At 63.4% G+C, this 57,671-nt stretch carries 48 protein-coding genes; 32 read left to right on the top strand and 16 right to left on the bottom strand.

The features are described 5' to 3' along the window. Positions 1–304: 304 nt before the first annotated feature. Complete coding sequence (locus ABEA18_RS14245; RefSeq protein WP_425550531.1) at positions 305–1,114, bottom strand: nitrilase-related carbon-nitrogen hydrolase; 810 nt, start codon at positions 1,112–1,114, stop codon at positions 305–307. Positions 1,115–1,354: 240 nt separating this feature from the next. Between ABEA18_RS14245 and ABEA18_RS14240 the strand changes: the two genes are divergently transcribed. The 6 genes from ABEA18_RS14240 to ABEA18_RS14215 all read left to right on the top strand — a co-directional run bounded on the left by ABEA18_RS14240 (position 1,355) and on the right by ABEA18_RS14215 (position 9,033). Continuing rightward, complete coding sequence (locus ABEA18_RS14240; protein WP_345450046.1) at positions 1,355–2,545, top strand: ROK family transcriptional regulator; 1,191 nt, start codon at positions 1,355–1,357, stop codon at positions 2,543–2,545. Between the two features lie 138 nt (positions 2,546–2,683). After that, positions 2,684–4,240 carry a multiple monosaccharide ABC transporter ATP-binding protein gene (gene mmsA / locus ABEA18_RS14235; RefSeq protein ID WP_284992025.1) on the top strand — a complete coding sequence of 519 codons (1,557 nt, stop codon included), beginning with the start codon at positions 2,684–2,686 and terminating at the stop codon, positions 4,238–4,240. A gap of 44 nt (positions 4,241–4,284) precedes the next feature. Next, positions 4,285–5,553, top strand: coding sequence for a multiple monosaccharide ABC transporter permease (mmsB, locus tag ABEA18_RS14230; RefSeq protein ID WP_345450043.1), 1,269 nt, complete (start codon positions 4,285–4,287; stop codon positions 5,551–5,553). 51 nt (positions 5,554–5,604) lie between these two features. After that, positions 5,605–6,705: a substrate-binding domain-containing protein gene (locus ABEA18_RS14225; protein WP_345450042.1), complete on the top strand. Its 1,101-nt coding sequence runs from the start codon at positions 5,605–5,607 to the stop codon at positions 6,703–6,705. A 199-nt stretch (positions 6,706–6,904) separates the two neighbouring features. Next, complete coding sequence (locus tag ABEA18_RS14220; protein WP_345450041.1) at positions 6,905–8,329, top strand: ABC transporter permease; 1,425 nt, start codon at positions 6,905–6,907, stop codon at positions 8,327–8,329. A gap of 2 nt (positions 8,330–8,331) precedes the next feature. Next, positions 8,332–9,033: an ABC transporter ATP-binding protein gene (locus ABEA18_RS14215; protein WP_345450040.1), complete on the top strand. Its 702-nt coding sequence runs from the start codon at positions 8,332–8,334 to the stop codon at positions 9,031–9,033. 104 nt (positions 9,034–9,137) lie between these two features. On the opposite strand, the gene ABEA18_RS14210 is transcribed toward ABEA18_RS14215, so the two are convergent. The 3 genes from ABEA18_RS14210 to ABEA18_RS14200 are packed head-to-tail and all read right to left on the bottom strand — an operon-like array spanning position 9,138 to position 12,207. Next, positions 9,138–10,319, bottom strand: coding sequence for an ABC transporter permease (locus tag ABEA18_RS14210; RefSeq protein ID WP_345450039.1), 1,182 nt, complete (start codon positions 10,317–10,319; stop codon positions 9,138–9,140). After that, positions 10,316–11,104, bottom strand: a complete 789-nt coding sequence (locus tag ABEA18_RS14205) for an ABC transporter ATP-binding protein (RefSeq protein ID WP_345450038.1) — start codon at positions 11,102–11,104, stop codon at positions 10,316–10,318. The genes ABEA18_RS14210 and ABEA18_RS14205 overlap by 4 nt, the downstream gene beginning before the upstream one ends. Before the next feature lie 2 nt (positions 11,105–11,106). Next, positions 11,107–12,207 (bottom strand): efflux RND transporter periplasmic adaptor subunit, encoded by a 1,101-nt coding sequence (locus ABEA18_RS14200; RefSeq protein ID WP_345450037.1) that lies wholly within the window; start codon positions 12,205–12,207, stop codon positions 11,107–11,109. A gap of 147 nt (positions 12,208–12,354) precedes the next feature. On the opposite strand from ABEA18_RS14200, the gene ABEA18_RS14195 reads away from it, so the two are divergent. The 3 genes from ABEA18_RS14195 (at position 12,355) to ABEA18_RS14185 (ending at position 16,125) form a co-directional block, all read left to right on the top strand. After that, positions 12,355–13,425 (top strand): Gfo/Idh/MocA family protein, encoded by a 1,071-nt coding sequence (locus ABEA18_RS14195; RefSeq protein WP_345450035.1) that lies wholly within the window; start codon positions 12,355–12,357, stop codon positions 13,423–13,425. A 100-nt stretch (positions 13,426–13,525) separates the two neighbouring features. Further along, a complete protein-coding gene (locus ABEA18_RS14190) occupies positions 13,526–14,476 on the top strand; it encodes a hypothetical protein (protein WP_345450033.1) in 951 nt (316 codons plus the stop codon). 107 nt (positions 14,477–14,583) lie between these two features. Continuing rightward, positions 14,584–16,125 carry a hypothetical protein gene (locus ABEA18_RS14185; RefSeq protein WP_345450031.1) on the top strand — a complete coding sequence of 514 codons (1,542 nt, stop codon included), beginning with the start codon at positions 14,584–14,586 and terminating at the stop codon, positions 16,123–16,125. 122 nt (positions 16,126–16,247) lie between these two features. On the opposite strand, the gene ABEA18_RS14180 is transcribed toward ABEA18_RS14185, so the two are convergent. Then, the gene (locus ABEA18_RS14180; RefSeq protein WP_345450029.1) at positions 16,248–17,735 is read right to left on the bottom strand and encodes a chlorohydrolase family protein; all 1,488 of its coding nucleotides are present in this window, start codon (positions 17,733–17,735) and stop codon (positions 16,248–16,250) included. Positions 17,736–17,945: 210 nt separating this feature from the next. Here ABEA18_RS14180 and ABEA18_RS14175 point away from each other — a divergent pair, with 210 nt between their 5' ends. Together ABEA18_RS14175 and ABEA18_RS14170 are read left to right on the top strand one after the other, a co-directional pair. After that, positions 17,946–19,355 (top strand): DUF3100 domain-containing protein, encoded by a 1,410-nt coding sequence (locus ABEA18_RS14175; RefSeq protein ID WP_345450027.1) that lies wholly within the window; start codon positions 17,946–17,948, stop codon positions 19,353–19,355. A 908-nt stretch (positions 19,356–20,263) separates the two neighbouring features. Continuing rightward, positions 20,264–20,761, top strand: a complete 498-nt coding sequence (locus tag ABEA18_RS14170; RefSeq protein ID WP_345450232.1) for a uracil-DNA glycosylase family protein — start codon at positions 20,264–20,266, stop codon at positions 20,759–20,761. A 5-nt stretch (positions 20,762–20,766) separates the two neighbouring features. Here the strand turns inward: ABEA18_RS14170 and ABEA18_RS14165 are convergent, their stop codons facing one another. Then, a complete protein-coding gene (locus tag ABEA18_RS14165) occupies positions 20,767–21,213 on the bottom strand; it encodes a DoxX family protein (RefSeq protein ID WP_345450025.1) in 447 nt (148 codons plus the stop codon). 115 nt (positions 21,214–21,328) lie between these two features. Between ABEA18_RS14165 and ABEA18_RS14160 the strand changes: the two genes are divergently transcribed. Further along, positions 21,329–22,429, top strand: coding sequence for an FAD-dependent oxidoreductase (locus tag ABEA18_RS14160; RefSeq protein ID WP_345450231.1), 1,101 nt, complete (start codon positions 21,329–21,331; stop codon positions 22,427–22,429). A gap of 80 nt (positions 22,430–22,509) precedes the next feature. Here the strand turns inward: ABEA18_RS14160 and ABEA18_RS14155 are convergent, their stop codons facing one another. Next, the gene (locus ABEA18_RS14155) at positions 22,510–24,729 is read right to left on the bottom strand and encodes an NADP-dependent isocitrate dehydrogenase (protein WP_345450023.1); all 2,220 of its coding nucleotides are present in this window, start codon (positions 24,727–24,729) and stop codon (positions 22,510–22,512) included. A gap of 210 nt (positions 24,730–24,939) precedes the next feature. Here ABEA18_RS14155 and ABEA18_RS14150 point away from each other — a divergent pair, with 210 nt between their 5' ends. Both ABEA18_RS14150 and ABEA18_RS14145 read left to right on the top strand, forming a co-directional pair. Beyond that, a complete protein-coding gene (locus ABEA18_RS14150; protein ID WP_345450021.1) occupies positions 24,940–25,932 on the top strand; it encodes a trypsin-like serine peptidase in 993 nt (330 codons plus the stop codon). 173 nt (positions 25,933–26,105) lie between these two features. Next, positions 26,106–27,140 carry a trypsin-like serine peptidase gene (locus tag ABEA18_RS14145; RefSeq protein ID WP_345450019.1) on the top strand — a complete coding sequence of 345 codons (1,035 nt, stop codon included), beginning with the start codon at positions 26,106–26,108 and terminating at the stop codon, positions 27,138–27,140. Between the two features lie 191 nt (positions 27,141–27,331). On the opposite strand, the gene purH is transcribed toward ABEA18_RS14145, so the two are convergent. Beyond that, positions 27,332–29,014, bottom strand: a complete 1,683-nt coding sequence (gene purH, locus ABEA18_RS14140; RefSeq protein ID WP_345450017.1) for a bifunctional phosphoribosylaminoimidazolecarboxamide formyltransferase/IMP cyclohydrolase — start codon at positions 29,012–29,014, stop codon at positions 27,332–27,334. A gap of 120 nt (positions 29,015–29,134) precedes the next feature. On the opposite strand from purH, the gene ABEA18_RS14135 reads away from it, so the two are divergent. The 3 genes from ABEA18_RS14135 to ABEA18_RS14125 are packed head-to-tail and all read left to right on the top strand — an operon-like array spanning position 29,135 to position 32,394. Further along, entirely contained in the window at positions 29,135–30,073 is a 939-nt protein-coding gene (locus ABEA18_RS14135; protein WP_345450016.1) for an N-acetylglucosamine kinase, read from the top strand. Further along, positions 30,057–31,022, top strand: coding sequence for an N-acetylmuramic acid 6-phosphate etherase (murQ, locus tag ABEA18_RS14130; RefSeq protein WP_345450015.1), 966 nt, complete (start codon positions 30,057–30,059; stop codon positions 31,020–31,022). Before ABEA18_RS14135 ends, murQ begins: the two co-directional genes overlap by 17 nt. 19 nt (positions 31,023–31,041) lie before the next feature. Continuing rightward, positions 31,042–32,394: an MFS transporter gene (locus ABEA18_RS14125; RefSeq protein WP_345450014.1), complete on the top strand. Its 1,353-nt coding sequence runs from the start codon at positions 31,042–31,044 to the stop codon at positions 32,392–32,394. A 96-nt stretch (positions 32,395–32,490) separates the two neighbouring features. Here the strand turns inward: ABEA18_RS14125 and purN are convergent, their stop codons facing one another. Beyond that, positions 32,491–33,063 carry a phosphoribosylglycinamide formyltransferase gene (gene purN / locus ABEA18_RS14120; protein WP_345450013.1) on the bottom strand — a complete coding sequence of 191 codons (573 nt, stop codon included), beginning with the start codon at positions 33,061–33,063 and terminating at the stop codon, positions 32,491–32,493. A 38-nt stretch (positions 33,064–33,101) separates the two neighbouring features. Here purN and ABEA18_RS14115 point away from each other — a divergent pair, with 38 nt between their 5' ends. After that, on the top strand, positions 33,102–33,524 hold the full coding sequence (locus ABEA18_RS14115; RefSeq protein ID WP_345450012.1) for a hypothetical protein: 423 nt from the start codon (positions 33,102–33,104) through the stop codon (positions 33,522–33,524). 30 nt (positions 33,525–33,554) lie between these two features. Here the strand turns inward: ABEA18_RS14115 and ABEA18_RS14110 are convergent, their stop codons facing one another. Beyond that, the gene (locus ABEA18_RS14110; RefSeq protein WP_345450011.1) at positions 33,555–34,886 is read right to left on the bottom strand and encodes a cell division protein PerM; all 1,332 of its coding nucleotides are present in this window, start codon (positions 34,884–34,886) and stop codon (positions 33,555–33,557) included. 378 nt (positions 34,887–35,264) lie between these two features. On the opposite strand from ABEA18_RS14110, the gene ABEA18_RS14105 reads away from it, so the two are divergent. Then, complete coding sequence (locus ABEA18_RS14105) at positions 35,265–35,729, top strand: DUF4383 domain-containing protein (protein WP_345450010.1); 465 nt, start codon at positions 35,265–35,267, stop codon at positions 35,727–35,729. A 154-nt stretch (positions 35,730–35,883) separates the two neighbouring features. Here ABEA18_RS14105 and ABEA18_RS14100 read toward each other — a convergent pair whose 3' ends face one another. The 4 genes from ABEA18_RS14100 to ABEA18_RS14085 all read right to left on the bottom strand — a co-directional run bounded on the left by ABEA18_RS14100 (position 35,884) and on the right by ABEA18_RS14085 (position 39,572). Continuing rightward, a complete protein-coding gene (locus ABEA18_RS14100) occupies positions 35,884–36,615 on the bottom strand; it encodes a maleylpyruvate isomerase family mycothiol-dependent enzyme (RefSeq protein ID WP_345450009.1) in 732 nt (243 codons plus the stop codon). Then, positions 36,615–37,445 (bottom strand): fumarylacetoacetate hydrolase family protein, encoded by an 831-nt coding sequence (locus ABEA18_RS14095; RefSeq protein ID WP_345450008.1) that lies wholly within the window; start codon positions 37,443–37,445, stop codon positions 36,615–36,617. Before ABEA18_RS14095 ends, ABEA18_RS14100 begins: the two co-directional genes overlap by 1 nt. Further along, positions 37,442–38,584, bottom strand: coding sequence for a cupin domain-containing protein (locus tag ABEA18_RS14090; RefSeq protein WP_345450007.1), 1,143 nt, complete (start codon positions 38,582–38,584; stop codon positions 37,442–37,444). Before ABEA18_RS14090 ends, ABEA18_RS14095 begins: the two co-directional genes overlap by 4 nt. A gap of 187 nt (positions 38,585–38,771) precedes the next feature. After that, positions 38,772–39,572 (bottom strand): IclR family transcriptional regulator, encoded by an 801-nt coding sequence (locus tag ABEA18_RS14085; protein ID WP_345450006.1) that lies wholly within the window; start codon positions 39,570–39,572, stop codon positions 38,772–38,774. Between the two features lie 47 nt (positions 39,573–39,619). Between ABEA18_RS14085 and ABEA18_RS14080 the strand changes: the two genes are divergently transcribed. The 4 genes from ABEA18_RS14080 (at position 39,620) to ABEA18_RS14065 (ending at position 44,033) form a co-directional block, all read left to right on the top strand. Beyond that, positions 39,620–40,972, top strand: a complete 1,353-nt coding sequence (locus ABEA18_RS14080; protein ID WP_345450005.1) for an MFS transporter — start codon at positions 39,620–39,622, stop codon at positions 40,970–40,972. Next, a complete protein-coding gene (locus ABEA18_RS14075) occupies positions 40,965–42,236 on the top strand; it encodes an FAD-dependent oxidoreductase (protein WP_345450004.1) in 1,272 nt (423 codons plus the stop codon). Before ABEA18_RS14080 ends, ABEA18_RS14075 begins: the two co-directional genes overlap by 8 nt. Positions 42,237–42,345: 109 nt before the next feature. Beyond that, on the top strand, positions 42,346–43,782 hold the full coding sequence (locus ABEA18_RS14070; protein ID WP_345450003.1) for a flotillin family protein: 1,437 nt from the start codon (positions 42,346–42,348) through the stop codon (positions 43,780–43,782). Positions 43,783–43,790: 8 nt separating this feature from the next. After that, on the top strand, positions 43,791–44,033 hold the full coding sequence (locus tag ABEA18_RS14065; RefSeq protein WP_345450002.1) for a hypothetical protein: 243 nt from the start codon (positions 43,791–43,793) through the stop codon (positions 44,031–44,033). Between the two features lie 55 nt (positions 44,034–44,088). Here the strand turns inward: ABEA18_RS14065 and ABEA18_RS14060 are convergent, their stop codons facing one another. Further along, positions 44,089–45,981, bottom strand: coding sequence for a polysaccharide deacetylase family protein (locus tag ABEA18_RS14060; RefSeq protein WP_345450001.1), 1,893 nt, complete (start codon positions 45,979–45,981; stop codon positions 44,089–44,091). Between the two features lie 373 nt (positions 45,982–46,354). Here ABEA18_RS14060 and ABEA18_RS14055 point away from each other — a divergent pair, with 373 nt between their 5' ends. The 8 genes from ABEA18_RS14055 to ABEA18_RS14020 all read left to right on the top strand — a co-directional run bounded on the left by ABEA18_RS14055 (position 46,355) and on the right by ABEA18_RS14020 (position 53,389). Then, positions 46,355–47,623, top strand: coding sequence for a glycosyltransferase family 4 protein (locus ABEA18_RS14055; protein ID WP_345450000.1), 1,269 nt, complete (start codon positions 46,355–46,357; stop codon positions 47,621–47,623). Beyond that, positions 47,620–49,059: a UDP-glucose dehydrogenase family protein gene (locus ABEA18_RS14050; RefSeq protein ID WP_345449999.1), complete on the top strand. Its 1,440-nt coding sequence runs from the start codon at positions 47,620–47,622 to the stop codon at positions 49,057–49,059. Before ABEA18_RS14055 ends, ABEA18_RS14050 begins: the two co-directional genes overlap by 4 nt. Positions 49,060–49,362: 303 nt before the next feature. Then, a complete protein-coding gene (locus tag ABEA18_RS14045) occupies positions 49,363–49,629 on the top strand; it encodes an uberolysin/carnocyclin family circular bacteriocin (protein WP_345449998.1) in 267 nt (88 codons plus the stop codon). A 4-nt stretch (positions 49,630–49,633) separates the two neighbouring features. Then, complete coding sequence (locus ABEA18_RS14040; RefSeq protein WP_345449997.1) at positions 49,634–50,194, top strand: stage II sporulation protein M; 561 nt, start codon at positions 49,634–49,636, stop codon at positions 50,192–50,194. 10 nt (positions 50,195–50,204) lie between these two features. Further along, a complete protein-coding gene (locus tag ABEA18_RS14035) occupies positions 50,205–50,813 on the top strand; it encodes a hypothetical protein (protein ID WP_345449996.1) in 609 nt (202 codons plus the stop codon). A 36-nt stretch (positions 50,814–50,849) separates the two neighbouring features. Continuing rightward, positions 50,850–51,257 carry a hypothetical protein gene (locus tag ABEA18_RS14030; RefSeq protein ID WP_345449995.1) on the top strand — a complete coding sequence of 136 codons (408 nt, stop codon included), beginning with the start codon at positions 50,850–50,852 and terminating at the stop codon, positions 51,255–51,257. A gap of 6 nt (positions 51,258–51,263) precedes the next feature. After that, the gene (locus ABEA18_RS14025) at positions 51,264–52,793 is read left to right on the top strand and encodes a hypothetical protein (RefSeq protein ID WP_345449994.1); all 1,530 of its coding nucleotides are present in this window, start codon (positions 51,264–51,266) and stop codon (positions 52,791–52,793) included. Next, entirely contained in the window at positions 52,745–53,389 is a 645-nt protein-coding gene (locus tag ABEA18_RS14020) for an ABC transporter ATP-binding protein (protein ID WP_345449993.1), read from the top strand. The genes ABEA18_RS14025 and ABEA18_RS14020 overlap by 49 nt, the downstream gene beginning before the upstream one ends. A gap of 20 nt (positions 53,390–53,409) precedes the next feature. Here the strand turns inward: ABEA18_RS14020 and ABEA18_RS14015 are convergent, their stop codons facing one another. Beyond that, the gene (locus ABEA18_RS14015) at positions 53,410–55,767 is read right to left on the bottom strand and encodes a helix-turn-helix transcriptional regulator (RefSeq protein ID WP_345449992.1); all 2,358 of its coding nucleotides are present in this window, start codon (positions 55,765–55,767) and stop codon (positions 53,410–53,412) included. 888 nt (positions 55,768–56,655) lie between these two features. Between ABEA18_RS14015 and ABEA18_RS14010 the strand changes: the two genes are divergently transcribed. Beyond that, entirely contained in the window at positions 56,656–57,327 is a 672-nt protein-coding gene (locus ABEA18_RS14010) for a hypothetical protein (RefSeq protein ID WP_345449991.1), read from the top strand. The last annotated feature ends 344 nt before the right edge of the window (positions 57,328–57,671 follow it).

The raw sequence follows: 57,671 nt of genomic DNA, 5'->3' as shown, positions 1-57,671 counted from the left end.
CCGCCGGAAACTGCTATGCCAAAAGCCCAACAGGACCGCCAGAGCTAGCAGACCGAGAAATACCCAGATGGGCTGGCCCGTTACCGCGGCAAGAAAAGGGCCTCCGATCATGCCCGCGACAACAGCGACAGCCCACACAGTGAATAAAATGCGTCGTTCACGTTTGAGCGAAATTTTCATGATGCGATCCGTCCGGGACAGGGTTCACGACGTGACACAGGCGGGACGATCCCCACGTCGCCCCTCCTACGGTAGCTGCGATCAGCGGCAATCGATACACGACTTTCAATTTTGTTATGGACCCTCAACCTTCTGGAGCAGAACCTTCCCACTCGCGGTACAGCTCCGGGCGGCGTTCGCGCAGGTAGGGCACCTGTTCCCGGGCTGCCTTGACGCTTTCCGTGGAGATCTCGGCGAACAGCAATGCCGCACCGTCCCCGGCGGCAGCGAGCAATGAGCCGTCCGGACCCGCGACCACACTCCCGCCGAGGAAATCACAGCCGTCCTCGTGGCCACTGTGGTTCGCGTAGGCCACGTTGAGCTGGCTTTCCAGCGCCCGGGCGCGGATCAGGACTTGCGGTACCGTGTCGAAGCCCGCGGACAGGGCTGTGGGAACCAGCAGAAGCTCAGCGCCCCGCATGGCCGCAGCGCGGACAGTTTCGGGAAACTCGACGTCGTAGCAAATCAGCAGCGATGTCCTGACCCCGTTGAAGTCCACGATGCCGGGAGCTGCTCGGGCGGCGGAGAACGCCTTTCGCTCCTCCCCGCCGAAGAGGTGCACTTTGTCGTACTCCAGGAGCACGGCTCCGTGTGCGTCCAGAAGCGTAGCCGAGATATGCCAGCCGCCATCGACAGCCGGCGAGGGAAGGCTGTAGACCAGTCCGATTCCGTGGGTTCGGGCGATGTCCGCAAGACGTTCCCGGATGTTTGGAAGCGTCGCGAAATCCAGCTCGGCGTGGAGCCTCAGCGGCGCATAGCCTACCGGGAAGAGCTCGGGCGTCAGCAACAAGGAGGCCCCCGCCGCGGCAGCGCGCTGCGCCGCCGAATCGACCGTCTTTAAATTGGCGTCGATGTCCAGGACAACAGCGTTGGCCTGCAGAACGGACAGCAGCATCATTACCACCTCGATAGCACCTTGCATCCCCCGTCGGGCGTTCATGGGAGACACGCCCGGGATTACTCGTGATTCCAGCCTAGCCAGCCACAGGCTTGCCAACCGGGACAAAAGGACCTGCGGGGAGCCCGCAGGGGATGGTTCGTACAAAACTGGGGCATAGTTCATGATGACGATGCAAGTTCACTCCGTTGCGTTAACTTCTTGACTGCAACTGTGATTTGAGGCACGCTTCTTGTCATGCCCGCAACATCCAGCTCGACGAAGAGCCATCGCAAAAACCCCGGCTCGCAGTCAGCGCTGCGCCACCTGAACCAGCAGCGGCTCATCGAGTGCCTGCTGAGCGGCCCATCCACCCAGGCCGAACTCGCCAGGCAGACCGGGCTTTCCACGGCAACGGTGTCGAACATCGTCAAGATCATGCAGGACGCAGGGCTTGTCTCCACCGAGCCGATCACGAGCTCCGGACGCCGGGCACTGAACGTCAGGCTCAACAGCAACGGCGCAGTGGCCGTCGGGATCGATTTTGGCCGGCGCCACCTGCGGGTGGTCCTGGCCTCGCTGGGCTATCACATCATCATTGAGGAAACGGTCACACTACCCCTTGGCCACCACGCCGAACAGGGCATCAGCGCCGCAGTCGCGCTCCTCAACAAACTCCTGCTCGAAAGCGGGGTTGACCGAAGCGCGGTAGTTGGCGCGGGCGCCGGCATAGCGGGCCCCATCGACCGCCGTTCCGGGACCGTGGCGCAGGGGGCCATCCTGCCCGAATGGGTGGGGATCCAGATTCTCGAACGACTGGAGGAAGCCCTCGATCTTCCTGTATACGTTGACAACGACGCCAATCTGGGCGCCCTCTCCGAGGTCACCTGGGGACCCCACAGCGGGATCAGCAACCTCATGTTCCTCAAGATCGGTTCCGGCATTGGAGCGGGTCTCATCATCAATGGCGCGCCCTACTACGGGGCGGTGGGAATCACGGGAGAAATCGGCCATGCAACCATCCACGAATACGGCGCCATCTGCCGCTGCGGCAACCGGGGCTGCCTGGAAACGATGGCTTCCACCACCACCATGATCGAGCTGCTCGGGAAGGGCTCGGGGCTGCACCTCGAGCCCGAGGATATTGTCCGCAACGCCCTGGCGAGGGATCCGGCGACCCTTCGCGTGGTGGACGACGCGGGGCTCGCGGTGGGGCGGGCGCTGGGCAATGTGGCGAATCTCATAAACCCCGAAGTCATCGTGGTGGGCGGCCCCCTGGCCGGCCTCGGCGACATCCTCCTGGACCCGATCAGGCGCGGTCTCGTCCGCCATGCAGTGCCCGTAATCGGCGAGACAACGCACTTGGCGATGTCTTCGCTCGGCGCCCGGGCGGAGGCCCTCGGGGCGGCCGCTTTGGTGTTCCAGCACGCCGGAATCAAGCAGTCCTAAACATTTCGTTACCACGCTGTTATCGCCGTCTTGCGTTAAAGTCTTGACGACAAGCGGTGTGATCCAGTTTACTTTCTCATCAGATAGGCTCGCCATCCCCGAGCCGACAACGACGTCAAACATTGGAGGCGCAAGGGTATGTCGACCCCCATTACGCACCAGGATCCGGTTCTCCTCGAGATGCGGTCCATCACCAAGGAATTCCCCGGCGTGAAGGCGCTCTCGGACGTTAGCCTCCGGGTCAAGGTGGGCGAAATCCACGCGATCTGCGGTGAAAACGGTGCAGGCAAGTCCACGTTGATGAAGGTGCTCTCCGGGGTTTACCCCTACGGCAGCTACGACGGCGACATCGTGTACCAGGCGGAAGTCCAGCAGTTCAAGGACATCCGGGCCAGCGAACACGCGGGAATCGTGATCATCCACCAGGAATTGGCGCTGATTCCCGAGCTGTCCATCATGGAAAACATCTTCCTCGGCAACGAACCCGTCCGTCGTGGCATCATCGATTGGGCCGAGGCACGCAAGCGCTCAATCGAACTGCTCGCACGGGTTGGCTTGCGCGAGGACCCGGATACCCCGATCAAGGAAATCGGCGTCGGCAAGCAGCAGCTGGTGGAAATCGCCAAGGCGCTGAACAAGTCCGTCAAGCTGCTCATCCTCGACGAGCCCACTGCGGCCCTCAACGAATCGGACTCCCAGCACTTGCTGGACCTGATCCTTGGCCTCAAGGGCCGGGGCATCACGTCCATCATCATTTCCCACAAGCTCAATGAGATCGAGCAGATCGCGGACGAGATCACCATCATCCGCGATGGCAAGTCCATCGAGACGCTCAACGTCGTGGAAGACGGCGTCGACGAGGACCGGATCATCAAGGGCATGGTCGGGCGGACGCTCGAGTCCCGCTTCCCGGACCACACGCCGAAAATCGGCGAGGTGTTCTTCGAAGTCAAGGATTGGACGGTCGGGCATCCCCAGATCCAGGACCGCCTGGTCTGCAAGAACTCCAGCTTCCATGTGCGCCGCGGTGAAATCGTCGGCTTTGCCGGCCTGATGGGTGCCGGCCGCACCGAGCTCGCCCGCTCCGTCTTCGGCCACTCCTACGGCCGGTTCATCTCGGGGCAGGTGTACAAGGACGGCAAGCCGATCACCATGCGCAGCGTCCGCCAGGCGATCGACGCCGGTCTCGGCTACGTCACGGAAGACCGCAAGAGCCTGGGACTGAACCTCCTGGACGACATCAAGACAACAACGGTGTCAGCCAACTTGAAGAAGATCAGCCGGGGAATTGTCGTGGACACCAACAAGGAATTCATGGTGGCTGAGCAATACCGGAAGTCGCTGCGCACCAAGACCCCCTCGGTGGAGGAAGGCGTGTCGAAGCTCTCCGGCGGAAACCAGCAAAAGGTGGTTCTCGCCAAATGGATGTTCACCGATCCGGACCTTCTCATCCTGGATGAACCCACCCGCGGAATCGATGTCGGAGCCAAGTACGAGATCTACGGAATCATCCAGCAGCTGGCCAACCAAGGGAAGGGCGTGATTGTGATCTCCTCCGAACTTCCCGAGCTGCTGGGCCTCTCCGACCGTATCTACACCATCTTCGAGGGCTCCATCACTGGCGTACTCAACAAGGACGAAGCCAGCCAGGAAAGCCTCATGAAGCTCATGACATCCAGCCGCAAAGCTGCCTGACCCCGGTCACCTCCAGAACCACACGGACACAAGGACCCAAAACAATGAACGCGCTCAAGAAGCTATTCGGTGGCAACACCCGCCAATTCGGCATGATCTTCGCCCTGGTTGCACTCGTCATCTTCTTCCAGATCTTCACCTCGGGCCGTACTCTCACCCCGGGCAACGTCATCAACCTCTTCAACGGCAACTCCTACATCCTGATCCTGGCCATCGGCATGGTCCTGGTCATCATCGCCGGCCACATCGACCTTTCCGTAGGTTCGGTAGCGGCCTTTGTCGGTATCTCGGTGGCCCTCGCCATCAGGGACTGGCACCTGCCCTGGTACGTAGCAGTCCTGTTCGGGCTCCTGCTCGGCGCCCTGATCGGAGCCTGGCAAGGATTCTGGACGGCATACGTCGGGATTCCGGCATTCATCGTGACCCTTGCGGGAATGCTGCTGTTCCGCGGTTTCAACCAGTTCGTCGGCAAGTCCAACACCGTTCCGGTCCCGGAAGACTTCCAGTACCTGGGCTCCGGGTACCTGCCCGAGATAGGGCCGAAGACGGGGTATAACAACCTGACAATCCTGCTGGGCCTTATCGCCGTCGCATTCGTGATTGTCAGTGCGATTCGTTCCCGCCGCACCGCCCAGGCACTGGGCGCCGAAGTACAAGAAGGCTGGGTGATGGTCACCAAGCTCGTGCTCATCAATGCAGCCATCCTCTACGCCACGTACCTGTTCGCGACTGGCCGCCCCGGCACCTCATTCCCCATCCCGGGCCTCATCTTGGCCGTGCTGGTCCTGATCTACGGTTTCATTTCCGCCAAGACGGTCATCGGCCGCCACATCTACGCAGTCGGCGGCAACCGCCACGCGGCCGAGCTCTCAGGAGTTCAGTCCAAGAAGGTCAATTTCATGGTCATGATGAACATGTCCATCCTTGCCGGCCTCGCCGGCATGATCTTCGTGGGCCGCTCCACCGCTTCGGGTCCGTTCGATGGCGTCGGCTGGGAACTGGATGCGATCGCTGCGGTATTCATCGGTGGCGCAGCGGTCACCGGCGGCGTGGGCACCGTGATCGGCTCCATCGTTGGTGGCCTCGTCATGGCTGTCCTCAACAACGGCCTCCAACTGCTCGGCGTCGGCGCGGACCTCACCCAGATCATCAAGGGCCTGGTGCTGCTGGCAGCCGTTGCCTTCGACGTCTACAACAAGACCCAAGGCAAGAAATCGATCATCGGAATGATGATGAAGAACTTCGGCCGGAGCAGCGAAAACGCCCCGGACGAGACGACCTCAACCAAGGAAGTCATCTCCAAGGAAGCCTGACCGGCTTCAAGACGGATTGTTCCATCCACAACAAAGAAAGCGAACCAAGATATGCGAATGTTTGGTAAAGCAGGAAAGGCAGCAGCAGTAGCTGCGATCGCGGCACTGGCGCTGACGGCCTGCGGCCGTACGGACAGCGGCACCTCCGGTGGTTCATCCAGCGGCAGCGAGGCATTCCCCAAGGGTTCCTCGATCGGCGTCGCGCTCCCCCAGAAGACCAGTGAGAACTGGGTCTTGGCGGAGAAGCTCTTCAACGACGGGCTCACGAGCGCAGGTTTCAAGCCGGATGTGCAGTTCGCCAACGGTGGCGTTTCGGAGCAGCAGAACCAGATCAGCGCGATGATCACCAAGGGCGACAAGCTCATCATCGTCGGTGCCATCGACGGCGCGCAGCTGGGCACGCAGCTCAAGCAGGCCAAGGACGCCGGCGCTACGGTCATTGCATATGACCGCCTGCTCCTGAACACCTCCAACGTGGACTACTACGTGGCCTACGACAACTTCAAGGTCGGCGTGCTGCAGGGCCAGGCCCTGCTGGACGGACTCAAGGCCAAGAAGCCGAGCGGCCCGTACAACATCGAGTTGTTTGCAGGTTCCCCCGACGACGCCAACGCGAAGGTCTTCTTCGACGGCGCCATGAGCATCCTGCAGCCGAAGATCGATGATGGAACCCTCAAGGTCGTGTCCGGCCAGAAGTCGTTCGAACAGGCCGTCACCCAGGGCTGGAAGGCAGAGAACGCCCAGAAGCGCATGGATACCCTGCTCGCAGGCACCTACACCAGCGCTTCGCTGGACGGCGTACTTTCCCCGAACGACACCCTGGCCCGCGCCATCCTGACCTCGGTCAAGGCCGCCGGCAAGCCGCTTCCGGTCGTGACCGGCCAGGACTCCGAAGTTGAGTCGGTCAAGTCCATCCTTGCCGGTGAGCAGTACTCCACCATCAACAAGGACACCCGCAAGCTCGTTGAGCACGCCATCACCATGGTCCAGGACGTCCAGTCCGGCAAGACCCCGGAGATCAACGACACCAAGTCCTACAACAACGGAGTCAAGACCGTGCCGGCATACCTGCTGCCTCCGGTCATCGTGACTCTCGCCAACGTGAAGACGGCTTACGTGGACGATCCGATCCTCGGACCGATCACCAAGTAACAGGTCTCATCCAGGCACCAACGACGGCGGCCATCCCCACTCGAGGGGGTGGCCGCCGTCGTCGTCTCCGGTTCCATCCGCCGTCGCGCAACTCTTCACAGGCCCCGCATAGCTTAAGCAGCACAGCCGCACAGCCGCCGTGAGCACTGTTAGGTGAGCAGGCGCGCCGCTGGGGCGGGCCAGGTCCAGAAGGAGAATCGTGAGCGTCCTCGCCCGGAGTGTAGGCAATGCCTTCCGCAACAAGATAAGAACCGCGGCTGTCGTGGCAGTGCTGGCCGTCGCGATCGGGCTGGCGCTGGCCATGCTCGTGGCCAACCAAGCCGTTGGCGGCAAAGTCCAGGAGCTCAACGCCTCCGTGGGCACGGTCCTGACCGTGAACCCAGCCGGCGCGCAGGGCTTCGACGGCGGTGGCGAGCCTCTCACCACGGCCCAGACCGCGACGGCGGCAGCCGTACCAAACGTCGTCTCCGTGGTGGGCACCAAGGCGCTGCGGCTCGAGACCGCAACGGCCTCCACCTCAACCACCGGCACCACGACGCAACAAGCGGGACCGGGCGGCGGTCCCGGCGGCGGCACGAGCGTCACCACGAACCTCCAGGCAGCCATCGACGCCGGCACGCTCGGCAACCGCAACAACACCAGCGGCAGCACCGGATCGGGAAACACGGCAACAGGCAGCACCGGAACCGCGCCGGCGTTCTCGCTGCCCATCACGGCCACAGGCATCGGCGCCGAGGTCGACACCGCCGGCAAGGCCTTGAACATCACCAGCGGCACGGGCCTGGGCGACTACACGGTGGCCAGCACCAAGGCCCTCGTCGGAACCACTCTCGCGACAAAGAACAACCTCAAGGCCGGCTCGACGTTCACCATCGCCGGCAAGACGTTCACGGTGGCAGGCATCTTCGACGCCGGCACCACTTTCGGCAACAACGCCGTGTACACGACACTCGCCGAAGCCCAGGCCCTCGCCGCAACACCCGGCGAGCTCTCCAGCATGGTGGTCACCGTCAACAGCATGGCGAACGTGGACGCTGCCAAGACGGCGCTTCAAGCCGCCCTCGGCTCCGGCAAGGCCGACGTCACCCAGGGCCAGCGAAACCTCGAAACCGCGCTCAGTTCCCTGGATAGCGTCAAGAACATTTCACTCGTGGCCTTCATCGCGGCCCTCGGCACGGCAGGCCTCATCATTCTGCTCATCATGGTCATGCTGGTCCGCGAGCGCCGCCGCGAGATCGGAGTCCTGAAGGCCATCGGCGCCCGCAACCGCACCATCGGTTTGCAGTTCGTGCTCGAAGCCCTCGTCCTCGTGGCGCTCGGCAGCGTCGTTGGCGCTGCCATCGCATCCTTCGCCAGCGGCGGCATCGCATCGGCACTGATCAGTTCCAACAGCTCGACGGCGGCCACGAGCCAGCGCGGCCCCGGCGGCGGAGGCTTCGGCGGTCCCGGTGGAAACCCGTTCGGCGGAGCCTCCCAGCTGCTCACCTCGGTCACGGCGAGCGCCTCCCCCGGCGTCATTGCCGCCGGCGTTGCCGCGGTCTTCGGCGTCGCCGTCGTAGGCGCCCTGGTACCAGCGCTGCTCACAGCCCGCATCCGCCCCATCGAAGTCCTCCGAGGAGAATAGCCATGATTGAAGTCAAAGACCTGGTCCGCCAGTTCAAATCCGGCGACCGCACCATCAAGCCCGTCAACGGCGTGAGCTTCGAGCTCGAAAAGGGAACCCTCGCCTCGATCGTGGGAAAGAGCGGCAGCGGAAAGAGCACCCTGCTCTCCCTGCTCGGCGCCTTGGACAAGCCCACCAGCGGGGACGTCGTAGTGGACGGGGTCAGCCTGGCCGGGCTGCCCGCCGGCAAACTCACCGAATACCGGCGCCGGGACATCGGCTTCGTTTTCCAGCAGTTCAACCTCATCCCCAACCTCTCGGCAGTGGACAACGTGATGCTGCCCATGGAGTTCGCCGGAATGCGGAAGGCTGCGCGCTTGGAGCGGGCGCGGTCTCTCCTGGAGCAGGTGCAGCTGGATCCGGAGAAACAATCCCGGCGTATCAACAGGCTCTCGGGCGGAGAGCAGCAGCGGGTTGCCATTGCCCGGGCGCTGGCCAACGAGCCCAAGCTCATCCTGGCCGACGAGCCCACCGGCAACCTGGATGAGCAGACCGGTGAGCACATCATCGAACTGCTCAGTTCTTTGAGCCGGAACCACAACACCACCATTCTGGTGGTAACGCATGACCGCAGCCTGGCGCAGAAGACCGAGCGGCGCTTCAGGCTGCAACAGGGCAAACTGAGCGAGGAAACGGCGCGTCCGCGGGTAGCAGCCGGGGCCTGATCGCTTTCCAGAGCTAGCGGACGGGAGGGCCGGGAACCGCGAGGTTCCCGGCCCTCTTACCGGGCCGCCCGGGCGGCCGAGCCCTGCCCTTTAGACTGGGCCCTTTAGAAGCGAATCGCGTCAATAACCTTGACGCGCACGGCCACAAGGGCCGGGATGGCGCCGGCCAACGCGCCCACCAGTACGGCAGCTCCGAAACCGAGCATGGCCGCTTCTATGGGGAAGGGCGGGTACTGACTGAGGGCTGGCGCAACCTTTGACTGGATCCAGGGGTGTTTGACCACCGCCACCGCCACCATGACGCCGGCCAGCCCGGCCACTGCTGTCGCCACGACGGACTCCATCATCACGCCCAGGAAGATGCGCCCCGAGGTCGCTCCGAAACTCCTTCTGATACCGATTTCCCGCACCCGGTAGCGGACCGTGACCATTGAGATGTTCAACATCCCTACCGCGCCCAACAAGAGGACCAGGCCTGCAATACCGCCCACGACCAGTTGCACCGGGGCCAGGGGATCTCCCTGTGCGGCAAAGTCCATCCGCTGCGCCATGATGTTTGTGTCGGGGAGCTGTTGCGCCAAATCGGCCTGGATGGCTGCCGAGAGCATTTCTGCTTGCCCGTCCTGCACCCATACCTTGAACTGCCCACCGAGCTGGTTGACTCCCATTTTCTTGGCGGCGCCCGACAGTATGTATGCCGCTGGGGGTGCATCCGGCCAAGTGTCCCGCACGACGCCGATAATCACTGCATTCGATTCCTGCTCGCCTGCGGTCTTGATGCCGGGTTGCAAGGCAAGGTCGGGCCTGCCAGCCGCGTTGTAGAACGCTTCAGTGACGACGACGGCGGGGGCCAGCCGCTGGTCGTCGTCGCTGGCAAACCAGGACCCTTGCCGTAACTCCAGACGGTGAATGACCCCATATCCAGGGTCCACCACCATCAATTGAACCGACTGGACACCGCGAGGGAACTGGAACGGCTGCTCGGCATGGCCCTCGTGCGAGGAGAAGGCAATACCGTAACGGTCAACGATGGACTGATACGCCGCATCCAGACGCGCTGGATCTGGCTGGGTTGGACCATTGACCCTTAGTGCGAGCGTCGCTGAACGTCCCCCTGTGCGCTCGGACGAGGCTTTGAACCCTTCGCGTGCAAGATTGCCGACGCCTACCACGGACGTGAGCGCCGCGACGGACAAGGCTACGCCCAGCAAAGCCAGCAGGATCCGGACTCTGTTGATCCGCAGTTCCTGCCAGGCTTCCACCATCGCTGACATGAAACCGATCATCGATCGACCTCCGACGATGTGGGCCCCAACGGCGCTGAACCCGAAGCAGCCAGTGCCGACAACGCCGGTTCCGACAAAGCGATCCCGGAGTTCGACTCGCCGTCAAGGGGATGCAGAACCCCCGAGTCCAGACGGAAGCGCGACCGTGCCAGTGCAGCCACATTGCTGTCGTGGGTGATGGTCACGAGTGCCGCGGCGGACTCCGTGGCCACCTGGTCCAGAAGCGCCATGACCGATTGCCCGGTCTCTACATCGAGCGCGCCCGTGGGTTCGTCGGCAAGGATCAGACGGGGCCGCCGGACCAAGGCCCGCGCGATGGCAACCCTCTGCTGCTCACCACCCGAGAGCATGTTCGGCATGGTCTGGGCACGGCCGGCAAGTCCCACACGGTCCAGCATGTCCATGGCCAGTTCACGGCGTCGCAGGAAATCGCGGCCGCGGGCGTAGAGGAGCGGCGTGATGACATTGTCCAGTGCGCTCCGGCCCGGGAGCAGGTTGAATTGCTGGAACACGAAGCCCACTGTGGAGCCTCGAAGCCGTGCACGCGCGTTGCCACCGATTCTTAGCACAGGCGTGCCAAGAAACAGGATTTCGCCGGACGTGGGCACGTCCAGGAGACCCAGGAGGTTCAGCAACGTTGACTTCCCGCAGCCCGAGCGGCCGATGATTGCGGTGTGGTCGCCGGCGGAAATCTCAAGGTCGATCCCGCGGAGGATATGAAGCTTCTGATCGTCAGGCAGCACCACCGTGCGCGTGACACCGCGCAAACTCACGAGGCTTTCCATGCCTAGCCTCCCGCCGGACCGTAGGGTACCCCGCCTGGCCCGTAACCTTGTTGGGAAGGAGCGGCCGGGGCGCCGGGAACAAATTCAAGCACCCGTTCCCCTTCGGCGAGGCCCGACAGCACCTCCACCTTGTCACCGTCGTTGAGACCCAGCTTCACAGGCCGTTGTTCCGGTGCTTTGCCCTCGGCAGCCGCGCCGGCCATCCAAACAATGCCTTCTTTGACACTGCCCTTCACCGAAGTCAGGGGAACTGTCACCACGTCCTTGGCTTCGCCCGCACTCACCGTCATGGCTGCTCCCAATCCGGCGAAGACTTCCGTTCCGGCCGGCACAGGACAACTGATCGTCCCGGTGCTCGCGCTGTCACTTTGCGTTGCCCCACCCGGTCCAGCCGCGGCTAACGACAGTCCGCCAGCTGGCACGGCCATCCCCACGCCGCCGGTTCCGTTCGCGCCCGCGGTGGCTCCGGCGTCGTTGGCGTTGTTCTTCAGCGTCACGGCAGGGCAGGCGAACGGAGCCGGCCCGCCCACCAGGGAGATCTGCGCTGAGCCCGGCTTGGCAAGAAGCCGATACTGTTGGGCGGCGTTGACAGGGCCGGACACCGTGAAGGTCCCGGGATCGATCTTGCCCACAACTTCGCCCACACTTAACTGCTGGTCAAGCAGTGCAGTCAGTTCATTGAGCATGCCAGCGGCAGGGGCGAGCACGTCGGTGTACACGTACACGGGTTCTGACGTGGTCTTCTCCCCGGGCGTTGCGGCAGTGCTGGCATGCTTGGTCCGCTCGGATTTGACTTGGAAGAGCTGGTCCCCCTTGGCCACGGCAACGCCCGGCTCCACATAGAGGTGGACAACAGTTCCCGCCGCTGTGCTGCGGACACCGACAACGGGGTCGCTCTGAACGGTGGCTTTGATCTGCACGGTATTGGTGACCGTTGCGCGCGCCGCGGGCACAACAGGCGTCTCCACCCTGGCCATCGGGGCCGGCTCGGCACCCTGCGGCTTTAGCCCATCCACAAAGGCGATCTTCACCAAGGCCACGGCGATCACTGCAAAAACCAGCAGCCACGCCACAGGCAAAATGACGCGTCGAAAAACACCCATCCCTACTCCATTCGGTAACTCCCCACAGAACCTCTCTGCGAGGGATGATGACCATCAGCTTAGGCGATGGCTCCGACGAAGTTCAGATGGCTCGTGACTTGAGCGTGTGCTGTATGACGCCTGCGGCGGAGTGAGAGGATAGGCCGCATGAGTCTGCATATCGCCAAGCCATGGTTGTTCAGCCAGCCGAACCAGGATCCCCGCGCCGCCACCGGCAAGGCCCTGAACTGGGGCATTATCGCCACGGGAGGGATCGCGAGAACCGTGAGCGGCGACCTCGCCCAGCTCGAGGACGCAAACCTTTACGCAGTGAGTTCGCGGCGCCAGGAGTCCGCGGATGCCTTTGCCGCCGCGCATGGGGTCACGAAGTCCTATGGCGAGGACGGCGGTGTACCCGGCTACCAGCGGCTGCTCGCCGATGACGCCGTCGACGTCGTCTACGTGGCCACCCCGCATGCCCAGCATTTCCAGATCGTCAAGGACGCCCTCAACGCGGGCAAGCACGTCCTGTGCGAGAAGTCGTTGACCATCAACGGCCGTGAAGCGGCAGAGCTCGTCGCTTTGGCCCGGGAACGGAAATTGTTCCTCATGGAAGCCGTATGGAGTCGGTTCCTGCCCAGCATGCAGAGGGCATTCGCCATTGCCGGGTCCGGCGAGCTGGGCGACATCAAATGGGTCAGCGCCGATCTTGGTTTCCCTGCCCCCTACGATCCTTCCGCCCGCATCTGGGCCCCGGCGGCCGGCGGCGGGGCACTTTTGGACCTCACGGTATACGCTCTGCTGTGGCCTTTGGGCACCCTCGGTTTCCCGCAGTCAGTCAGCGCGGTGGGCACTTTGACGGACGACGGCGTCGACTCCCAGAATGCGCTCACGCTGGCTTACGACGGCGGTGCCATCGCCCAGCTGACGTCTTCGTTACTGGCCCATGGGCCGCGCTCAGCGTCCGTTGCGGGATCCAAGGGCTTCCTCCAGACTCAGGGGTCCATCAACAATCCGCGTGAGCTTCTGATTCGAACCGGCTGGGATGAACCACGGACCGAACGCTTCGACGCGGTAGGGATCGGCTACACCTACGAGCTGCGTGAGGTGACACGCTGTGTCCAGCAAGGACTCACCGAAAGTCCTGTGATGCCCTTGGACGATTCGTTGAACACGATGCGCCTCTTCGACGGGGTGCGATCCCAGCTCGGCGTCCGGTACGCCAACGACGCCCGCTGAACTGAATGACCAATCCGTCCTCCAACGTCTGGACTAGTTAACTAGTGAGGCCTACGATGGGAGCGATCGCCTATCGAAGCTGACGCTGGGGGGTGTCGAGATGGAAGCAGAGCAAGGTAAGCCGCGCGTTCTTCATATTCTCCGCTCCGTCATGCTCGCTGGCGCCGGTGCCGTCGTTTGGATAGCCCTCTCCTCCACGGCAGCCAACGCTGATTCCGGGAACACCAACAACCACACCCTTTTGGGCGGTGCGGGCTCCGCAGTGTCGAACGTTGTACACAACGCTGCAAAGGGACTTCCCGGAACCCCCGGCAATGCAGTTGCGGCAGTTGGCGCATCCGTGCCGGCCCCGGCCGTTGTTTCCGTTCCAGTCCCCGAGGTCCAGCTACCGGCGGTCCAGGTGCCGCCTTTAGTAACGAACAAACTTCCCCAGCTGACTGGTAGCGTCGACCAACTTGTGGCCAACACGCCCGTAGTCAGCGCAGTCATCCCTGAGGGAACCGTCGGCGCCGTAACTGCAAGCGTTGTAGCGCCAGCAAGGAGCGCGGTTGACGGTGTTGGCTCCGGCGTCGGTTCCTTGATCGGAGGCCTTCCGGTCACGGTCCAAGAGATAGCTGTCCCTTCCATCCACGTCTCCGATGTCTCCGGAATAGTTGGAGCCCTTGAAGCGGGACCCGCTGTAATTGAGCTCGCTGCCGGAGTCCCTTCAACGGTGGCTCAGGATGTCGCGGCTCCGCTGCTCGGCCTCGCTGGCTACAGTGGCCCGCCGGGCCTGAATGGGACTCTCTCGAAGGCGGCAGTCCGCACTACTAGCGGTTCCAACGATCCTTCCGCGTCCCGGTCCGATGGCACATTCCCGCCGCGTGCACCAGGCGGCAGCGACACCGTCAGTGGATCTGCAGTCCTTTCCAGCAATCCTTCGGGGGCTGCCGCTGCGTGGCTCCAAGGCACGAACCTCTCTTACCCGTTGGCTGGGACCCTCGTGTCCACAGCTGCTGCTGGCAGAGTTCCGGCTCCGGTGTCGTTTGACCCGGGTTCTTCACCTGATTAGTTCCGAGCCCCGCCGCTTTCCCGGAAGTTCATTCCGGTCCGCGGCAAACGGCCGATCCGGGCGCTCCTATGCGCCTTTTGGAACTACTCGTTCAGGAGAACAACATAATGCACAGCATGATTCGCAAGGGGCTGCTTGGCACCCTCTTTGCCGGTGGGTTGATAGCCCTCGGCGCAACTGCCGCGAACGCGGCAGACACCACTACAAATGCGCTGGGCAATGCCTCAGGCACTCAAGTCGTTGCACCGGTGTCCATTCCGGTGAACCTCGGGTCGACGTCGCTCTCAATACTTGGAAATTCGGGCGCCGCGACCACCACCCCTGCACTCGCCCCGGTTTCGGCCCCGGCGATCAATTCCGGCGGAGCAGCCGTCCCGTCCGGAACCCAGGTGGTGGCTCCGATATCGGTCCCTGTTAATATCGGAGCCACCTCACTGGCGGTTCTGAGCAATTCCACCCCTGGAACGGCCTCTGGCACCCAGGCGGCGGCTCCCGTCAACGCGCCTGTCACCGTGGGTGATACCTCGGTCAACGTCCTCAGCACGACGCCTGCAGGCACCACCGGAGGCACCGGCGTCACGGCGCCGGTGAACGGACTGGCGACCGTAGGTGACACCTCGGTCAGCGTCCTCAGCACGACGCCGGCAGGCGGCACCACCGGAGGCACCGGCGTCACGGCGCCGGTGAACGGACTGGCGACCGTAGGTGACACCTCGGTCAGCGTCCTCAGCACGACGCCGGCAGGCGGCACCACCGGAGGCACCGGCGTCACGGCGCCTGTAACCGCACCGGCAACCGTCGGTGACACCTCGGTCAACGTCCTCAGCACGACGCCGACCGGAACCGCACCGGCAGGCACCGGCGTCACGGCGCCTGTAACCGCACCGGCAACCGTCGGTGACACCTCGGTCAACGTCCTCAGCACGACGCCGACAGGTACCGGCCTCCTCTCGGGTACTGGACTCACCGCGCCCTTGAACCTGCTCGGCACTACGCCGACGGGATCCACCGGAGGTACCGGCGTCACGGCGCCTGTAACCGCTCCCGTCACAGTTGGTGATACCTCGGTCAACGTCCTCAGCACGACGCCGACAGGTATCGGCATCCTCTCGGGTACGGGACTCACCGCGCCCTTGAACCTGCTCGGCACTACGCCGACGGGATCCACCGGAGGTACCGGCGTCACGGCGCCTGTAACCGCTCCCGTCACAGTTGGTGATACCTCGGTCAACCTGCTTGGCACCACGCCGACAGGTACCGGCATCCTCTCGGGTACGGGACTCATCTCAGCCTTGGGTCTTCCGCTGACGATCGACACCGCGTCGGTAGGTTTGGGTCTGCCTTCTGGCGTCACGAACCCGTCGACAGTCACCCCGCCCGTCGTGAACCAGCCGGTCGGTTCCCAGGGCTTCGTCGATCCGGCTGCAGCCGTTCCTTCGGTTGAGACGCCGTCGGCAATCGCATCCGGAACTGCAGCACAAGCCAGTGCGGCCTCCGCCAATGCGGCGGTTGCTGTTGGGGCTGGAACGGCCGTTCTTGCAAGCACTGGCTTCAATGGCCTGTGGTTGCTGTTCGCGGCAGCGCTGCTGTTGCTTGGCCTCATCGTAGTGGTAGGTAGCCGGAAGATCCGGGCAACAATTCCCGCATAATCACTGGCTCGGGCTTCTCCACCGCATTGGATGTAGCCCGCTCCCGGCTCCTCCGCAGGGCAAACAGCCCCGCGGAGGAGCTCATGCGGTGGAACCATGGCCCGATCCCAGCCTTCGGTGCGTTACGCCGTCGTGCTATGGATCCGAACCGACGCCGGGGCGTAGACCGGGGGAAACAGCTTGGACGAATCGCGCCGCCGGTAGTCGCGTTCGCCGTAGGCTTCCACCATCTGTCCAAAAAGCTGCTGACCCTCACCGCGCAGTTCATCCAGTTCGATGCCTGGGAGGGAGCCGCCAACAACTACGGGGCGGCCTGCAACGTACGTGTCGGTGACATTGCGTGCCGAACCGTTGAGGATTAGCGTGCGCAATGGATCTTCCACGACCCCATCACGGAAGTCCCCCAAAGAGGCGACCATAATGTCGGCTTGGGCGCCCGGACACAGGCGTCCCAGGTCGTCGCGGCCCAATGCCTTGGCACCACCCAAAGTGGCAGCGTCGAAGAACGCCGACACCGTGCCGGCGTCCCGCCGACCCTCAGCGATGCGCGCCAGGTGCGTGCCGATATCGATGCCCTTGATCAGGTCCGGCGGGAACGAATCGGTTCCAAGGCACATGTTGACTCCGGCAGCCGCGAAGGCGTCAAAGGACGTGAGCATGCCTGAGTAGTGGAACGATGTCAGGGGGCAGTGGATGATGCTGACGTCATGCCGGGCCAGCACATCCAACGGGCCGCCCTCTGCGCTGGAGGACGGGTCGGTGCCGTCGATAACAACCCCATGGGGGATGAGGAGCCGTGTGTCCAGCAGGCCGGAATCCGAAAGCTGCTCCAGGACGGTGCGCCCGGTGAGCTTGACGAGGAACCCGTCTTCATTCGCTCCCTGGAGGCAATGGAGGCGGACCAATGCGTTGCGCTCGGTGGCCAGCTCGGCAGTCCGGCGCATCAGTTCGTCAGAAAGTGTCTCGATTCGGCACGGCAGCAGGACACCGGTAAGCAACGGATGTCCTAGCTCGCCGGCGTAGTCGAGGAACCGTGCGGCGTCGGCGAATCCTTTATGTCCTTCCTCCTCGTCGAAGAGGATCACGCGTTGGCCGTCGTGGTCGGTGACGTTGATCCCCGAGCGGTACGCGGGGCCCAGAAAACCGCGCAGACCGAGCTCGATGCTGGACTGCGCCATCCCTTTGAGCTCTTCGAAGGTTTCAGCCCATGAGCTGTGGATCTCCGAAGCAATCGGCATGTAAGTGGTCACTCCGTGCAAGGCCAGTTGCGCCAATGCGAACTTTCGCACGCTCTGGCGCTGCGCCGCGGTGAAGACATCGCGCCGGCGGTTGTGGAAGTAGTCCGCAGACCATTGCAAGCCCGGGGCGGTCTCGTCTGTGGGCCAGGAGTCGAAGATCATGTGATCAATGTCCGTCAGGGCATCCAGATCGATGAGGCCAGGTGCGATGAGGCTCTGTCCAAAGTCCCGGCGTTCGTCCACAGGCCCCGTGTAGTCGGTACCCACGTAGATGATCTCGTCATCCCTCATCACCACGTGCCCATCCGTGTGCATGACGTGCCCGGCCCCGTCATAGCCAAGGACGTACCGGGCAGAAAGCTGAGTGAACATAAACCCTCCAAGTTTGGTATCCCAAGATCAAAAAGCTGCAGATCAAGTCCGGAATCGGCCGAACGCACGAATGCCCTAGATTTGGGTGACTCTGAGCAGCTTCTGTGACATGTCTTGCATTGCGATGTGATCCACCTTACCATCTCTGGTATACCAAATGGCATGGACGTATCCGTCCCTCGCCACTGCAGCACACGAAGGGTGCACATCATGAAGAACCAATCCACAACCACTCCGGAGGTGGATACGCCCGTAGTCAATGTCGATCACGGACCGGTCCGCCTCTTCACCCCGACCGCACGGCAATGGGGATCGATGATCCTGCTGTCCACAGCCGTCTGCGCCATCGCCATCCTGGCCGGAACACACAAGATTCCCCTGGGCAACGCCGCTATCGTGCTCATGCCCGTCTTGTGGGCCGTGCTGATTGGCGCTGTCATCGGCGTCCAGAAGGTGCGCCCCATGTCCGGCCAGAGCCGTGCCGTGGCCTCGGTATTGCTCAACGTCAGCATCGTCATGTTCCTGGGGGCCCTCGGCACCCAGGTGGGACCCTCCTTCGCCAAACTGACTTCCCTCGGTCCGGCCATCCTGCTCCAGGAAGTCGGCCACATCTTCGGAACCGTCATCATTGCCCTGCCGGTCGGCGTCGCGCTGGGCATGGGCCGCACGGCCATCGGTGCCACCTGGGCAATTGACCGGGAATCTTACTTGGCCTACGCACTGCAGCGTTTCGGCGTGAAATCCCCGGTCTACCGCGGCGTATTCTCGGTGTGGCTGCTGGGCAGCGTCTTCGGCGCCGTCTTCATCTCCCTCCTGGCCGGCTTGCTCGGCGGAATGGGCATCTTCGACCCGCTTGCGCTGGCGCTGGGCCTGGGCCTCGGCTCGGGATCCATGATGCTTGGCGGCGTGGCGGCTCTGTCCATCCTTTATCCGGGGCAGGCACCGGAGATCATGGCGCTGGCGGCCCTGTCGAACCTCGTGACGAACCTTGTGGGCTTCTACGCCGGGGCCTTCCTTTCGTTGCCGATGTCCTTGCGGCTCTACAAGTTCTGGGCGCGCCTCTTCCGCCGCGATGACGAGGGCAAGCGTCTTGACCGCCACGGGAACGCCGTTGCCGCGAAGCTGCGCCGGCCACAGGACCGAAACAAGGTGGACGTTTCAGCCGTGTTCCAGGACCCCGAGGTGCGCACGAAGCCCTCAACGTGGATTATCGCTTTCGGTGCAAGCATCGCCGCGGGCGTGGTCCTCAACGCCTTGGGCACCAAGTCCATAAGCGTCAATGACGGCATTGGCGTGATGATCCTTGGCCTCCTTACCGCACTGGCATTCGTGCTGGCCAAGTACGTTCCTGCCGTGCCGTCGAGCGTATGGGTCCTTGCGCTCGCCACGTTGGCAACAGCTCCGATTCTGCCTTTCAGTGGCTTGATCGTCTCCTTCACCCACAACCTTGACCCGCTCTACGTGGGCCTTGGCTCGATCGCCTTGCTCGGCATGAACGTCGGGCGCGACATCAACGCGCTGAAGACCCTGAACTGGCGCACAGTGATTGTGGCGACAATCACGTTCTCCGCAAGTTTCATAGCAGCTGCGGCACTTGCACAATTCGTCATCCATGTCTGAGCGCTGACGCCGAACAACTGACGCCGAACAAGGGCGGTGGAATGGACTCTTTCGTTCATTCCACCGCCCTCTCGTGTCTCTGCTCCCGCCCTCGGGGGCGCATCCGGGTGATGTTCGACGCATCGCGGTTCCTTCACGCCCCGGGGCAGCGCGACATACCGCGTCAGGTGAACGGCGGAAGGACACCAGACCACCTGTGGCTTGCTAAGATCTAAAGGCTCAACCCGGCCCCCGGGAGAGCCCCCCATCAACTGGTCCGGAACGGACGTGCCCCCACGCGCCCGATACCGGCCCCTGCCCGACCCCAGGAGACCCCTGCTCTCATGACCGCATTGGCCGAACCGGACTTTTTCGACGTACACGACGAGGATTACCGCAGCGAACTGGACTCGCGGTACGAGGAAGGTTTCGGGCGCGGCCCCGAGCTCGACGACGACTACGGCAGCGGCTACGACGAACTCGACAAGCTCTTCGATGGTTTGTTCGACGACGAGGATGACCTGGACGCACCGGCCAAGGCCGAAAAGAAGGTTCCGGCCCGGAGAGACGCTCCGAAGGCCGCCGCCGTTAAGACGTCCGCGCCGAAGAAGGCTTCCTCAATTTCGATGCCCAAGGCCAGTCCGGTCGTTACCCGCAAGGTGGAACCTGTTGCCGCTCCTGCCGTCGAAGAGACGCCGACGGTAACCGTCGTCGAGCCCGCCGCCGTCGAGCCCGCCGCCGTCGAGCCCGCCGCCGTCGAGCGCGCCGCCGTCGAACCGGCGAGCGACGCAGCGGCTCCCGCCGAAGAAGCCGTGACCCCCGCGATTCCGGACAGCCCCTTCTTCGCCCCGCACATCGCCCCGGTCAACGAGCATGTGGAGTTCCTCCGCAAGCTCCGCCCGGGTTTTGAGGTCCCCTACGTGGATCCGATGCACTCCGTGGAGGACTGCCGGATTGTCACCCTGTTTTCCAATACCAGCGAGGCCTCCTCGCGGGGCGTTGTCTGGGCGGGCGACGACGCCGCCGCCACCCGGCTACTGGGCCTGCAGTTCCAACTCGGCCTGCGCCCGGAATGGATGATGCCGTGGAACACCCACCCGTGGTTCACTCCCGGCGAGGCGAACGGAAAGCTGACTCCGGAGCAGGTCGCCGCCGGCTTGAAGCCGCTCCTCGCTTTCCTCAAACTCGTTCCACGCGCCTCGGCGATCGTCGCCCACGGAACGGAAGCCAACCGCCTCGCGCAAATGCTCCTCAAGACCGACAACCAGCTGATCTGGCGCCGCGGCCTGAAGGTCTACAAGGCCCGTTCGCTGCACGGGCGCGCCTTCGCCGGTTCCAAGGAGCGTCAGACCGAATGGCTGATAGAAATGGGCCGCTCCTACGCGGACGCCATGGCCCGCGCGGGTCTCCAGGCCGGACGACGCTAGGGCGCCTAGCGCCGTGACTTCCGGGCTGGCTTTCCTGCAAACAGTTTCCGGTCCAGCGAAAGCGCCCCGGAACCGATGAAGGCAAACGCCAACGCCAACGCGATATACAGAATGAGCAGCTCCGCGTTGATTCCGGGACTACTGCTCAACAATGGCTTGCCTGATTCGGTGACAAACCAGATCCCTGCGTACATGAGGGCCGCCAGGAAGCCGGCCACCCTGGTCAGGGCGCCGAGCACCAAAAGCGCGCCCAAACCGGTTTCGCCCCAGATGACGAGCCAGGACATCAGCTCCGCTTTTTGAACACCCATGGCGGCGATGGTTGCCTCGAACGCAGGCTGCCCCGCGAGCAGCTTCTGGACCCCATGAAGCAGCAAAAGGCCGCCGAACACGATCCTCAGAAACGCGATGCCACGCGAGGACGAGATCTGCGAGGGAAGGAGGAATTTCACCCGGTCCAATCTTCCATGCCGAGGGCACAGCTCAAAACAGCCGCTCCGTCCACGGCAGAATGGAACTGCAGTGGACCTCGATGGGAGGCCGCAAGACAGGATGGGTGAATCCGGGATGGATGTTGACGTCGTCGTAGTCGGCGGAGGCGCAATGGGATCAGCTGCGGCGCGGCAGCTCGCACTCAGGGGGCGATCAGTGCTCCTCCTCGAGCAGTTTGAGGAGGGGCACCATGTGGGCGCTTCGCACGGAGCCACGCGCAACTTCAATACGGCATATGCGGAGGACGACTATCTCGCCCTGGTCAGCGAAGCGAGGGAGCTCTGGGACGGGATCGCAGAGGAGACCGAAACGCAATTGTTGGATCTTGTGGGTCTGGCCAACCACGGAAATGTTGCCCGGCTCCGGGAAGTTCGCACCGCGCACGCAGAGCGGGGCATCGCAAGCCATTTCATCTCCGCGAAGGAGGCGTCAGACCGTTGGCAGGGCATGGTCTTCCGAAGCGATGTTCTCTTTGTGCCGGACTCGGGCCGCGTCCGTGCGGCCGAGGCCCTCAGGGCGCTGCGCGCATCGGCCGAGGCGCACGGCGCTCGCTTCACGTATTCCACACCGGTTCGCGACATCCGCGTCCTCGGCGAGGATCGCGCCGTCGTCGTGACTGATTCGCTGGAGATCACCGCGCGCCGGGTTGTCATCACGGCGGGCGCCTGGACCACCAAGTTTGTCGGGGCGCAGGTGCCGCTCCCCCGTTTGGTGGTCACCCAGGAGCAACCTGCCCATTTCGCACCCATCGATGATTGCCAGTCCTGGCCGAGTTTCAACCACGCGCCGGACCCCGGAGATCCCCGTGACGACTATTGGTACAGCCCTGTCTATGGGATGCTCACGCCGGGCGAAGGGGTCAAGGCGGGGTGGCACGGCGTAGGGCCGGTTACCGATCCTGATGCCCGCACGTTCCAGCCCGAGCCGGTCCAGCTGGAGGCCCTGCGCCGCTACGCTCGTGAATGGCTGCCAGGGGTCGACGCCGAATCGGCGGTTCCCATCAGCTGCACCTACACGAGCACGGCCAACGAAGACTTCGTTCTCGACCGTTTTGGACCGCTGGTGGTCGGGGCCGGGTTCTCCGGGCACGGATTCAAGTTCACCCCTGCTATCGGCCGCGTGCTTGCCGATCTTGTCGACGGGCTCGACGCGCCGCACCGCTTCCGCCGCCCTTAAATGTAACTAGCTCGAAGTTGTTGTCGTTATGAGCTCTCAAAACGACAACAACTGCGAGCTAGTTGGGTGGTGCGGGGCGCTTAGTTCAGCGTGGCGACAACCTCGTTGAGCTTTGCGGAAGGACGCATCACGGCCTCTGCCTTGGCGGAGTCGGGGCGGTAGTAGCCGCCGATGTCGGCAGGCGAACCCTGGACCGCGAGCAGCTCGGCGATGATGGTGTCCTCATTGGACGTCAAGGCCTCGGCGACGGCGGAGAACGCGGCTGCGAGCTCGGCGTCGTCGGTCTGCTGCGCAAGTTCCTGCGCCCAGTACTTGGCGAGGTAGTAGTGGCTGCCTCGGTTGTCGAGCTCGCCCACCTTGCGCTTCGGGGACTTGTTGTCCAGCAGGAACGTGCCCGTTGCGCGGTCCAGCGTGTCGGCGAGGACCTGGGCCCGCGCATTGCCGGTGGTGGTGGCAAGGTGCTCGAAGCTCACGGCCAGTGCGAGGAATTCGCCCAGGCTGTCCCAGCGCAAGTGGTTTTCCTGCAGGAGCTGCTGGACGTGCTTCGGAGCCGATCCGCCGGCACCGGTCTCGAAGAGCCCGCCGCCATTGATCAGCGGGACCACTGAGAGCATCTTGGCGCTGGTGCCAAGTTCGAGGATCGGGAACAGGTCGGTGAGGTAGTCACGCAACACGTTGCCAGTCACCGAGATGGTGTCTTCGCCCTTGCGGATCCGCTCCAGCGTGAACGCGGTGGCCTTCTCCGGGGACATGATTTCGATCTGCAGGCCCTCGGTGTCGTGGTCCTTCAGGTATTCCTTGACCTTGGCGATCAGCTGGGCGTCGTGGGCGCGGGTTTCGTCGAGCCAGAAGACAGCCGGCATCTTGGAGGCGCGGGCACGGGTGACAGCCAGCTTGACCCAGTCGCGGATCGGCACGTCCTTGGTCTGGCAGGCGCGCCAGATGTCGCCCGGGGAGACCTGGTGTTCGATCAGCACGGTTCCGGAGGAATCCACAAGCTGCATGGTCCCCGCATACTCAACCTCGAAGGTCTTGTTGTGGCTGCCGTATTCCTCAGCTGCTTGTGCCATCAGGCCGACGTTCGGAACCGTACCCATGGTGGTGGGATCGAAGGCGCCGTGGGCACGGCAGTCATCGATGACCACTTGGTAGACATCCGCATAGCAGCTGTCCGGAATGACCGCGAGGGTATCGGCTTCCTTGCCGTCCGGTCCCCACATGTGGCCGGAGCTGCGGATCATTGCCGGCATCGAAGCGTCAACAATGATGTCGCTGGGAACGTGCAGGTTGGTGATGCCCTTGTCGGAATTGACCATGGCCAGTGCCGGGCCGTCCGCCAGGCCCTTCTTGATGGCCGCCTTGATTCCTTCGCGGACGTCCTCCGGGAGTTCATCGAGGCCGTTGAGGATGGAAGCGAGGCCGTTGTTGGCGCTCAGGCCGGCAGCAGCGATCTGCTTGCCGTAGGTGTCGAAAAGCTCGGAGAAATACGCCTTGACGACGTGGCCGAAGATGATTGGATCGGAGACCTTCATCATGGTGGCCTTCAGGTGTGCCGAGAAGAGCACGCCTTCTTCCTTGGCGCGGACCACCTGGGCAGCCAGGAACTCGTCCAAGGCCGCGGCGCGCAACACGGTGCCGTCCACTACTTCACCAGCGAGAACGGGGAACGCCGGCTTGAGGACCTTGACGGTGCCGTCTTCGCGGACGATCTGGATTTTGACGGTGTCATCGGCGGGGATGACCACGGACTTCTCGTTGGAGCGGAAGTCGTTCTCCGTCATGTGCGCAACGTTGGTCTTGGAGTCCGCGCTCCAGGCACCCATGGAGTGCGGATTCTGGCGGGCGTAGTTCTTCACCGACAGAGGCGCGCGGCGGTCCGAGTTGCCTTCACGCAGGACCGGGTTCACGGCCGAGCCCTTGATCTTGTCGTAACGCGAGCGGATGTCCGTCTCTTCGTCAGAGGAGGGGTTGTCCGGGTAGTCCGGAAGCGCGTAACCCTGTCCCTGGAGCTCGGCAATGGCTGCCTTCAGCTGCGGGACGGATGCGCTGATGTTGGGGAGCTTGATGATGTTCGCTTCGGGTTTCTTTGCCAGATCACCCAGTTCGGCCAGTGCGTCACTGCTCCGCTGTTCTTCAGTCAGGTAGTCACCGAAGACGGCGATGATTCGGCCGGCGAGCGAAATGTCGCGGGTCTCGACCTCAACGCCGGCCGTCGAGGCGAAAGCTTCCACAATCGGCAGGAATGAGTACGTCGCCAGCATCGGCGCTTCGTCAGTGTGGGTATAGATAATCTTTGCCATTGGCGGGGCATCTCCCTGAAAGTCTGCAGATTTCAACATCTCTAACTTACCTGAGGGGGCCCGATTGCCGCGTACCGGGACGGCCCCGTACGAGCTGTGCAACGTCATACCCCGCCGCACCTTATGTACCTCCGCGCCAAATCGGAGTAGGTTCATGGGGTCAAACTGTGGCCGACGACACGTGGCCGCCAAACGATTGGCAGGACAATCATGACAAAGAAATCACTCCCCATCACTGGTCTCCTGAGCCTCCTTACCTCCGCCGTTTTGACCCTCTGTGCCGCTGGAGGGGCGGCAGCCGCAACGCCTTACACCGCGGTTTCGAGCTTCGCAGCGCCTGGGACGCAGCAGCTCGTCAGCTTGGCGACAACAAACACCGACCCCACGGGGTACTGGACTCCCGAACGGATGCAAGCAGCAATCCCTGGCGATGTCCTTGCCGGTATTGCCCTCGCACGAGGTGGCACCTCCAGCACCGCCAGCGGCACGGTCGAAACCGGACCGCCAGTGAAAATCGCCAGCGCCAAAGGCAGCAGCGCGAGCCTGCACCAAGACGAAGACCCCATTGACCACGTCGGCAAGGTCTTCTTCACCATGGGTGCCTTCGCCTACGTCTGCTCGGGCAACGTGGTGGTGTCGGACAACGACAGCACCGTGGCGACCGCGGGCCACTGCGTCAATGAGGGTCCTGGCGCATTCGTGAAGAACTTCGTCTTCGTTCCGGCTTATCTCAACGGCAAGGCCCCTTACGGCATCTGGCCTGCCAAAGCCCTCTACACCACTCCCCAGTGGCGCACCGCGGGCGACATCCGCTATGACACGGGCTTCGCAGTCACTGCCACGGTGAACGGCAAGCACTTGGCCGACGTCGTCGGCGCGTCCGGCGTAGAGTTCAACCAGGACCGGGGGCTCAGCTACCAAGCGTTCGGCTACCCTGCCGCCCCGCCGTTCGACGGGCAATCGCTGAAGAGCTGTTCGGGTGACGCCACCAAGGATCCGATTAATCCACAGTTCAAGGCGCAGGGCATTCCCTGCGATATGACGGGTGGATCATCGGGCGGACCATGGATGGTCGACTCAGGCCGGGATTCCTATCAAAACTCCATTACGAGCTACGGCTACCCCGGCGGCCCGGCTGTGATCTACGGGCCTTATTGGGGCTCCGTCATCCGGGATGCCTACGATTTGGCGTCCACGTCCTAGGTCCGCCGACCGCTCGGAAATAGGGCAGAATTCGCATCTTGTCAAAACGAAAGTCAAATCTCACAAATTTTGCAGAATTTCTTTACATGCTTGTCATGGCTTGGGTAGTTTCGGTTCCGTCAGTTGGCGGCCACCACCAACCGGCCGCCTTCCCCTCGATATCTAGGACAACTGTGACGAGAACCAAGACCTTGGCCACAAGCCTGCTCAGCCTCACTGCCGCCGCCTTACTCGCACTGGGCGCCGGCAGCGGGGCCACCGCGGCTCCGTCCACGAACAATGGCCCCGATGCGTCGACCGTCAGCAGCAATTCGGCTTCCGACGGCAGCACCGCTGACTATTGGACTCCTGAACGGATGAAGAATGCCGTCTCCGGCGACGTTCTCGCGAGCAAGGCGCTTGCGCGGGCACAGGCCGCAGTGGGCCTTTCCGACCTCCCGGTTTCTCCCGAGCAGGTATTTCCCGGCTTGGGGAGCGCCCTGACCGCAATCGAAGGCCAGAAAGCCGCCAGCCCGGCAGCGCCGTCCCCGGCCGTGGGCCGCAAAACGAACGCAAGTGAGTCGTCCGTTTCACACATCGGGAAGGTGTTCTTCACACTCGGCGGGGTGAACTATGTCTGCTCCGGCAATTCCGTCACCTCGGCCAACCAGAGCACGGTGTCCACCGCAGGCCACTGTCTGAACGAAGGCCCCGGAGCATTCGCAAGCAACTTCACGTTCGTTCCCGCCTACCTGGACGGCGCCGCGCCCTACGGCAAGTGGACGGCCAAGGCGCTCTACACAACCAGCCAATGGTCCTCGAATGGAAACATCCAGTACGACACCGGTTTCGCCGTGATGAACACCCTCAATGGCCAGAAGCTCTCAGACGTAGTGGGCGCCTCAGGGGTCCAGTTCAACGCCGAACGAGGACTGGCGTACAAGTCGTTCGGCTACCCCGCGGCATCGCCCTTCACCGGGGAATCCCTCAAGAGCTGCTCCGGCACGGCCGCCAACGATCCCAACAACCCCCAGTACAACACCCAGGGGATCCCCTGCAACATGACGGGCGGTTCTTCTGGTGGCCCGTGGTTCATAGGAACCAGCTCAAGCGGGTACCAGAACTCGGTGAACAGCTACGGCTACGGAAGCAACTCCAGCAACATGTACGGCCCGTACTGGGGCAAGGTCATCCAAGGCACGTACCAGACCGCGTCCACGGCCCCCTAACCCCCTCTCCCCCGGACATGCCCCCTGTTCGCTCCCAGGACTGGACATATTGCGAATATGCCCGGTCCTGACCACAAAAAATGGACATGTCCACCCGGGAACGGGGGACATGTCCATTTTTTGGTGAAGCGAGTGGACCTGGTGAAGCGAGTGGACCTGGTGGAGCGAGTGGACTTAGCGGAAGCCCGGACCTAGTGGAAGAAGTGGCGTGCTCCCGTGAAGTACATCGTGATGCCGGCGGCGTTGGCCGCGGCAATGACTTCCTCATCGCGCACTGAACCGCCAGGCTGCACGACAGCACGGACACCGGCGTCGATCAGGATCTGCAGGCCGTCGGCGAACGGGAAGAACGCGTCGGAAGCAGCCACGGCGCCGCGAGCGCGCTCGGGTGCGCCGGTCGCGGCGGCGTTGGAGGCACCGCCGGGGGCATCGCCCCCAATAGCACCGTCGGACTCCACCTGGACCCCCAAGGTGTTGGCGCGCTCGACGGCAAGTTTGCACGAGTCCAGGCGGTTGACCTGGCCCATGCCGATGCCGACTGCCGCCCCGTTGTTGGCGAGGAGGATCGCGTTGGATTTGGCGGCGCGGCAAGCGGTCCAAGCGAAGGCGAGGTCGGCCAGCGTGGCCTCGTCGGCGGCAACGCCGGCGGCGAGGGTCCAGTTGGCAGGGTTGTCGCCGTCGGCGTCCACCTTGTCGGCTTGCTGGACGAGGACGCCGCCCGAGACCTGGCGGATCTCCGTCGGGTAGCGGCCGTAGCCGTCCGGGAGGGCCAGCAGGCGGATGTTCTTCTTCTTGGACAGGATCTCAACGGCTTCCGGCTCGAAGCCAGGGGCAATGACAACCTCGGTGAAGATTCCGGCCACGGTCTTGGCCATTCCCGCCGTGACGATGCTGTTGGCGGCGATGACGCCGCCGAAAGCAGACACCGGATCGCAAGCGTGGGCCTTGGCATGGGCGTCGGCGATGGGGTCGGCGGCATCTGCGGAACCGACGGCCACACCGCAGGGGTTGGCATGCTTGATGATGGCGACGGCCGGTTCGGAGAAGTCGAACGCGGCGCGGAGGGCTGCGTCGGCGTCGACGAAGTTGTTGTAGCTCATGGCTTTGCCGTGCAGCTGGTCCGCCTGGGCAATGCCGGCGGGCGCAGCCTTGTCCACGTACAGGGCGGCCTGCTGGTGCGGGTTTTCGCCGTAGCGCAGCACCTCGGAGCGCTCGAGGGCCAGGCCGGCATAAGCGGGCCAGTCAATGACGCCGTCGCCGTCTTCGTCGAGGAACTGGCCGGCGGTCCAGGTGGCAACGGCGGTGTCGTACGTCGCGGTGTGCGCGAAGGCCTTCGCGGCCAGGCGGCGGCGTGTCTTCAGGTCGAAGCCACCAGCCGCGGCGGCTTCCACCACGGCGCCATAGAAGTTCGGGTCAACCACGATCGCGACGGCGGCATGGTTCTTGGCGGCCGAACGCACCATGGCGGGGCCTCCGATATCGATCTGCTCGACGACGTCGTCCTGCGCAGCGCCGGAGCGGACAGTCTCCACGAACGGGTAGAGGTTGACCACGACGAGGTCGAAGGGTTCAATCTCCATCTTGGCGAGCGTTTCCATGTGGGCAGGAACGCGGCGATCGGCCAGGATGCCGCCGTGCACGCGCGGGTGCAGGGTCTTGACCCGACCGTCGAGCATCTCCGGGGAGCCGGTGACTTCTTCGACTTCCTTGACCGGAATACCGGCTGCGGCGATCTTCTTCGCGGTGGAACCGGTGGAGACAATGGCGACTCCTGCTGCATGCAGGCCCTTCGCGAGCTCCTCCAGCCCCGTCTTGTCGTAAACCGAGATCAGTGCACGGCGGATGGGAACACGGTCAAGCTGCGTCAAGCTCACAAAAGTCTCCGTCTTATATCGCGGGATTCCGCGGTTGCTGGGGATATGGACGAGTTTATCGTGTTGTGGCTCCTCTTCGTTTTTCGAGACGTGGCCGCGTCCGCAACATATGGTTGGGCCATGGATTCCGAGGATGTGATTTTGGTAGCCGACGTCGGCAAGAGCCGATGCCGGGTTGAACTCAGGCAGGGCGACGAGGTGTTGGGCTCGGCGGACCAGCAGGGCTTCCCCGGCCTGGGCATGGACAACGGCGCCCGGCTCGCCTTCGAGCTGCTCGCGGACACGGCGGCCATGCTGCCGCGGGGGCTCCCGGCAGCATTCCCGCAAGGTTCGTTGCGGGGAATCGGCGCCGCCGTGGCCGGGGTAGAGGCCTCAGCGGCGAACTCCCACGAACTCGCCGTCCTGCTGTCCGAGCGCTTCAAGGTCCCGGCCGCGGTTCTCTCGGATGCCACCGCGGCCCAACTCGGCGCCCTGGACGGCGCGCCCGGAACAGTGCTGATTGTGGGCACGGGGGCTGTTGCCTTCCGCTTCGACGACGCCGGGACTCTCCACCGCGCCGACGGTTGGGGACCGCTCTTGGGCGATCGCGGAAGCGGCCGGTGGATCGGCCAGCAAGGTCTTCAGGCTGCACTTCAAGCGCACGACGGCGGAGCGGCCACGTCGTTGCTCGGCGCGGCCGCCGCGCTCGTTGGCTCACCCGCGCAGCTTCCGGCCTGGCTCGCCGAATCCGGCAATCCGGCCCGGACCATGGCGCGTTTCGCACCCGTGGTGCTGAAAGAAGCGGAGGCGGGAGACGCCGTCGCACGCGGCATTGTGGACGAAGCGTGCAGGCTCCTTGTGAACACCGTGGCCCTTGCCGCTGGCGACGCCAAGCAAGTGGCGCTCCTTGGCGGCGTCGTGAAATCGGAGTTCTTCGGCTGGCTCTTGCACAACGCCCTCGCTTCGGCTGGGATTGAGGTGGTTGCGGCTCTCGGCGATGGCATGGACGGGGCCGCCCTCGCAGCGAACCGCCGCGGGCTCCTCCAGGAAAGGTACATTCACCGTGACGGAACAGCCTGACGCTTCTTCCCCTGATTCTCCTGACGGCGACCGGCTCAAGGAACTCCGTTCCGAGCTCGAAGGCCTGCAAACAGAAGCGGCGTCGCCGGCGCTCAGTGAGTTGGACACCATGGGCACGGCCGAGCTCGTCGCCGCGATGAACGAGCAGAACCGCGGTGTCCCGGCCGCCGTCGAACAAGCCAGCGCGGAGATCGCCGCAGTGGTCGACGCCGTTGCGGAACGCCTCGCCCGCGGCGGCCGGTTGCTCTACGTCGGCGCCGGAACGGCCGGGCGGCTCGGGGTTTTGGACGCGAGCGAATGCCCGCCCACGTTCGGCACTCCCCCGGGGCTCGTCGTCGGGATCATCGCGGGCGGCAGCCAGGCCATCCAGAAGCCGGTGGAGTACGCCGAGGACAACGCCACGGCCGGGGCCCGGGACCTTCACGACATCAGCGTGACCGAGGCGGACGCCGTCGTCGGAATCTCGGCTTCGGGACGCACGCCCTACGTGATCGGCGCGCTCGAAGAGGCCCGCAGCCGAGGGGCATTCACCGCCTCGATCGCTTGCAACCACGATTCGCCCATCAGCAAACTGGCGGACGTGGCGATCGACGTCGTGGTTGGTCCCGAGTTCGTGGCCGGTTCAACGCGGCTGAAGGCGGGCACGGCGCAAAAACTCGTCTTGAACATGATCAGCACGCTCGCCATGGTCAAGCTCGGGAAGACCTACGGAAACCTGATGGTCGATCTGCGCGCTACCAACAACAAACTCCTTGCGAGGTCCCAACGGACTATCCAACACGCCACCGGCGTGGACGCGGAGACGGCGATTCGCGCGCTGGATTCCGTGGGCGGATCGGTCAAGGCGGCCATCCTGGTGCTGTTGACTGGCATCGATCCGGGCCAGGCCAAGAGCGATTTGGATGAGGCCGGCGGCTTCCTGCGAAAGGCGATCGAAAAGCACGGATAGAGTTTCCCCAGGAGGGGAAATGAATACTTACACAACCGTCCCGAGCGGCGAGCAGGTTGTCCAGGACTTGCCGTGGCGGTGGAAGGTCCAGGGCAGGATTTTCCTGATCGGAGGCCTCGGATTCATGTTCGATGCCTGGGACGTCACCCTCAACGGGATCCTCATTCCGCTGCTTTCCAAGCATTGGTCCCTCCAGCCCGCCGACGCCGGATGGATCGGCACCGCCAACTTGATCGGCATGGCCTTGGGCGCCTTCGCCTGGGGTACCATCGCGGACACCATCGGCCGGAAGCGGGCCTTCACGGCCACCCTGCTGATCTTCTCCATCTTCACGGTCCTGGGAGCTTTCGCGCCGGACTTCGTCTGGTTCTGCGTCTTCCGCTTCATGGCCGGCTTCGGGCTGGGCGGCTGCATTCCGGTGGATTACGCTCTGGTAGGTGAATTCACCCCGCGGAAGCAACGCGGCAAGGTGCTGACCGCAATGAATGGTTGGTGGCCCGTGGGCGCAGCCCTGTGCGGCTTCATTTCGGCCGGACTCGTCGCTGCCTTCGCCGATTGGCGCCTGACGATGCTCGTCATGGTGTTGCCTGCCCTGCTCGTGTTCTGGATCAGGCGGAGCGTGCCCGAATCCCCGCTCTTCCTCATCCGCAGGGGCAGACGCCAAGAGGCCGCCGACGTCATCGACAGTCTGGTCCTGGCTACGGGAGCCGAGCAACGCGCCTACAGCCTGCCCGCACCGCAGGACGCGCCGCGCCTCTCCGCCGGCAGCGCGTGGCAGCAGCTGCGCCGGGTCTGGCAGTTCGACTGGAAGATCACGACGGCGGCCTGGGCCCTGTTCTTCAGCATCCTTTTGGTCTACTACTTGAGCTTGACGTGGATGCCGCGGATTCTGATCGGCGCCGGATTCGAGGAGTACAAGGCCTTCGTAACGACAGCCGGGATGGCCGGCGTCGGGCTCCTGGGCGTGGCGGTCGCGGCGGTGCTGGTGGAGCGGGCGGGCCGCAAGTGGATCCTGGCCATCACCGGGCCGCTGTCCGCGTTGACCCTGGTGATCGTGTCCTTGGTGGTGGACATCCCGGACGCGGCGGCGTTCTGGCTCCTGGCGTTCGGCTTCGTTATCCAGGTGGCGATCCCGGTGCTCTATACCTATGTGTCGGAGCTCTACCCCACCGAGCTCCGGGGCTCCGGCTTCGGCTGGGCGTCGACGTTCTCACGGGTTGGGGCAGGCATCGGGCCGCTCGTGTTCGCCTCGTATTTCTGGCCCGAGTTCGGCTTGGCCACGTCCTTCGCCTTGGCCGGCGGGCTCATCGTGGTGGCGGTGCTGTGGATGACATTGTTTGCGCCCGAGACCAAGCAGCTCGACCTCGACTGAGCATCCCCCCGCATCCCCCCAACTGGCTCGCATTAGATGTCGTTATGAGGCTCCAAAACGACATCTAATGCGAGCCAGTTGGGTGCGAAGGAGGACTCAGGCGTGCTTTTCCGCAGCGAGCTCTGCGAGGGTCCGGACCAGGAGCCTGCGCTCCACCACCTTGATGCGTTCGTGCAGGGTGTCTTCAGTGTCGTCTGGTGCGATTTCGACGGCCTCCTGGGCGATGATGGGACCGGTGTCGACGCCGGCGTCGGCCCAGTGGACGGTGCAGCCAGTCACCTTCACGCCATAGGCCATGGCATCGCGGACTCCGTGGGCACCCGGGAAAGCGGGCAGCAATGCCGGGTGCGTGTTGAGGTACTTGCCGCCGAAGGCATCGATGAATTCCGGGCTGACAATCCGCATGAACCCGGAGGAAACCACCACGTCCGGATCGTAGGAGGCAACGGCTTTGGTAAGCGCGGAGTTCCAATCCGCCCGGTCCGCGTAGTCCTTGAAGTCCACCACGAAGGTGTCCAGTCCGGCTTCGGCAGAGCGTTCCACGCCGTAGGTACCCGGCCGGTCGGCTCCCACGGCTGCAATCTCAACGTCCAGCTCGCCCGCCTTCACGGCGTCGATGACTGCTTGGAGGTTGGAACCGGTTCCGGAGACGAGGACAACAATGCGCATTGCACTAGCTTATGGCTGGCTCGCGTAGGCTGGAAAACATGAATTCCGGCGTTGGACCCAGCCCGCAGCATCAGCCACAGAGCGAGGCTGCCAAATCAGCGCTTGCCGTTACCCAAACGCTGTTCAGGACATTCCTGCTGACTGTGCTCGGCGCCATCTTCGTCTACATCCTGAACATCAGCTACGTCTGGCTCAGTGGCATCCTCACCGTCATCGCGGGGGTGCTTGGAGTGGTGGTCCTCGTGCGGACCATCCGGTTCAAGCAGCCACGCATCGTCTTGTTTGGCACCATTTCCGGGCTCGTGGTCACGGCCGTCATGTGTCTGCTGGTGCTCACCGCGCTCGTCTTCTTCCAGCAGATCACCACCTTGGAGAACTGCGCACGAAGCGCCCTGACGCTCCACGCCCAGAACTCGTGCCAGGTCGATTTCCAGAACTCCATTCCCTCCGGATTGCGCTAGCCGGGGCGCAAGCCAGGTGAGGCGGGCACCTTAGCGGCGGTCGCCGTCGTACACGGCATCGTCGAGATCCGCTTCGTGGAGCTTCTGCCGCCTTTCGAGCCAGGGCCCCACCCAGTAACCGATCACGACGCCGATCCCCACCTCCGCGGCAATCCAGACTGCCGTCCACCGCGGGTCCGGGCCGATCTCGGTGAGACGCCCGATTCCGGCGGAACCGCGCGCCAGCCAGGCGAGGCCTCCCGCCAAAGCCCCGGCGACGGCCCCGATGAGCGCGCCGAGGATCAACGTGGAAACAGGAGCCGTGAACCAGCGCGACTTGATCTTGATGGAAAGCCATTCGTCGAAGTGGTTCTCCCCCGCACGCAGGAACCACCAGCCTGCCAACAGACCGGCGATCACCGGAAGGGCAAGGGCCGCGGCGCCAAAGTCGAGCTGCCCGGTGGGCAGTGCACCGAACACAGGAATCGCGGGCAGCGGCCCGACGGCGGTGCCCAGCGGCCCGACGTGCGAGCCGACACCGAGCGAGAAGCCGGCGCCGGAGGACCAAGCCAAAGTGAAAACTGCCAGATTGGGCAGATAGCCGAGCTGGGCGATGGTGAGGACGCCACCGCCGAGGGCCCCGGCTTTCAGGCCTTCGTAAACAGCGATGATGTCCGTCCAGTGCATGACAAGGTCGACGGCGAGGAGCGTCGCTGAGAGTGTCATGGCCGCCATGATTGCCACGAATCCGGCCTTGATGGCGGAGCCGAAGTAGGACCCGGCCCAACGGGAATGTTGGCTTGTGCGAGCGAGCCAATCGACGGCGTCGACGCCAATGAGCCTGCTCCAGGAGCCGGACTCCCGCCGGGCGCCCACCACCATGCCGAGGCCGAACGGGATAAGGGGAATTAATGCAGCGAACCAGATGTTGATCACTACGTCCTGCGTGCGGCACACGAATCCGGTAGCCGCGCCGAACGCCCCATAAACAAGCAACGCCCCGAAGAAGGCCTGCCACAGCTGGTCCGTGTACGAAGCCCTGGCCAGCCGGCGGCCAGCGCGCCACGCCAGGAGGAACGGGACCAGAGTCAGTCCGAGCGGGATAAGGGACAGCATGCCGGAACCGGGTAGACCCGCGGTTCCCAGGTTGACGGTGGCAAGCTGCAGCGGCACACCGTGGACCAAGAGCCAGGTTTGGCCGGCCAGGCGTGCCAGGAAATCGATGGTGTGGTTCTGGAATCCGTCAGTTGCCCAGACTCCGATCAGCGGCAGGACCACCACGAGCGCCGAGATGATAGCGGCCTGGGCCGACTCAAGGGCACCCTGCAGCCACAAAGGCATGGGCAGGCCATGGTTACCGGTCTGATCAGCGCGCAGTTTCATCGTGTTCTATCGTGCCACGGCGTGCCCCGCTCCCCCGGCAGGCGCCCGCGCGGCCCGCCAATCCTCCAACGCCCGCTCACATATAACCCCTTCCCGGCCAACGCCCGCTCACCAACAACCCCCTCCCGGCCAACGCCCGCTCACCTATGGGGCACGAAAGCCAAACGCCCGCTCACTCCGGCCGCACCGCCGTCGTCATATATGTGCGCGAGCGTTAGCGGGAAACCCGACATATGTGAGCGAGCGTCGGGGGCGCGCAGGGCCCGTTGGGGCCGCCGGGCACGCCGCCGCCGCCGCCGCCGGGACGCCGTCGCCAGCGCTTTTTGCATATGCCAGACGTAAAATTGGATTGTTCGCAAAGGTGGATGGAGGGCATAAATGACTACCGCAACCCCACATGCACATGGTGTTCACTTTGGACGGACGGACATCCAGAACATCGGCATGGGTGTAGGTATTCTGATGGCGCTGGTGGGCCTTCTCGGATTCATTCCGGGCATCACCATGCGGTACGGGGAATTGCAGTTCTTCGGGCCAAATTCGCACGCAATGCTCCTGGGTGCGTTCCAAGTGTCTCTGCTGCTCAACATTGTGCAGCTGCTGATCGGCGGAACCAGCTGGGCGATGTCCCGCTCGGGCGGCCATAGCGCACGCAATATCCTGATGAGCTTCGGTGCCTTGTACATCGTGCTCAGTGTGTACGGACTGAGTGTCGGGGTTGATTCGGCGGCCAACTTCCTGTCGCTGAACACGCTCGACAACTGGACGTTCATTGTCTTGGGCATCCTGATGGTCGCCGCAGGCTGGATGTTTTCACGGCATCTGGCTGACGACGCAAAATAGCCCATTCACAGCCCGGATTAAGCTAGCCCGGGATTACAGGAGCCGCCGATGGGTAGGATCTACAGCCAAATCTGAATAGTCATACAAGCGGTTGGTGCAGTTCCTGCGGTGAAGAAGCCGGGAGCTGTGCCAACCTTCTATGTGCCCGACGCCGTCAGATCCACTTGGGTGCCGTCGGCACCGGCCCAGCACCCCCAGCCACCCCGCCGGTCCCGCGCCCGGTGGCCCATTGCACGACGCCGGCAAGAGGCCCGGCAACCACGACGGCGGCGTCCAGATCGCCGAACGTGAGGTCTGTGCCGGCGACTCTGACCAACAACCCGTCATCGGTGCCCCGGACGGCCCATGCTGAGGTGATGTCGCGCAGCAGCCGCTCGAGGACCGACGCCGGTATGTCGCCGAACGATGCTCCGTTGTCGAGGTCGACGGCGTGCACCCAGACTTCGCGGGTGCGCATCCACACAGTTTCCGACGCCGGAACAATACGGCCTTGGGCAGTGCGGACTTCGTGACTCCATGCGTCCTCGGGCAGGTCCCGCCATTCAACGCTCAAGTGCACGGCCGAATGGTCGAAGAGGTTCCGCAGCGCGATGGGAGACAGGGTGGCACCGAAGTTGATCTCCTCACCCCGCGCGGCAACAGAGGGATACATCGGAGTCTCCACGCCGGACGAGGCCCACTCCACCAAGCGGGCGATGGCCCGGGCGTTATAGCCGACGTGTGCTACAACGTGACGGCGGCGCCAGCCGGGAAGCAGCGAATCGCCGTCGAGCTCGGCATCGGAGAGCTCGTTGAGTTTGCGGGCGAAGAACGCGGTCCCGCGCCGGGCCTGCAGGAGCTGTTCCTGCAGGCCCGGATCGGTGGTGAGGTCGTGGCGGGCGACCATCAGGCTTCCTTGACCACGCGGTTGTTCAGCTGGCCCAGGCCCTCGATGGTGGTGACCAGGAGCTGGCCTTCCTGGAGGTAGCGCTTCGGGTTCTGGGCGTGGCCCACACCGCCGGGCGTGCCGGTCGCGATGACGTCCCCCGGGTTCAGCGTGATGATGGTCGAGATGTAGGAGACCAAGAATTCCGGGGTGAACACGAGGTCCCCGGTGGGGGTGCTCTGCTGGATCTCGCCGTCCACCGCGGAGGTCATCAGCGGCCCGGCCTTGAACTCGTCCTTGGTGACCAGGGCGGGGCCGAACGGGGTGGACTTTTCCCAGGTTTTGCCCTGCAGCCATTGGACGGTACGGAACTGGTAGTCGCGCATGCTGATGTCGTTCAGCACCGAGTACCCGGCGATGTGGTCGGCCGCGTCGGCTTCGCTGATCCGCCGCCCCTTCCTGCCGATCACGACGGCGAGCTCGGCCTCCCAGTCAACGGTGTCCGATTCCTGCGGCAGCGCCAGATCGTCGTTGGGGCCGATCAGCGATTCCTGGTATTTCGCGAACAGAGTGGGGTACTCGGGGAGTTCCCGGCCCATCTCCTTGATGTGGTTGCGATAGTTGTGCCCGACGCAGATGATTTTCCCCGGTGAGGGCACGACGGCGGCGAGGTCGGCTCCGTCGTACGCGTGCGTTGCGCCGTTGGCCGCCTCCGCGATGGCCGCCCAGGCGGGGTCCTGCAGTAGGGCGCCCACGTCGGAGAACCCTTCGATCTCTGTCAGGGTGTCGCCGTCCTGGCGGACAGCCACGGTGCCTTTGCCGGTCTCGGTGCGGAGGGTGAGGAGTCTCATTTGTTGCGTCCTTCGATGTACGTGCGGTTGAAATTCAGGCGTTCGAAAATGGGTGCATCGCTGAAGCGGAACAGGTCAAACGAAGTTTGAGAGCCAGCCTCGGCCTCAAGGGACCACAGGGCCCAGGACGGGACCACGAACAGATCACCCTTCCCCAAAGCCTTGGACTCCCCGTTCAGCACTACGGTGCCGGTCCCTTCAAAGACCTGCCACACGCTTGAGCCGACTTCGCGCAAGGCCTCGGTGGAAGCGCCCGCCCGCAACCGGTGGAACTCCGCCCGGATGGTCGGCATGACGTCCCCGCCAGTGGTCGGGTTGGTGTAGCGCACGGCGGCGTGGCCTTGGGACACCGTGGCCGGGTGGCCTTCATCCTCGAGAAGCAATTGTTCGCGCAGGGCTGCGTCGGTGTGCTCCCAGCGATAAGCCGCGATGGGCGAGTTGGTGGTGTCCTCCAGCCCGGACAGCGGACGGAGGCCCGGATGGGCCCACAGTCGCTCGGAGCGCGAAACGTCCGGGGTGGCCTCATCCGTGACCCGTTCGGTGCCGAATTCGAAGAACCCCGCGTCCGCGTAATGCACGAACGGGATGTCCAATCCGTCGATCCACGCCATCGGCTGGTCGGTGTCGTTGTGGTGGCCGTGGAAGTTCCAGCCCGGCGTCAGCAGGAAATCGCCGCGGCGCATTGCCACCGGGTCCCCGTTCACAACTGTCCAGACGCCTTCACCCTCGACGACGAACCGGAAGGCATTCTGCGAGTGGCGGTGCTCCGGGGCTGTTTCATGCGCGCCCAGATACTGGATGGCAGCCCACAGCGTCGGTGTCGCATAGGGCGTGCCGGACAGGCCGGGGTTGGCCAACGCGATGGCACGGCGTTCTCCGCCACGGCCCACGGGCACAAGGTCCCCGGCACGGGCGGCCAACGGGTACAGGTCGTTCCAGCGCCACACGTGCGGTATGGCCTTCGGGGACGGCACCATCGGCATCAGGTCCGCGATCTCGGTCCAGAGCGGAATTAGGTTCCCGGCCTCGAAGTCGCGGTACAACTGCTCAAGCTGCGCCGCTTCCTCCGGAGTGGGCTCTGGAACCGCATGCGTGGCGGCAACTGATTCATGTGTTGTGCTATCGGCGCTGATGGACACAGGGGCCTCCTCGAGGGGTACGGGACAGTTTTGGCGTACTCCAGACCCTAGGGAGGTCCCCAAGTGATCTCCAGCATATTCTGCTAGCCAGAATCCACTGGCCCAACTAACTCGCAGTAGATGTCGTTATGGGCCCTCAAAACGACAACAAATGCGAGTTAGTTGGGTGTGTCACGGCTTGGGTGGGTTAAGGCTGGGACTCGGCCGGATTGGCTGCGATATCGATCTCCAATTGGCGCTGTGTTTCCCGCATGATGCCCACGAGCCCGCCGTCGAAGAGCCTGCGGAACCTTGCCACGGGAGTCGCGACGCTCAAGGCACCCACCGCAACGCCCCGTCCGTTGTGAAGGGCCACGCCCAAGGCGCTGATCCCTTCCTCGGTGCCTTCGAAATTCGCGGCGAATCCGTTGCTCCGGATCGTCTCGAGCTCGCGGAGGAAAGCCGGATATTCGGCGTCGGGAATGTTGTCCCCGCCGATCTCCGCATTGTGGCTGCGGAACAACTGCTCAATCATGGCGGGCTCCAGCTCTGCCAACAGCGCCTTGCCTCCCGAGGCCTTGTTCGCGGGCAGAACCGTCCCCTGACGGTCGCCTACCCGCAAGGCGTTGGTCCCCTCCACCGTGGACAGGAACCTCACTTTGGTGCCGACCCGAACCATGAGATTGACGGTCTCGTTGATCCGGCCACTCAGGAGTTCCATGTGCGGCTGCGCCACCGTGCGCAGCAAACGGCTCCAACTGAGTCCCGCCGGGCCAACCCCCATGGCCGGCCCGGGAACGTAGCGGCGAGTCTCGTCCTGGACGGCGAACCCCCGGTAGACCAGCATGGCCAACAGCCGGTGGGCAGTGGAAGGGGCAACTCCCAGCTCCGCGGCGGCGTCCTTGAGCCGTAGGCTGCCGCCGTCGCGCAGGAGCTGAAGGAGTTGCAGGGCGTTGTCCACGGCCTCAATGGAGTAGGCCGGCTTCTTGCGGGCTGGTAGATTCTGCACCACAGAATTCTATTGGGCTACACGAACAACGGCTACACAGTGGTGGGATGAATCACACACCATCCGCTGCAGCGCCGGAGCGGACCCAACACGGCGTTCACCACTCCCCGGGGGCCTTCACCCGGTTCTCCAAGCGTTCCGCCGCCGCTGTGCTTGTCTGCTGGCTGCTCGTAGTATTCGATGGCTACGACCTCATCGTCTACGGCACCGTGCAGTCGTCCCTCATCACCGACACAGGCTGGGGGCTCACCAAAGCCACGGCCGGCACCGTCGGTTCCATGGCGTTCCTGGGCATGATGATCGGAGCCATCTTCGCCGGCAGGATGTCAGACAGTTGGGGCCGCCGACGGACAATCATCGCCTGCGCCGCACTATTTTCGCTCTTCACCATCCTGTGCGCGTTCTCACCGAATGCCCTTGTCTTCGGGGGCCTGCGCTTGCTGGCCGGCATCGGCCTCGGCGGACTTGTTCCCTCGGCAAATGCCTTGGTCGCGGAACTGGTCCCCGCCAAATGGCGGTCCACGATCGCAACGCTGATGATGTCCGGAGTGCCGATCGGCGGCTCGATTGCCGCGTTGGCTGGCATTCCGCTGATTCCCGCATTCGGGTGGCCGGTCATGTTCCTTGTGGCCGCCGTGGCCCTGCTCGTGGTGGTTCCGCTGGGCATGCGCTTCCTCCCGGAAACGCTCCCGGAAACGCTCCCGGAAACGCTTCCGGCAACCCTCCCGGCCGCCAAGAACGCGAATCAAACAGGCGGCTTCAAGTCCTTGCTCCGGGCCCCGTACCTCGGCATGAGTCTCCTGTTCGCGGTCTCCACCCTCGTAACGCTCTTTGCCTGGTACGGTCTGGGCACCTGGCTGCCGAACCTGATGCAACTGGCTGGCTACAACCTCGGATCAGCCCTAACGTTCGCGCTGGCACTCAACCTCGGTGCCGTCGTCGGCTCGGTGGCCACCGCTTGGGCGGGAACCCGCTTCGGCCCGATCCCGACGGCGATCGCGGCAGCCGCCGTCGCCGCCGTCGCGCTGGCCGTGCTGGTGGCGGGTCCGCCCGTGGGGCTTGTCTACGTCATGTTGGTGCTGGCCGGGGTGGGCACCCACGGAACCCAGTGCCTCATCATCGCGGCAGTGGCCAGCCACTACCCGGCGCACCTGCGGGGCACGGCGCTCGGCTGGGCCCTCGGAGTCGGCCGCATTGGCGCAGTCGCCGCACCCCAGGTTGGCGGACTGCTGCTCGCGGCCGGGCTCGGCGTCAACTCGAACTTCCTCGCATTCGCCGGGGCCGCCGCCGTCGCGGCCATCCTGCTCGGCGCGATCGGCGCGAAGATCAAAACGGCCAAGATCAAGACCGCCAAAATCCAATCCAAAAACACCACCTCTGTAGGAGTTAGCAATGTCTGACCGCAAACCGTCCACTGAAGTCCTCGTCGTCGGCGGAGGGATGGCCGGCCTTGCCGGCGCCTTGGCCCTCCGCGCAAACGGCGCCGAGGTGACGTTGGTTGAGCGGGCCCCCGAGTTCGGCGAGGTCGGCGCGGGACTGCAGATGGCCCCCAACGCCTCCCGCGTCCTGAAGCGTTGGGGCCTTTTGGAAAAGGCGTTGGAAATCGGCGTCCGGCCCAAGCACTTGGTGTTCCGCGACGCCCTCACCGGTGAGGAACTCACGCGTCAGACCCTCGGCGGCGAGTTCGAAGAGCGCTACGGCGCCCCGTACGTGGTGATCCACCGCAGCGACCTGCACCGGATCCTGTTGGAGGCCTGCCAGGACGCCGGTGTCCGCTTGGTGAACGACGTCGTCGTCGAAAAGGTAGAGACCGTGAACCACCGCGGCGTGGCGCACACCGCAAACGGCGACGTCTACGAGGCCGACGTCGTGATCGGCGCGGACGGCCTGAAGTCCACGCTCCGCGCCGCCGTCGCGCAGGACGGGCCGGTTTCGTCGTCGTACGTCGCCTACCGCGGAACCGTTCCCATCACGCTTGAGACCCCGGCAACCGATCTCGAAGACGTCGTCGTGTACCTTGGACCGGACTGCCACCTCGTGCAATACCCGCTGCGCAAAGGCGAACTGCTCAACACGGTGGCTGTCTTCAAGTCGCCCTCGTTCGAGCGCGGCGAGGAGCAGTACGGCGGCGTCGACGAACTCGAGGCTGCTTACAAGGATTGCATTCCGGCAGTACAGCTGGCGCTCCGGAACCTGGCGACCGGCATCCGCTGGCCCATGTACGATCGCGATCCCATCGAGAACTGGATCGACGGCCGCCTTGTTTTGATGGGCGATGCCGCGCACCCCATGCTCCAGTACTTGGCACAGGGGGCCTGCCAGGCGCTTGAAGACGCCGCCGTCCTCCAGGACTCCACCGTCGGTTCCGTGTTTACCGACGACGGCGTGGACGCCGGTGCGTGGGACCGCGCCATCGGCGATTTCAACTCAGCCCGCGCAGCGCGCACGGCCCGTGTCCAACGCACCGCGCGGGTCTGGGGAGAGTCGTGGCACGTGTCCGGCGTCGCGCGCATCTTGCGGAACCTGCTGTTCAAGAGCCGACAGGACGGCGACTTCCAGTACAACGACTGGCTCTACGGCCAAGAGGGCGACGGCGCCCCGGCTGTCCCAGCGGAAGGCACTTCAGAGGCAAGGACTGAATCGCTCGCGGGAACGCACGCCTAGGAGCATCCGTTGTGTCAATTGTAGGTAACCAAATTGCTGGACTCCTGGAGCAGACCCAAGCAGACTGACTACACGAGCCACTTGGGTGCTTGCCGTTGAAAGGACAGTCATGTTCGACCTCGTTGCGTATCTCCCCCTTCTTGTCACCGTATTGGGGGTAGTTGTCGCCGTTGCCGTCATTAGGCTTCTCATCAAATTGATGTGGAAGGTGGCTGAACCAAACGAGGCATTGATCATTTCCGGTCTGACTCGGGGAAGTTTGGACACCAGGGACGGAATGGATTTCAAAATCGTCACCGGGAAAGGCGCCTTGGTGGTTCCAGGGCTCCAAACAGTGAGGACTTTGTCCCTCACGCTGAATGAAACAGAACTCCAGGTCAACTGCGTGACCTCGCAAGGTATCCAGGTGATCGTGGAGGGCGTGGTTATTTACAAAATCGGTGACGCCGCACCTTTCATTGCGAATGCCGCGAGGAGGTTTCTCGGCCAGCAGCCCAAAATGCAAAGCCAGGTCTACAACGTTTTTGAGGGGCATTTACGCTCGATCATTGGCAGCATGACCATGGAAGAGATCATCCGTGAGCGCGACAAACTTGCGTCGTTGGTCCGCAGCGCCAGCGGCATAGAAATGGAAAAGCTTGGCCTAGTGGTTGATTCCCTGCAGATCAAGGATCTCCAAGATCCCACCGGCTATATCCAAAACCTGGCCAAACCGCACATTGCGCAGGTCAAAATGGAGGCCCGCATCGCTGAAGCGACCAGGAACCGCGAGGCTGCGGAGCGGGAAGCCGAGGCCGCGGCCCAGATCGCGGACGCCCAAAGCCTTTCGGCGATCAAGCAATCAGCGGCCCAAGCCAATGCCGAAACCGCCAAGGCCAACGCCGCGCAGGCCGGTCCGTTGGCCGACGCCACGGCGCGCCAGCAAGTGGTGGTCCAGGAAACCGAAGTGGCCAAGCTCGAGGCGGACCGGGAGGAGCAGAAGCTCCAGACGTCCATCCGGAAGCCTGCCGATGCCAAGGCGTACGCGCAGCGGACCGAGGCGGAAGCCCAAAAGGCCGCCGACATCAGCGCTTCCGAGGCGCGGGCGCGGCGAACGGAACTCGAGGCCCAGGCGAACGCCCGCAAGGTGGAAGTCGAAGCCCAGGCCAACGCCACGGCGGCCGCCGCCATTGCGGGAGCTACGAAGATCACCGGTGAAGCCGAAGCCGCAGCCACCAAGGCCCGGGGTGACGCCGCAGCCTCCGCCATCAAGGCCAAATCCTTGGCGGAAGCGGACGGCATCAAGGCCCGTGCCGAGGCTCTCGGAACCAACCAAGAGGCCGTTATCTCCCAACAGCTCGCGGAGAACATGCCTGCGATCGTGGCAGCCGCGGCTGAACCCTTTGCCCACGTGGGTAACCTGACGGTCCTGAACGGCGGCGAGGGCCTCAACAGCATGGTGGGTGGGATCCTGTCCCAGGTGGGCAACTACCTGCCGTCAATCACAGCAGCGCTCAAGAACGGCAAGGAACCGCCCAAGCGGCCCACCAAAAACCCTGATGCGTAGGGACACCGATGCACAAAGAGGTTGATCGGAGCCTGACGGGCAAAATCGGTAGGGTCACGGGTCGTATCGGGCCAGGGACTGTGGGGGAAGTAATGCTGCCGTTCCACGGCGGCACAAGCGCCTTCCACGCGTATCCATTCGACAAGAGCAGTGTTTTCAATGTGGGTGACGAGGTGCTCGTCATCTACTACGAGCCGCCCGGGACAGTATTCGTGGACGAGTTGCCGGACGTTCTGAAGGCTGGCAGATAAGACAACTGAGGGCGGCTAGTTGGCCGCCCTCAGTTGTCTGTCACTGATGGATCGCTCAGCCCAGCGGCGGAGCTCCCACGCTGTCGTACATCGCGTAGTCGTCGGTGGTGACCGATCCGTTGCTGAACAAACTCAACCCGAAACTGATGGCAGTGGCCCCGGCAGGAAGTGCCGGCGTCGTGAAGCTTGCCTGTGTATAGGTAGTGGCGGTATTCAGCCACGGCCCGGAGGTCCAGTACACCCAGTTGTTCGAGGCGTCACGGTAATACAAAGCGAACTGTGTGACGGCTGTGGAGGTGTACCAAACGCGCACCGAGTAAGTGTGTCCTGCGAGCGCCGCAGGTGGGCAGGTACTGGTGTCCATTGTGGGCAGCAGCTTCGCATCACCGCTGGAGTATCCCGTGATGGTGAGTTTTTCCGCTTTGGTACCGGTGTGCGCGGTAGCAACCGTGCTGAAGGTGGCGGTGTTGGTGCCGTATCCACCCGCCTGCCAGCACTGCGGGAACGAGCCCGTACCGGCCGTTTCAAGGCTGGGGTTTTGTACCAGGTTGCCGCCCGCTGGTGGCGGCGGAGGAGGCGGTGGCGGGGTGCCGACGTCGAACATCTCGTAGTCGTCGGTGATGAGCGTGCCGTTGCTGAACAGGTTCAACCCGAAGCTGATGCCGCTCGCGCCCGTGGGCAGTGGAGGCGTCGTCCAGGTGGCCTTTTGAAAGGTCGTGGCCGCTGAGAACCACGGGCTTGATGTCCAATACTTCCAGGAGCCTACGCCGATCCGGTAGTAGAGCTCGAACTGGGTGCTTGTGGTCGATTTATACCAGGCACCTATGGAATACGAGTTCCCGGGTGTGGCTGTAGGTGAGCACCCTCCTAGGTCAAGGGTAGGCAAAAGCTTGGCGTCGCCGTCGACGTAGTTGGAGACCACGAGCTGTTCGGCGACTTTTCCTGCGTGTGCCTGCCTGACGGTGGAGAACGTTGCCGTGTTGGTGCCATAGCCTGCTGCGGCCCAACACTGCGGAGCCCCGTTGACCAAGGTTTCAAGGCTTGGGTTCTTGATCAGGTTGCCGGTACCCTCCGGTGGCGCCGGCGGTCCCGAGACAAGCGGCTTGACGGTTCCGCCGATCACTTGGGCCACCGTCTTGACCGTGGTGGTTGCGGGCCGGGACTTGAGCCACGTGGCGAACTGGTTGAACAGGGTCGGAGTGATGTTCAGCGGATCCGTGCTGGTAGCTGAAATGTGGTGGAAGGTGAGCTGGACCCACCCGCCTGCCGGCTCCGCCTGAGTGACGGACTTTTGCAGGTCCGCCAGGGTCCAGGTCTTGTCGACTTCATCCGGGGCCGCGGTGTTGTACGGGTTGGCCGGGGGGATGGTCTCCGCGAGCGGGCACCCCGCGCAGCTGAACCGCGTCTTGATGTCACCAAGATTGCGGGCGCTATTGAACCCGCAGTTCTTGACGACGGTTTCGAGGGATGCGTTCTCGGCAGCGAACGGATACGCGAAGTCAGTGATCGTGAATCCAAGGTTTGTAAGGTTCACCCTGTCGTTGCAAATCTGGCGTGTTGCCTCATCCAGCGTCACAGTGGTCAGGTCCGGGTGGGTAACAGTGTGGCCGGCAATCTCATTGCCATTCGCCACGAGGCCCTGCATGTCGCTCGTCGTCAGGTAATTGGGGTTGTTGATGAATCCGGACGGCGTGAAGAAAGTACCCACCAGGCCCAGGCTCTGCATGGTCTGGGCGGCGTTGAGTTGGTCGGCATTTGCGTCGTCAAAGGTCAAGGTCACGACGGTGGGATTAGCGGCTTGGGCCGCGGGTGCAGTGATGCCGGCGGTGACGCCGGTAAAAGCAAATACCACCACAACGGTGGAGAACCAGGTGAACCATTTACCTGGGATCGTCCCTTTGAACGTCCGGTGCTGGTCAACCTGGTCAGTACGGTAGAAGAGTTTCATAGGATCTGGCTCGATTCTAGACAACGGCCTGGCCGGCCATACGGGCGGCGCAGGGTGAATCACCCAGCGCTGTTCAGCGTGTGACGGCGCGCCGCCCAGTCATCGCCCTCTTGCCGAAATACCCCGGTGCCCCGGGACAAGCCCAAGTCATGGCCACGAGGTTCATTACAGTTGTCACCGTAAAACGGACCGATGTTAGGGAATAAGAGTGACTTCTACCCGTCTTTCAGCTCCGTAATTACCTAGAGTGGCGCATTTTCCGTCTCTACGGATCCTCCACTCGGGGAAACAACATCAATTTGTTAACCAAACCTTCCCCTCGCAGTCACGCCCATTCCCCCGCTTCGCCAACCGCCGCGCACACCGTGGAGGGGTGAGGATCGCTATCGTTGCCGAATCATTCCTGCCGCTCATGAACGGGGTCACGCACTCCATCCTGCGGGTGCTGGAGCATCTGCAAGAGCGAGGCGACGAAGTGATGGTGATTGCGCCATCGACGTCGGACACTGCTGTCTCGGACGTCGTGAACGGCGCTTTTGTCCATCGCCTCCCCTCCGTGCCCTTGGCCGGATACACAAATGTGCGGGTGGCGTTGGGCGGTGTGAGCCGGGTCAAGAGAATCCTTGCCGACTACGCACCGGACGTCGTCCACCTCGCATCCCCTTTCGTCCTCGGATGGCGGGCTGTGCAGGCTGCGCACCAGCTCGGCATCCCCACGGTTGCCATCTATCAAACCGAGGTCCCCAGCTACGCCGCCCGGTATGGCCTCCCCATGCTCGAGAACTGGGCATGGAACCGGGTAGACAACATCCATCTTCGTGCAGACCGGACACTGGTCCCGTCCACGTTCGCGCTCAACCAGTTGCGCGGCCGCGGGATCCTCAGGGTGGGGATGTGGCGGCGCGGTGTGGATACCGCGCGGTTCTCCCCCACCAAGCGCTCGACGGCGTGGCGCACCTCCGTTGCGCCCCACGGCGAGCGCATTATCGGCTATGTGGGCCGTCTCGCGATCGAGAAACAGGTGGAGGACCTTGCCGTGTTGGCGGATCTGCCGGGAACAAGGCTTGTCATTGTGGGCGACGGCCCGCAACGCGCTGCCCTCGAAGCAGCACTGCCGAACGCCTTCTTCACCGGCTTCCTGGGCGGCGACGAATTGGCTCAAGTTGTGGCCGGCTTTGACCTCTTCGTCCATCCCGGCGAGTTCGAAACGTTTTGCCAGACGATCCAGGAAGCCATGGCGTCCGGCGTTCCGGTCGTGGCCACCGGCCGGGGCGGTCCCCTCGATCTCGTGGAGAACTCGCGCACCGGCTGGCTTTACGAGCCGGGAGACCTCGCGCAGCTGCGGGCCTACGTGCAGGACTTGGTGGGCGACGATGCGAAGCGCCGCGCGTTCGGACTGGCAGCGCTCGTTTCGGTCCAGGGACGGACGTGGCCGGTGCTGAGCGCCCAACTCGTTGAGCACTACGAGGCAGTGATCTCCGGTGAAGCGCTTGTGGAGCCGGCCACTGCTCCCAGCCACTCCGATCAGCCGGCCGCACTTCAAGCAGCCGAGTTTCAGGCAACCGAACTTCAGGCAACCGTGTTTCAGCCGGCCGAGCCTGCCACCATTTCCGTGACTTCCAGCAAAGGACTCCCAGCATGAAAATCTCCGTTGTAGGCTGCGGTTATCTTGGCGCAGTGCACGCCGCAACGCTCGCGTCGATGGGCCACACCGTGGTGGGCATCGACGTCGACGCCCAGAAGGTGGCCCACCTGAACAAGGGTTTCGCGCCCTTCCACGAACCCGGCCTTGATGAACTTCTCCGGGACGGCTTCGCTACCAAGCGGCTCACGTTCTCCACCGATTTCGCCGATGCCGCCGATGCCCAGACGCACTTCCTCTGCGTGGGCACCCCGCAGTCCAAGACCTCGGATACCGCGGACCTCTCCTACGTGATCGCAGCCACGAAGAGCCTCCTCCCGCACCTGGCGAGGGGCGCCGCCGTCGTCGGCAAATCCACCGTTCCTGTGGGAACAGTGGACATGCTCCGCGGCATCCTTGCCCGTAGGCCCGATGTCCTGCTCGGCTGGAACCCCGAATTCCTGCGCCAAGGCACGGCAGTGAAGGACTCCCTGGTACCGGATCGTTTGGTGTACGGCGTGCCGGGCGGCAAGGACTCCGCCGCCGGCGCCCCGGTCACGGCTGCGCTCGACGCGGTCTACGAACCGCTGATTTCCGCCGGGATCCCGCGTCTTGTCTGCAACTTTGCCACCGCCGAGCTCATCAAGTCCGCCTCAAACGCGTACCTCGCTACGAAGCTCAGCTTCATCAACGCCATCGCCGAACTTTGCGACGCCTCAGGGGCGGACGTCACCGAGCTCAGTGAGGCGATGGGCCTGGATCCGCGCATCGGCAACCGGTACCTACACGCCGGCCTGGGTTTCGGCGGCGGCTGCTTGCCGAAGGACATCCGCTCGTTCCGCGCGCAGGCACAAGCGCTGTCCGTGCCTTCCCTCGATGAGTGGATGGGTGTGGTCGATTCCATCAACCTGGGCCAGCGCGCCCGCGCCGTGGATGTCGCCCGTGAAATGTGCAAGGGCTTCCTGTCCGGCCGCACCGTCACCGTGCTGGGCGCGGCCTTCAAACCGGACACCGACGACATCCGTGACTCCCCCTCCCTCGACGTCGCACTCCAACTGGCCGCGGCCGGCGCCCACGTTACGGTGACCGATCCCAAAGCCATCAACAATGCGTGGATGCGCTACCCTCAGCTCCGCTTTGAAGCGTCCACCACGCGCGCGCTCGAAGGTGCTGAGTTGGTGCTGCTGCTCACCGAATGGGACGAATACCGCGCCCTCTCACCCGCCGCCGTCGGCTCGCTCGTACGACGCCGGCTGGTGCTGGACGCGCGGAACGTCCTGGAAGCTGCGGCATGGCGGGCGCAAGGCTGGACGGTTCGCGGGCTCGGAACCGGCTCCCGCGCTGAGCGCTCGGAGCCGATTGCCGACGTCAAGCCTCCTGTCGTTCCCGTCGAACCGCTCAACACACGGCCGTTCATTGTCGGTTCTCCGGCCAAGTCACCGTCTACGCGACGGTAGCTTTGCCGCGGCCATGATGAAGGCCGCTTGCGGCTTCTGACCGTTCCAAGGGCCGCTAGTGGCTCTCAGTGTTTTGCCCCGTGAACACGTAGACGGGCCCGCACGCACACGGAGATCCGGCTTGTTCACACTGAGAAACGGCCTTTGGCACACGGATTTTTCCGTTTTTTACACGTAGACGCCAATTTCACCGAGAGAATCTGAATCGTGGATGGCCTTCCTTTGAGGAGGGGCACCACGTTTCAAGGCCAGCAATACCGTTGGCCGTTCTACTCAAGAAATGGGGTTGTAGTGGAATCAACAATGACGAAAAGGACCGGCCTTCAGGCTGCGGCCGCGGCCGCGCTGGCTGTGGTCGGCATCTTCGGCGCGAGCTTGGCCGTTTCATGGATCGCGGGGTCCCTCGGCATCTCTGCCGCGGCGGCGTCCCAGATCATGAACGCCATCGAGGTCGGAGGCTGGGCTCTCGTTGTCATCGGCACAATATTCGGGGCAGGAATCACCGGCGCCTTGATCGCAACGGCTCGAGGGATCCTTTTCCGCATCGGCCGGGCGCAAGCAGTCGCCTAAATCGATGCTTGCTAAGACAGCACGCGTGCTTGGGGGCATCCCTGGATGGCTGCTCCCAAGCACGGGCCTGGCCATGGCAGCCATAGCCGTCTTCGGCTACTCGTCCGTGGACCTGTCCTGGATCCGGGACGGGAGGGACATGGGTGGGAGTCCCCTCTCCAGCAAAGACTTCCTCCAGATCCTTGGGCGGAACGTCGGCGCGGCCTTGGTGCTCTATTCGGGGGTCGTGACCCTTGGGCTGACCACGCTCCTCGGATCCGGAATCCTGGCGCTGTATGTCGGGGCGACGGTATCCCTCGGCGTGCACTCCGTCGGCGGTGCCGGCCTGGTTGCCGACGTGATTTGGTACGTCCCGTTCGAGTTCTTCGGCCTCGTGCTGGCGGCGACCGCCGGATTCCAGCCCGCCGCTGGCCTGGCTCGCAGGCTGTTGATGAAGAACGAGCCCGCAACCCTGAGGTCTTTCATCGACGATACGGCCCGTTCCCTCGGCACCTTGCTCATTGCCATCGCCCTGATAGTCCTCGGTGCTGCCATCGAGGCCATCGTGATTCAGCTAAGGACCTGAGGAGGAATTCATGACCAGCACGGAAGATGGCCGGGAGTCCGAAACCGTCATTAGCGTCGCTAAGGTCGGAAAGTTGCGGCCCGAGCCAACGGGAGGCAGGGAATGGGTCTCCACATCCCGCGGTCTGTGGATCGCGGGCTACATTGTGCTCATGGCTTTGGTGGCCCTGCGGCTTCCGCTGACCAGGAAGTACCTCAACGCGAACGTTCCGGCGGACGTGCGCTCGGAAATCGGGGACGATCGACTGCTGAGCCTCTCCATGACGGTGGGCACTGTTTTGTTCTTCCTTGTCTACGCCGTCATCATTGCTTTGTACTTCTCCCTCGCCGCGTTCCTGGACAAGAGAGTGATCCCGGGAAAATCGGTAATCGCGGGCCGCTTCAAAATCGGGTCATTCTTTGTGATCGCCATTCTCGCCACGATCCCCGTGAACCTATTCAGCGTGGTCTTCGGCGTCATCCAGCCGCGGGACGTCCCCGGATATTGGGCCTATTTCCCCTCGATGGCCGTACTTGCCCTGGCGATCTTCTACCGACATTGGCGCGAGTTTTCCACAGGCAGAAAGATCCTCGTTGTGCTTTCGGCCATTGGTCTGGCAACAATAGTCGCCATCGGCTGACCTTCCTCAACCACCACTCACGGACAGAAATCCTCAATGACTACTCAGCTCTACAGCCTTCTTCTACGAATCCTGGGCCTCACGGTCGCTGCATTCTCCTGCATTTCCCTCGGTCTGATTTGGGCTTCTCCTGCCCCGGAAGGCCTCAAGAACATAGATCCCCTCGCCGTGAAGAACACGACCGTCACCGTACTTCTCGTCCTCGGCGTGGCCGCACCCCTGATGGCGGCCTTCAGCCCGGCCGGGAAATGGCTACCGCTCAAGGCGGCCGTTTTCGCCGTCGCCGGTTTTGCGCACGCGGCGGCCCTCAGCCCGGTGATAGTTGTCCCATTCCAGGGAACGACGTCGGCCGTCGCCGCCGTCTGTGCGCTCGGACTCGCGGTCCTCACCATTGTGGCCTTCATGGACTCAATCCAGAAGAAGAGTCCGCGGAGCAAGTTCTAGGCGCTGATGGCGACCAAAGTCTCTCCCGTCGACGTCGAAGGCCAAGTTTCGAACGCCAGGATCCCTTCGGCGTCCGTCCGGCGGTCCGATTACCGAATCCTGCGGGACTTCCGGGCGTTCGAAATCGTCAATGCAATGCGTTTGCCTCTCACGCTGGATGGTTTCAGGTCCCTCGTGATCTTCGGATCGATAGCCTTGGTCCTGCTCGGAACAATGGTGTTCGCATCCACAATGTCTGTTCTCCGCGACGGCCCGCTCCGCCACGACACGGCCGCTGTGCTTAATTGGGGATTCCTCGCGATCCTCTACTGCGCCGTCGCCACGGTGCTCACCGAGGTAGTTTCAAGCCGACGGCTGGCAGTCTCCGGCACTCCGCACCTCGAGCTATTCCGGGCGATGGAACTTCCCCTGCCGCAGGTTGTGGTGAGATACGGCCTGGTCCCCGCGCTCCGCCGCACAGGCATCCTTTGGTATTCGGCTGCGGTATTCCTCCTGGTCTTCTTCGAGGAATCGTCGAGCTACCTCGACGTCGTGGCCGCTTCGGTCTCAGTCATGGTCTTCGCCTCCTGTGCGTGTGTCTACTGTGTTCTCCATTTCGCTTCAACACCTGCGCGACGGATAGGACTCCATTGGCGGTATTGCCTCTTGGCTCTCATCCTCGGGTTGTTGCTCGGAGCTGCCACTGGCTTTCTCCTGCCTCAGCTCTCCCGGGTCGACGGCCTCGCAGAGAACCCGTCGCGCTTCCTTCCAGCGTTGTGTGTGCTCGCGGCGGCCGCGTCCGGGATATTGATCCTCCTCAGCGTCCGCGCTTGGCGCCGCCTCAGCTACCGCAGGATTTCCCTCCGCACCGAACGGGGCGGCAGCCAGCGAGCGGTGACAAACTTCGGGCTATTCGTTGTCACTGATCTGTTGAGCAGCAAACAGGGCTCGCTGATCGCCACCATCGTCCTCGCCTGGATCGCCGTCGTTGGCATCCTCCTGGGAGCGAGGGGCATTCTCCCCCTGCCGTCTGCTCTCGGCTCCGGGGAGCTGCACAAATCCTTGGTTGGCATTGCCGTGCTCTTGAGCTTGGGCGTCACGGAACCGATGCTCTATCGAATCGGGCCCACTGCGAAGCTGTACCACTACCGCTTTGCGTGGGAGAACGGCTTCTCCGCCGCCGCGATCGTTGTCCGGCTCGTAGGGATTTACGTTATGGCGGGGGCGGCCATCGGTGGATTTGTTTTCCTAGGGGCGCTTCTCGCCCTGGACCTTCCGGTTCCTGGCGCTGTCCTCGCGGGCTTGATCGTCGCAGCGTCCGGGGTCGTCGCGGAATCACTCTCCCGTCCGCCGACCACCACTGACGGCACCAAATCCAACGATGTGATGGATGGACTCTTCACACTCCTCCTGATTTCTCCTTGCTCGCTCATCCTTGTTGTCAGCCCTGAGTTCAGCACGGGGCTGTTGTTGGGCTATTCCATCCTCTTGATCCTGGGAGCCGCCGTATGCCTGCACCAACGTCTTTTGAGGCTTCAATCGAAATTGATTCTGTAACCGCCGGCTACCGGCAAGGCTCTCCCGTCCTGGACGGACTCAGTCTCAGCCTGAACGCGCCGGGGCTCTACCGTGTAGCCGGCAGCAATGGCAGCGGGAAATCGACTCTTCTGGAGCTCATCAGCGGCTTCCTACAACCTTGGGCCGGAAGCGTTCGTCTTTGCGGGATCGACGCCGGCTCTCCCGACGCGCGCCACGTGCGGAGCGTCTGCCGTACGACGCCGGCGCTCTACCCCTCCATGACGGTTCACGATCATCTGGCTCTTGCGGCACGTAGCCGTCAGGTCGGCCCGGAGGCCGGGCTCGCCCGGCTGGCCAGGTATGGACTGGAAGACTGGGTGGAGCAACCGGTTTCCATGCTGTCGACGGGCAATATCCGGAAGCTCTGGCTGCTCATGTGCACTGTCGCCGATACCCCTGTGGTTGCCATCGATGAGCCTTTCAACGGTATGGACGTTCGAGGCGTCGACGCCCTGATCGACGAGCTCGGCGAGTGGGCAAAGCGCAAGGTGGTCGTTCTCATCTCCCACACAGTTCCGGAGCAACTAACCGTTAGGCATTCCTTCGTCTTCAAGCAGGAAGGAGGAACGTTGTAGACCGAAGCCCATTTGCCGGCTCACTCGGAAGGCCGCTTCTCGCGGAACGGAGCAGAATCCCGGACAAGGTCAAAGAGGGCCGTGCGCGACGGGCTTCCGGTCTTGCGCAACGCGTTGGAGATGTGGCTTTCCACGGTCCTGATGCTGATTCGCAGGTGCTCGGCGATCTCGGGGTTGGAGCGATGTCCGGCCAGGGCTGCTATCTCGATTTCCCGGACAGTCAGGGGCGAATAGCTTCCGGAACTAAACGCGACGGGCTCAAACGGGGACGGAAATCGTGTCGCGAACATGGAGTACGCCCGGTCCATCGCGGCCGCACCGATGGTGTTGTCCACGAACGCATACCGCTTGAAAGCACCGCGGAGCAGCATCCGTACCTGGTAGAAATCGGCGTCGGGCTCGTAATGCTCGAGCAGCACGCCCAGCATTTGGTAGTCGTCCTCCACCACCGCACCGGCAATTGCCAAAAGCTGATCATGGGAAGTGGACGGGGCATACTCTTTCAGGGTCTGCCGGAGGAGTTCGAGAACTTTGCGGCCCGGGAGAAGGCACGTGAAGAACAGCGCGGAATAGATCGCCTCGAGCACATAGCCGCGTTCGAGCTGCCGTTGAATGAGTTTCGCGGCTTTCCCATCGAAGACAGCGGGGATGAGCGGCCGCGCGGCGACGAGTTCGTAGACTCCTCTCGCTGTTCCGGGAAGCGGGCCGATGTCTTCACCTTCGCGCCGCGCCTGCGTGGCAAGGGTCGCCGCAGGCAAGATCGCGGACGTCGCGGTCCTTAGCCCGGCGAGCCTGAGCATGGCGTCGTGGAGGGAAGCCACCAGGAAGCCTGGCCGCCCCATGGCAAAGACACTGCCCATAAGGTACTCGGCGTCGTCGAAATAGCCGCGGTAGATAAGGGCCTGGGCAGCCACATAGGTGTTGGAAACCATCCCGAATTGGTCCAGCTTGCGGCGGGCTTCCGTGCGCTGGTCAAGCGCAAAGACAATCGACTCCTCGGTTCGCCCCGAGGTGAACAAAGCCATTCCGCGGATGAACGGCTCGATTCCCGGAATGCCCCTTAGCCCGCCTGAAACGTCGATGGCTTTGAGCGCGCCGGAAGGGTTGAAACGGTAGAGTTCCAGAATGCCTCGGATGCTGGATATGACACCGCTTTCAGGGTGACGATCGTTCAGCCGCGCGAAGAGTTCGTCGAGGTTCTCCGGCATTCGATCGTAGGACGCCACGAGGAATAGCTCCGCCGCTTCGGCCTCCGCGGACCATTTGGGACGTTCCTCCCCGAAGCTCCTGAGGGCGCCGGCTGCAGATTCCAGTCCTTTGCCTTTATGGATCGCCCAAAGCGCTTTGGTAAATGCCAGGAACAGGAGATCGCACGATTCTCCTTCCGAGGTCAAGGTCTGGGAAAGGACACGCTCAATCCTCGATGCGTCAATAGGCGAACCCCAGTAGACCTTCAGAAGGGCCACAGCATTCGATACCGATCTGTCGGCATTCCACAGCTCGTAGCGCTGGCGCTCCAGGACGGAAACCTGCTCATGAAAATGGCGGGCCGTGGCTGCGTCTGAGCTCCGTTCAAGGCGCAGGGCGGCCAGGACCCTCATCAGCGAATCAGCCGAGTTGACGTCAACGTGCGATTCCTGAGGCAAACCGCTGAGGGCTCGGGTGATTCGACTCTTCAGGACCCGCCTGCTTGTGAGAACCCTTTGACCGCGGAAGTAGTCGGCCAGGACCGGTGGCGTGATCGAAGCGCAGACCGTGTTGTGGAGATCTTCCATGACGGAAATGAGGCCGCGCTGTTCGAGCCTGTCGAGAACGTCGGAATGGACTACCTGCTGCAGTACATCGAGGGGCGTTGTCCCGGCGATGGCCATGGCCTGAAGGCCCGTGAGTTCGTCGGGTTCAAGTCCTTCGAGGAGGGATTCCACCGTGCCATGGAGGTGCTCGTTCCACAGGGTCTCGCCCGTCATATGCCATTGCCCATGGCGGAGGACAATCAAGCCACTGAGGGAAGCCGTTTCCGCGATGCGAACCACAAGCCGGGGGTTCCCTGCCGATTTCGTGAGGATCCGGGCAGTGGTGTCGGCGTCCGCAGGAGCTCCCAGACTGTCGGTGAGGAGCTCGTTCACCTGCTCGTATCGAAGCGGATTCAGGTGAACCCTGGCTTCCGGGCCGGGGCTGAGCACCGCAGGCTGTGCCACCGAGTAGATCGAAGACTCGCTCATGGTGACGATCATGGGCCGTTTTGTCCGTCGCCGGACGGCGTCCAGAACCGCCACAGTCTCCGTGTCGACGAACTCGAGATCATCGACTACAAGGACACGCTCACCTGGCCTCGAGAGTCGGCTTGCCAGGGTGTCAGCAACACCGAGAACTCCCAATTGGCCAATTCGAATATCCAGGCTCAGGCTATGTATTCCACCAAATGGTATTCCGCGATGTGAGCGGAGTCCCGAAATGGAGTAAACCGTTGCTCCGGTATTTTCCAGATCGGCGATAGCTTTTTGCGCGACACTCGTTCGGCCGCTACCAGGCGCGCCGACAATTCGAACCATCATTCCGCGAGCAACGTAGTCCAGCGTTCGCCGAACTTCTTGATCGAACACTCGCGATCCAACTTTCTCTGACGCGCTAATCCAGCACTCTCCGGCCCTAGGTGGTGCGAGGTCCAGACGATTCAACTGTTTCCTGCCCAAAGCCGGGCGTTGGCAGGGGGGACTCCCAAGCACTCCGAAGGAACCCCCGGGGTGCGCTGACGAACCTCGTTCCAAGGGAAACCGTAAAGTCCGAAACCGTCGTCTAAGTGTGGTTTTGGCGAAACTCAGTGTGCGCCGGGAGGCGTCTACGTGTGCCGACGTGGGGTTTTGTTCCGCATCTCCGTGTGCGCAAATGAAAACTCAGTGTTCCCCCGGCGTCCAACGAGGTGACGTTTGGCAGTGGTTTCTCCATGGCTCTCCTGGTGGTGGTCTGTTGCTCTCGACGCTACGGGGGTTTCGTGGCCGCCTCTAGACCGAACCTCCCGCATGTGGATATTTATTCGAATCTTCTTTTTCTAGATCGAACATAATTTCTAATCTCGGCCCCGCGCCGCACTCTTGAGAGCCTCGTCAAGAGGCCATCCCATCTATGTGGACAACTTCTTCTTTTCTCGCATTTCAGATGCTAGGATCTGCTGACATTCGCGTCGAAAACTGAATCATTGGGGGCAATAAATGAATACTCGCGCGCCAAAAAACAACGGGGAAATAAAGCACGCGTCGCACGACTTTTTGAAATCCCGCAAGGCCGGCTTCAAGGTCTTTGTCATCGCCACATCAACAGCAGCAGCGCTCTCCCTTGCCGCGTGCGGCGGAGCTAGCTCAACAATTTCGCAGGCCGGCGCCACCCAATCGGCTTCGGCTTCGGCTTCGGCTTCGGCGACTCCAACACCAACACCGACGCCGACCGCGCCGAAGTCTGTGTCCTGCGTGACGGAAAACGCAACCGAGAGCTACTCGCCGAAGGTGTACATCTGCACGAAGTCGGACGCGGGAGTCCTCCTCTGGATGGAAAGCTCAGAGTCCAAGCGAGTGACGGATGCACGTGCGGCAGCAACCGCAGCGGCGGCGAAGGCGGCGGCAGACAAGGCAGCCGCAGACAAGGCCGCGGCAGACAAGGCTACAGCCGACCAAGCAGCGGCCGACGCGGCTGCGGCTCAAGCTGCCGCCGCACGGGCAGCGCAAGCAGCCGCAGCACAGGCGGCCGCAAAGCAAGCGGCCCCCGCAGCGCCGTCGGGCTGTGACCCCAACTATGCCTGGGCGTGCGTTCCGATCGCTTCAGACGTCGACTGCGCGGGCGGAAAGGGTAATGGGCCAGCCTACGTGCGTGGCCCTGTCAAGGTCATCGGGACCGACATATACGGTCTCGACAGTGACGGCGACGGCATCGGCTGCGAGAAATAGCCGTCGGATTCTGCTGGATCACTCTCCTCGCCGAAGTTGCCGGTCCCGTGATTCCGCGGGCCCGGCATTTGTCCATTCGAGTGATTGAGCAAAATCCCACATCCGGGCGAAGACGATCCACGGATGGGCATGACCCGCCCGGGACCGAGCGCTACAGCAAAAGCTGGGCGACACGCCAAATCCCTGTCGACACCTGTATTCAGGTGTCGACAGGGATTTGGCGCATCCCCGGGTAATTTGCGCGTCGCGAAGTAGTCACTCAACCCCGGAAATGGCATCGAGTAGGAGGGCCGGGTTTCCCGGCCCTCCTCTCACACCACCGTACGTGCGGGCCTCGCATACGG

Origin of the sequence: Arthrobacter gyeryongensis (assembly GCF_039543785.1) — a bacterium.
In the GTDB taxonomy this organism is placed as follows: Bacteria; Actinomycetota; Actinomycetes; order Actinomycetales; family Micrococcaceae; genus Arthrobacter; species Arthrobacter gyeryongensis.
This window is presented reverse-complemented; position numbering and strand designations above follow the sequence as displayed.

Excerpts from the sequence above, each read along its gene's own strand:
- ABEA18_RS14135 (WP_345450016.1), top strand. The coding sequence starts at position 29,135 with ATGGATTCCGAGGATGTGATTTTGGTAGCCGACGTCGGCAAGAGCCGA.
- ABEA18_RS14070 (WP_345450003.1), top strand. The coding sequence starts at position 42,346 with ATGTTCGACCTCGTTGCGTATCTCCCCCTTCTTGTCACCGTATTGGGG.
- ABEA18_RS14075 (WP_345450004.1), top strand. The coding sequence starts at position 40,965 with ATGTCTGACCGCAAACCGTCCACTGAAGTCCTCGTCGTCGGCGGAGGG.
- ABEA18_RS14155 (WP_345450023.1), bottom strand. The coding sequence starts at position 24,729 with ATGGCAAAGATTATCTATACCCACACTGACGAAGCGCCGATGCTGGCG.
- ABEA18_RS14035 (WP_345449996.1), top strand. The coding sequence starts at position 50,205 with ATGACCAGCACGGAAGATGGCCGGGAGTCCGAAACCGTCATTAGCGTC.
- mmsA (WP_284992025.1), top strand. The coding sequence starts at position 2,684 with ATGTCGACCCCCATTACGCACCAGGATCCGGTTCTCCTCGAGATGCGG.
- ABEA18_RS14080 (WP_345450005.1), top strand. The coding sequence starts at position 39,620 with ATGAATCACACACCATCCGCTGCAGCGCCGGAGCGGACCCAACACGGC.
- mmsB (WP_345450043.1), top strand. The coding sequence starts at position 4,285 with ATGAACGCGCTCAAGAAGCTATTCGGTGGCAACACCCGCCAATTCGGC.
- ABEA18_RS14025 (WP_345449994.1), top strand. The coding sequence starts at position 51,264 with ATGGCGACCAAAGTCTCTCCCGTCGACGTCGAAGGCCAAGTTTCGAAC.
- ABEA18_RS14210 (WP_345450039.1), bottom strand. The coding sequence starts at position 10,319 with ATGATCGGTTTCATGTCAGCGATGGTGGAAGCCTGGCAGGAACTGCGG.
- ABEA18_RS14150 (WP_345450021.1), top strand. The coding sequence starts at position 24,940 with ATGACAAAGAAATCACTCCCCATCACTGGTCTCCTGAGCCTCCTTACC.
- ABEA18_RS14030 (WP_345449995.1), top strand. The coding sequence starts at position 50,850 with ATGACTACTCAGCTCTACAGCCTTCTTCTACGAATCCTGGGCCTCACG.
- ABEA18_RS14190 (WP_345450033.1), top strand. The coding sequence starts at position 13,526 with ATGGAAGCAGAGCAAGGTAAGCCGCGCGTTCTTCATATTCTCCGCTCC.
- ABEA18_RS14060 (WP_345450001.1), bottom strand. The coding sequence starts at position 45,981 with ATGAAACTCTTCTACCGTACTGACCAGGTTGACCAGCACCGGACGTTC.
- ABEA18_RS14095 (WP_345450008.1), bottom strand. The coding sequence starts at position 37,445 with ATGAGACTCCTCACCCTCCGCACCGAGACCGGCAAAGGCACCGTGGCT.
- ABEA18_RS14100 (WP_345450009.1), bottom strand. The coding sequence starts at position 36,615 with ATGGTCGCCCGCCACGACCTCACCACCGATCCGGGCCTGCAGGAACAG.
- ABEA18_RS14175 (WP_345450027.1), top strand. The coding sequence starts at position 17,946 with ATGAAGAACCAATCCACAACCACTCCGGAGGTGGATACGCCCGTAGTC.
- ABEA18_RS14115 (WP_345450012.1), top strand. The coding sequence starts at position 33,102 with ATGAATTCCGGCGTTGGACCCAGCCCGCAGCATCAGCCACAGAGCGAG.
- purN (WP_345450013.1), bottom strand. The coding sequence starts at position 33,063 with ATGCGCATTGTTGTCCTCGTCTCCGGAACCGGTTCCAACCTCCAAGCA.
- ABEA18_RS14225 (WP_345450042.1), top strand. The coding sequence starts at position 5,605 with ATGCGAATGTTTGGTAAAGCAGGAAAGGCAGCAGCAGTAGCTGCGATC.
- ABEA18_RS14105 (WP_345450010.1), top strand. The coding sequence starts at position 35,265 with ATGACTACCGCAACCCCACATGCACATGGTGTTCACTTTGGACGGACG.
- ABEA18_RS14205 (WP_345450038.1), bottom strand. The coding sequence starts at position 11,104 with ATGGAAAGCCTCGTGAGTTTGCGCGGTGTCACGCGCACGGTGGTGCTG.
- ABEA18_RS14020 (WP_345449993.1), top strand. The coding sequence starts at position 52,745 with ATGCCTGCACCAACGTCTTTTGAGGCTTCAATCGAAATTGATTCTGTA.
- ABEA18_RS14185 (WP_345450031.1), top strand. The coding sequence starts at position 14,584 with ATGCACAGCATGATTCGCAAGGGGCTGCTTGGCACCCTCTTTGCCGGT.
- ABEA18_RS14065 (WP_345450002.1), top strand. The coding sequence starts at position 43,791 with ATGCACAAAGAGGTTGATCGGAGCCTGACGGGCAAAATCGGTAGGGTC.
- ABEA18_RS14180 (WP_345450029.1), bottom strand. The coding sequence starts at position 17,735 with ATGTTCACTCAGCTTTCTGCCCGGTACGTCCTTGGCTATGACGGGGCC.
- ABEA18_RS14045 (WP_345449998.1), top strand. The coding sequence starts at position 49,363 with ATGACGAAAAGGACCGGCCTTCAGGCTGCGGCCGCGGCCGCGCTGGCT.
- ABEA18_RS14215 (WP_345450040.1), top strand. The coding sequence starts at position 8,332 with ATGATTGAAGTCAAAGACCTGGTCCGCCAGTTCAAATCCGGCGACCGC.
- ABEA18_RS14050 (WP_345449999.1), top strand. The coding sequence starts at position 47,620 with ATGAAAATCTCCGTTGTAGGCTGCGGTTATCTTGGCGCAGTGCACGCC.
- ABEA18_RS14245 (WP_425550531.1), bottom strand. The coding sequence starts at position 1,114 with ATGCTGCTGTCCGTTCTGCAGGCCAACGCTGTTGTCCTGGACATCGAC.
- ABEA18_RS14195 (WP_345450035.1), top strand. The coding sequence starts at position 12,355 with ATGAGTCTGCATATCGCCAAGCCATGGTTGTTCAGCCAGCCGAACCAG.
- ABEA18_RS14160 (WP_345450231.1), top strand. The coding sequence starts at position 21,329 with ATGGATGTTGACGTCGTCGTAGTCGGCGGAGGCGCAATGGGATCAGCT.
- ABEA18_RS14125 (WP_345450014.1), top strand. The coding sequence starts at position 31,042 with ATGAATACTTACACAACCGTCCCGAGCGGCGAGCAGGTTGTCCAGGAC.
- ABEA18_RS14040 (WP_345449997.1), top strand. The coding sequence starts at position 49,634 with ATGCTTGCTAAGACAGCACGCGTGCTTGGGGGCATCCCTGGATGGCTG.
- ABEA18_RS14170 (WP_345450232.1), top strand. The coding sequence starts at position 20,264 with ATGCACTCCGTGGAGGACTGCCGGATTGTCACCCTGTTTTCCAATACC.
- ABEA18_RS14110 (WP_345450011.1), bottom strand. The coding sequence starts at position 34,886 with ATGAAACTGCGCGCTGATCAGACCGGTAACCATGGCCTGCCCATGCCT.
- ABEA18_RS14200 (WP_345450037.1), bottom strand. The coding sequence starts at position 12,207 with ATGGGTGTTTTTCGACGCGTCATTTTGCCTGTGGCGTGGCTGCTGGTT.
- ABEA18_RS14240 (WP_345450046.1), top strand. The coding sequence starts at position 1,355 with ATGCCCGCAACATCCAGCTCGACGAAGAGCCATCGCAAAAACCCCGGC.